This is a genomic window from Micromonospora sp. NPDC047793 (genome assembly GCF_040642635.1).
Taxonomy (GTDB): Bacteria; Actinomycetota; Actinomycetes; order Mycobacteriales; family Micromonosporaceae; genus Micromonospora.
This window is the reverse complement of the sequence record NZ_JBEYSG010000012.1, coordinates 115,344-173,014: the sequence shown is the minus strand read 5'-3', so window position 1 is coordinate 173,014 and position 57,671 is coordinate 115,344. Positions and strand designations below refer to the sequence as shown.

The 57,671-nt window shown below is 71.8% G+C and carries 41 protein-coding genes (2 of these 41 cut by a window edge); 9 read left to right on the top strand and 32 right to left on the bottom strand.

Translation table 11 applies throughout. The features are described 5' to 3' along the window. The 9 genes in view from ABZ738_RS22805 to eccD are tightly spaced (at most 58 nt apart) and all read right to left on the bottom strand, a layout consistent with a single transcriptional unit that may run on beyond the window. On the bottom strand, nucleotides 1-11,027 hold the 5' portion of the coding sequence (locus ABZ738_RS22805; protein ID WP_357216105.1) for a toxin glutamine deamidase domain-containing protein. It extends 835 nt beyond the left edge of the window; the window shows 11,027 of its 11,862 coding nt (coding positions 1-11,027); the start codon lies at nucleotides 11,025-11,027; its stop codon lies beyond the left edge, outside the window. A gap of 29 nt (nucleotides 11,028-11,056) precedes the next feature. Next, entirely contained in the window at nucleotides 11,057-11,392 is a 336-nt protein-coding gene (locus ABZ738_RS22800) for a hypothetical protein (protein ID WP_131053789.1), read from the bottom strand. Then, nucleotides 11,389-11,859: a YbaB/EbfC family nucleoid-associated protein gene (locus ABZ738_RS22795; protein ID WP_357216102.1), complete on the bottom strand. Its 471-nt coding sequence runs from the start codon at nucleotides 11,857-11,859 to the stop codon at nucleotides 11,389-11,391. Before ABZ738_RS22795 ends, ABZ738_RS22800 begins: the two co-directional genes overlap by 4 nt. Before the next feature lie 14 nt (nucleotides 11,860-11,873). Continuing rightward, complete coding sequence (locus ABZ738_RS22790; protein WP_357216099.1) at nucleotides 11,874-14,234, bottom strand: hypothetical protein; 2,361 nt, start codon at nucleotides 14,232-14,234, stop codon at nucleotides 11,874-11,876. A gap of 45 nt (nucleotides 14,235-14,279) precedes the next feature. After that, nucleotides 14,280-14,603: a hypothetical protein gene (locus ABZ738_RS22785; RefSeq protein ID WP_131053792.1), complete on the bottom strand. Its 324-nt coding sequence runs from the start codon at nucleotides 14,601-14,603 to the stop codon at nucleotides 14,280-14,282. 13 nt (nucleotides 14,604-14,616) lie between these two features. Continuing rightward, a complete protein-coding gene (locus tag ABZ738_RS22780) occupies nucleotides 14,617-14,913 on the bottom strand; it encodes a WXG100 family type VII secretion target (protein WP_131053793.1) in 297 nt (98 codons plus the stop codon). A 28-nt stretch (nucleotides 14,914-14,941) separates the two neighbouring features. After that, complete coding sequence (locus ABZ738_RS22775) at nucleotides 14,942-15,241, bottom strand: hypothetical protein (RefSeq protein ID WP_131053794.1); 300 nt, start codon at nucleotides 15,239-15,241, stop codon at nucleotides 14,942-14,944. Nucleotides 15,242-15,299: 58 nt separating this feature from the next. Further along, a complete protein-coding gene (gene eccB / locus ABZ738_RS22770; protein WP_357216094.1) occupies nucleotides 15,300-16,697 on the bottom strand; it encodes a type VII secretion protein EccB in 1,398 nt (465 codons plus the stop codon). Between the two features lie 5 nt (nucleotides 16,698-16,702). Then, entirely contained in the window at nucleotides 16,703-18,100 is a 1,398-nt protein-coding gene (gene eccD / locus ABZ738_RS22765; protein WP_357216091.1) for a type VII secretion integral membrane protein EccD, read from the bottom strand. 185 nt (nucleotides 18,101-18,285) lie between these two features. Between eccD and eccCa the strand changes: the two genes are divergently transcribed. After that, on the top strand, nucleotides 18,286-22,278 hold the full coding sequence (gene eccCa / locus ABZ738_RS22760) for a type VII secretion protein EccCa (protein WP_357216155.1): 3,993 nt from the start codon (nucleotides 18,286-18,288) through the stop codon (nucleotides 22,276-22,278). Between the two features lie 7 nt (nucleotides 22,279-22,285). On the opposite strand, the gene ABZ738_RS22755 is transcribed toward eccCa, so the two are convergent. Both ABZ738_RS22755 and ABZ738_RS22750 read right to left on the bottom strand, forming a co-directional pair. After that, on the bottom strand, nucleotides 22,286-23,482 hold the full coding sequence (locus ABZ738_RS22755; protein WP_357216088.1) for a S8 family serine peptidase: 1,197 nt from the start codon (nucleotides 23,480-23,482) through the stop codon (nucleotides 22,286-22,288). A 12-nt stretch (nucleotides 23,483-23,494) separates the two neighbouring features. Then, nucleotides 23,495-25,039, bottom strand: coding sequence for a S8 family serine peptidase (locus ABZ738_RS22750; protein ID WP_357216085.1), 1,545 nt, complete (start codon nucleotides 25,037-25,039; stop codon nucleotides 23,495-23,497). A gap of 132 nt (nucleotides 25,040-25,171) precedes the next feature. On the opposite strand from ABZ738_RS22750, the gene ABZ738_RS22745 reads away from it, so the two are divergent. Continuing rightward, nucleotides 25,172-27,106 carry a hypothetical protein gene (locus ABZ738_RS22745; protein ID WP_357216082.1) on the top strand — a complete coding sequence of 645 codons (1,935 nt, stop codon included), beginning with the start codon at nucleotides 25,172-25,174 and terminating at the stop codon, nucleotides 27,104-27,106. Here the strand turns inward: ABZ738_RS22745 and ABZ738_RS22740 are convergent. Continuing rightward, a complete protein-coding gene (locus tag ABZ738_RS22740) occupies nucleotides 27,025-28,683 on the bottom strand; it encodes a hypothetical protein (RefSeq protein ID WP_357216079.1) in 1,659 nt (552 codons plus the stop codon). The two genes, ABZ738_RS22745 and ABZ738_RS22740, sit on opposite strands and share 82 nt — an antisense overlap. Before the next feature lie 210 nt (nucleotides 28,684-28,893). On the opposite strand from ABZ738_RS22740, the gene ABZ738_RS22735 reads away from it, so the two are divergent. Then, a complete protein-coding gene (locus ABZ738_RS22735) occupies nucleotides 28,894-30,294 on the top strand; it encodes a S8 family serine peptidase (RefSeq protein WP_131051192.1) in 1,401 nt (466 codons plus the stop codon). Nucleotides 30,295-30,372: 78 nt separating this feature from the next. Here the strand turns inward: ABZ738_RS22735 and ABZ738_RS22730 are convergent, their stop codons facing one another. From ABZ738_RS22730 to ABZ738_RS22670, 13 genes are read right to left on the bottom strand one after another with little or no spacing between them, the layout of a single operon-like run. Continuing rightward, nucleotides 30,373-32,076, bottom strand: coding sequence for a thiamine pyrophosphate-binding protein (locus ABZ738_RS22730; protein ID WP_131051191.1), 1,704 nt, complete (start codon nucleotides 32,074-32,076; stop codon nucleotides 30,373-30,375). Further along, nucleotides 32,073-32,849: a hypothetical protein gene (locus ABZ738_RS22725; RefSeq protein WP_161594882.1), complete on the bottom strand. Its 777-nt coding sequence runs from the start codon at nucleotides 32,847-32,849 to the stop codon at nucleotides 32,073-32,075. Before ABZ738_RS22725 ends, ABZ738_RS22730 begins: the two co-directional genes overlap by 4 nt. 23 nt (nucleotides 32,850-32,872) lie before the next feature. Beyond that, complete coding sequence (locus tag ABZ738_RS22720; protein ID WP_131051189.1) at nucleotides 32,873-33,829, bottom strand: transketolase C-terminal domain-containing protein; 957 nt, start codon at nucleotides 33,827-33,829, stop codon at nucleotides 32,873-32,875. Continuing rightward, on the bottom strand, nucleotides 33,826-34,788 hold the full coding sequence (locus ABZ738_RS22715) for a thiamine pyrophosphate-dependent dehydrogenase E1 component subunit alpha (protein ID WP_357216075.1): 963 nt from the start codon (nucleotides 34,786-34,788) through the stop codon (nucleotides 33,826-33,828). Before ABZ738_RS22715 ends, ABZ738_RS22720 begins: the two co-directional genes overlap by 4 nt. Beyond that, nucleotides 34,772-35,542: an ABC transporter ATP-binding protein gene (locus tag ABZ738_RS22710; RefSeq protein WP_217705983.1), complete on the bottom strand. Its 771-nt coding sequence runs from the start codon at nucleotides 35,540-35,542 to the stop codon at nucleotides 34,772-34,774. The genes ABZ738_RS22715 and ABZ738_RS22710 overlap by 17 nt, the downstream gene beginning before the upstream one ends. Beyond that, nucleotides 35,539-36,258, bottom strand: coding sequence for an ABC transporter ATP-binding protein (locus ABZ738_RS22705; protein WP_131051187.1), 720 nt, complete (start codon nucleotides 36,256-36,258; stop codon nucleotides 35,539-35,541). The genes ABZ738_RS22710 and ABZ738_RS22705 overlap by 4 nt, the downstream gene beginning before the upstream one ends. After that, nucleotides 36,255-37,277: a branched-chain amino acid ABC transporter permease gene (locus ABZ738_RS22700; protein ID WP_131051186.1), complete on the bottom strand. Its 1,023-nt coding sequence runs from the start codon at nucleotides 37,275-37,277 to the stop codon at nucleotides 36,255-36,257. Before ABZ738_RS22700 ends, ABZ738_RS22705 begins: the two co-directional genes overlap by 4 nt. After that, a complete protein-coding gene (locus ABZ738_RS22695; RefSeq protein ID WP_161594881.1) occupies nucleotides 37,277-38,158 on the bottom strand; it encodes a branched-chain amino acid ABC transporter permease in 882 nt (293 codons plus the stop codon). The genes ABZ738_RS22700 and ABZ738_RS22695 overlap by 1 nt, the downstream gene beginning before the upstream one ends. 2 nt (nucleotides 38,159-38,160) lie before the next feature. Next, nucleotides 38,161-38,994 (bottom strand): amidohydrolase family protein, encoded by an 834-nt coding sequence (locus tag ABZ738_RS22690; protein ID WP_131051184.1) that lies wholly within the window; start codon nucleotides 38,992-38,994, stop codon nucleotides 38,161-38,163. A 19-nt stretch (nucleotides 38,995-39,013) separates the two neighbouring features. Next, on the bottom strand, nucleotides 39,014-40,297 hold the full coding sequence (locus tag ABZ738_RS22685) for an ABC transporter substrate-binding protein (RefSeq protein WP_357216069.1): 1,284 nt from the start codon (nucleotides 40,295-40,297) through the stop codon (nucleotides 39,014-39,016). Further along, nucleotides 40,281-41,504, bottom strand: coding sequence for a thiolase family protein (locus ABZ738_RS22680; protein ID WP_176093500.1), 1,224 nt, complete (start codon nucleotides 41,502-41,504; stop codon nucleotides 40,281-40,283). The genes ABZ738_RS22685 and ABZ738_RS22680 overlap by 17 nt, the downstream gene beginning before the upstream one ends. Beyond that, a complete protein-coding gene (locus tag ABZ738_RS22675) occupies nucleotides 41,501-42,739 on the bottom strand; it encodes a CoA transferase (protein WP_357216066.1) in 1,239 nt (412 codons plus the stop codon). Before ABZ738_RS22675 ends, ABZ738_RS22680 begins: the two co-directional genes overlap by 4 nt. Further along, the gene (locus tag ABZ738_RS22670; RefSeq protein ID WP_176093498.1) at nucleotides 42,736-43,503 is read right to left on the bottom strand and encodes an IclR family transcriptional regulator; all 768 of its coding nucleotides are present in this window, start codon (nucleotides 43,501-43,503) and stop codon (nucleotides 42,736-42,738) included. The genes ABZ738_RS22675 and ABZ738_RS22670 overlap by 4 nt, the downstream gene beginning before the upstream one ends. A 171-nt stretch (nucleotides 43,504-43,674) precedes the next feature. On the opposite strand from ABZ738_RS22670, the gene ABZ738_RS22665 reads away from it, so the two are divergent. Beyond that, nucleotides 43,675-44,847 carry an acyl-CoA dehydrogenase family protein gene (locus ABZ738_RS22665; protein WP_131051179.1) on the top strand — a complete coding sequence of 391 codons (1,173 nt, stop codon included), beginning with the start codon at nucleotides 43,675-43,677 and terminating at the stop codon, nucleotides 44,845-44,847. 125 nt (nucleotides 44,848-44,972) lie between these two features. Further along, a complete protein-coding gene (locus tag ABZ738_RS22660) occupies nucleotides 44,973-46,316 on the top strand; it encodes a sensor histidine kinase (RefSeq protein ID WP_131051178.1) in 1,344 nt (447 codons plus the stop codon). A gap of 66 nt (nucleotides 46,317-46,382) precedes the next feature. Here the strand turns inward: ABZ738_RS22660 and ABZ738_RS22655 are convergent, their stop codons facing one another. The 6 genes from ABZ738_RS22655 to ABZ738_RS22630 form a co-directional block, all read right to left on the bottom strand. After that, nucleotides 46,383-47,027, bottom strand: a complete 645-nt coding sequence (locus ABZ738_RS22655; RefSeq protein WP_131051177.1) for a response regulator transcription factor — start codon at nucleotides 47,025-47,027, stop codon at nucleotides 46,383-46,385. A gap of 134 nt (nucleotides 47,028-47,161) precedes the next feature. After that, nucleotides 47,162-48,265 (bottom strand): glycosyl hydrolase 53 family protein, encoded by a 1,104-nt coding sequence (locus ABZ738_RS22650; protein ID WP_357216061.1) that lies wholly within the window; start codon nucleotides 48,263-48,265, stop codon nucleotides 47,162-47,164. Nucleotides 48,266-48,450: 185 nt separating this feature from the next. After that, nucleotides 48,451-49,995, bottom strand: a complete 1,545-nt coding sequence (locus ABZ738_RS22645; protein WP_357216059.1) for an MFS transporter — start codon at nucleotides 49,993-49,995, stop codon at nucleotides 48,451-48,453. Between the two features lie 199 nt (nucleotides 49,996-50,194). Further along, a complete protein-coding gene (locus tag ABZ738_RS22640; protein ID WP_357216057.1) occupies nucleotides 50,195-50,788 on the bottom strand; it encodes a TetR/AcrR family transcriptional regulator in 594 nt (197 codons plus the stop codon). 75 nt (nucleotides 50,789-50,863) lie between these two features. Further along, nucleotides 50,864-51,592 (bottom strand): hypothetical protein, encoded by a 729-nt coding sequence (locus ABZ738_RS22635; RefSeq protein ID WP_131051173.1) that lies wholly within the window; start codon nucleotides 51,590-51,592, stop codon nucleotides 50,864-50,866. Further along, entirely contained in the window at nucleotides 51,589-52,092 is a 504-nt protein-coding gene (locus tag ABZ738_RS22630; RefSeq protein WP_131051172.1) for a SigE family RNA polymerase sigma factor, read from the bottom strand. The genes ABZ738_RS22635 and ABZ738_RS22630 overlap by 4 nt, the downstream gene beginning before the upstream one ends. A gap of 131 nt (nucleotides 52,093-52,223) precedes the next feature. On the opposite strand from ABZ738_RS22630, the gene ABZ738_RS22625 reads away from it, so the two are divergent. From ABZ738_RS22625 to ABZ738_RS22610, 4 genes are all read left to right on the top strand, one after another. Next, the gene (locus ABZ738_RS22625) at nucleotides 52,224-53,039 is read left to right on the top strand and encodes a DUF3152 domain-containing protein (RefSeq protein WP_357216053.1); all 816 of its coding nucleotides are present in this window, start codon (nucleotides 52,224-52,226) and stop codon (nucleotides 53,037-53,039) included. Nucleotides 53,040-53,233: 194 nt separating this feature from the next. Then, nucleotides 53,234-54,097 (top strand): hypothetical protein, encoded by an 864-nt coding sequence (locus tag ABZ738_RS22620; RefSeq protein ID WP_357216050.1) that lies wholly within the window; start codon nucleotides 53,234-53,236, stop codon nucleotides 54,095-54,097. Nucleotides 54,098-54,107: 10 nt separating this feature from the next. Then, nucleotides 54,108-55,010, top strand: coding sequence for a hypothetical protein (locus ABZ738_RS22615; RefSeq protein ID WP_357216047.1), 903 nt, complete (start codon nucleotides 54,108-54,110; stop codon nucleotides 55,008-55,010). Nucleotides 55,011-55,096: 86 nt separating this feature from the next. Beyond that, nucleotides 55,097-57,274, top strand: a complete 2,178-nt coding sequence (locus tag ABZ738_RS22610; RefSeq protein ID WP_357216044.1) for an AAA family ATPase — start codon at nucleotides 55,097-55,099, stop codon at nucleotides 57,272-57,274. Here the strand turns inward: ABZ738_RS22610 and ABZ738_RS22605 are convergent. Next, a protein-coding gene (locus ABZ738_RS22605; protein WP_357216041.1) for a hypothetical protein crosses the window boundary here: on the bottom strand, nucleotides 57,242-57,671 show its 3' end. Its footprint extends 701 nt past the window's final position; 430 of the gene's 1,131 nt are visible here — the last part of the coding sequence; its start codon lies beyond the right edge, outside the window; it ends in the stop codon at nucleotides 57,242-57,244. The two genes, ABZ738_RS22610 and ABZ738_RS22605, sit on opposite strands and share 33 nt — an antisense overlap.

Here is a 57,671-nt window from a genome sequence, read left to right as displayed (position 1 = left end):
GCGCGACGGCGTAGCTCGTCGAGCTCCGCCTCGGCACGCCAGGTCTCCCGGGTCTCGGCGGTGGCCGGCACGTACTCCCAGCCGGGGGTGAGTCGGGTGTCGGCGTGCTGATGGTGGAGCTGGTCGGCGATGATCTGGCCGGCGGTACGACCGAGATGTGGCTCGAACCTCGCCGGCTGCTGCGCTATCAGGTCGGCGGCATGGGCGCGGAGGTCCGCCGGGCCGGCCGGGTCGCCGGGCAGCGGGACGCGTTGCCGGCGGCTCGCTTCGAGCACCGCCCAGAACAGACAGTCGCGGTCGTCGGGAACGTCACGCAGCCGCAGTCGCCCGGCACCGGGCACGTCGATCGGGATTCCGCCCGGACGCCAGGCCCGGGTGCGTTCGCGCAACCGGCGCAGCTCGGCGTGGTCCGGGCTGTCGTGCGGCACGCGGGACAGCATGCGGTCGATGCGGTCGCGCAGGCCGTCGACCATCTGTCGGGTCTGTGCGACGGACAGCAGCCGCCGCACGTCGGCGATGGTCTGTCCGACCTCGGACCGGCTACCGTCGGATCGGTCCATCGGGGCGTTGGAGAGTCGCTGGTGACCGCCGGTGTCCTGCCGGGACCGCTGGTGCGGCGACCCACCGGTGTGGGAGGGGTCCTTCGCTGCGGCCGGGTCGCGGTCCTGATCGAGGCCCGTACCCGTTTGCCGGCCGTCGGTCGGACCGTCCCCGTCGGTCGGACCGTCCCCTGGTGGCGGTGGTCCAGGTGGGCGGGGAGATCCGCCGTTCCGGTCGACGCTGCGCAGGCCGTCGGTCTCGACGATGAGGAGACCCCGTTCCTGCCGCGCCTGCCAGCCGAGCGGCACCCCGTGCGTGTCCTCGTCGTCCTGGTCGGTGCGGTCGGCCCGCGTGGTCTCGTCGCGGCCGGATCGGTCGGGAGTGCCCTCGTGGCCGGCTCGCCGCGTCTCCGGCGGTGCGAAGATCCGGTCCAGTTCTCCCGGCGTCAGTCGCAGATACCGGGTCGGGTCCAGCTCGACGATCAGGGCGTGGGCGGTCGCGATCTGGTGGTTCAGGACCGAGCCGACCAGCGGGTCGGGCAGATGCGCGGGGACGGTGTCCGGGTCGAGGGCGAGGTAGGCGGCCAGCAGCGATTCGGCCAGGACCTCGCCTCGGCCGATCCAGTCGGGCGCGTCGTCGGCCGAGGCGGTGAGCCGGACCTCCTGCTCCGTCACCGTCTGCCGCCAGTCGTCGATCGCCTCCCAGAGTTCGAGCAGGTGTGTCCGTCGTTGCGCGACGGTGGCGTCGGCGGGGAGCCGGTCGACGATGTCAGCGAGTCGGGCGTGGTGGACGAGCCACTCGGTCGGGGCCTCGAACCGCTGTCGACGCCATGTCGACACCGCCGCGTCCCGCTGCGGGACCTGGCCGTCCGGCGCCTCGCCGGAGCGGGCGACCCGATCGGTGGGGTCGCCCCGCGACGCGCCTCGTTCGAGGTGCACGGTGTCGATACCGAGCAGCGCGGACAGGTCGGCGGTGTCGCCCGACATGTCGACCGAGAGCAGTGGCCGGTGGCCGTCCTGTCGGAGCCGGTCCAGGAGGTACGCCTGGTCGGCACGGTCGTCGGCGTTCGGGTCGGCCGTCGGCGGCGCACCGGTCAGGTGGGGGTCGGTGAACAGGTCGGGACGGCGGTTCCGCAGGGCAGGGCCGGGGTCGTCGCCGATCAGCAGCACCCGTCCGGTCGGGTGGCGGTCCTGGTACTCCCGCGCGAGTTGTTCCAGGAAGGCGTCCGGCAGGTCAGGTTCGGGGGACGTGCCCGGTTCCGGTGCCCGGCGGCGGACCCAGAGCAGCATCACCGGCTGCCCGTCGTCGAGCCCGAGCAGGCGGATCCTGTCGTCGAGGTCGTTGCGGCGTTCCTGAGACAGCCCGCCGAGCAGGTCGGCGCGGAGCCGGTCCCGGGTGGCCGGGTCGTCGGGGCGGTGCGACTCGCTCGTGGTCGAACCTCTGCGACGGCCGCCGACGGGACGGGCGGTCCGTCGGCGGCGGTGCTCGGCCGGGGGCGTCGGGGGGTCGGTGTCGGTCGACGGAGCCCGGGTGTGGGCCAGCCGGCGGGCGACGACGTGCGGATCGGTGCCGTCGAGCAGCGCGGCGGTGACCCGGTAACCGTGGTCGAGCAGCGCGGCGGCCGATTGTGGCGTACCGGCGCTGCGGCCGGCGACGATGGCGTCCACCCGGTGTCGGAGTGGGACCAGTGTGTCGGGGTCGAGTGCCGCGAGGCGCCGGTCGACGGTGGCCCGGTCGACCGGTGGCAGACCGGGCGGGGGTGCAGGCGACAGGGGCCGGTCGGTGAACTCGGAGGCGTACCGGGCGGCGGCTTCGCTCGTGCCGGTGCGCCAGGCGGCCTCGATCTCCTCGGCCAGGGCGAGGAGCGCGGCGGCTCGGGCCAGCAGGTGGTCGCCGCCGGCTCGACCGCCGGGTCCGACCAGACGGCGGAACTCCTTGTGCAGGTCGCGCCCGGCGGCTCTGCGGTGGAGCCCACCCGCGGTGTGCGTAAGCCTGGCTGCGGTGCGCTGGAGACCGGCCACGGTGTGCTGGATCCGGACGGACCTGGTCTGGAACCAGGCGCGGTGCCCTGCGCCGGGTGGTGGGAGCTGGTGACGCAGCACCCGACGCTGGGCCCGCAACACCGGGGTCAGGTCGGGCTCGGTGGGCGCGTTCGCCGTGACCTGGTCGAGCAGTGCGCGGGCGGCAGCGGCCAGGTCCACCAGCCGCTGGTCGACACCGGGTTGCCCGGATGGCTCCCGGCCCGCGTCGTCGCCCGTATCCGGAGTCAGCTCACCGCGACGCACCAGGTCGGCGAGTGGGACGAGCTGGTCCCGGTGCGCCCGGGCGGTCGCCAGGTGGCGCAGTTGGTCGACGGTGGCGGAACGCGGTCGGCGCAGCGCCGTCCGGAAGTCAGCGGTGTGGCGGTCCAGGGCGGTCGCCAGGTCCTCGGCGGTGGTCAGGGCGAGGGTGTCCAGGGCCTGGCCGCGATCCTGCTCGAACCGTCGTCGGGCTGCGTCGTTCTCCGGCAACGCCGGGATCCCGTGGGCTGTGGCGTCGGCCGGTTGTCGGTCGCGGCCCGCGGCCAGCCGGTCGGCGAGTCCCTCGGCGTCCGCTCTGGCCTGTAGGTATCGCTCCTGGGCCGCCCGGCTCTCGATCCGGGCCGCCGTGGCCTGCGCTTCGGCCTGGTCGCGCCGGCTGTCTGTCGCGTCCGGGGGAAGGTCGCGTAGCTCGGTCTCGGCGGCACGCCACTCGGCTGCCCGCTGCAACCAGTCGGCCCGGCTCGTCAACGCGTTCTCCCAGGCCGCCACCGTCGAGTCGATGGCGTGGCGGCGGGCCGGGTCGGTGTCGTCGAGCCAGCCGTTGGCCCGGGCGACCTCCTCGGGTACCTGCACCTCGATCGTGCCGGGCAGCGTCACCTCGGTGCCGGCCCGGTCCCCGAGCGGGTCCGTCGGCTCGCGGACCACGTGCCGTTCCTGCACCGTGAAGGTGAAGACCATCGTGCGACCCCGGTACTTCACGTTCGAGCCGGTGTTGGCGGTCGTACCGGACCGGGCGGCGCTGCCCGAGCCGACTCCGAGCTGGCCCGGCATCGGCGCGTCGTGCCGGGTGACCGGGTTGACGCCGGAGGTCCCGGTGCGGAGGTCGACCTCGAAGCCGGCGAGGTTGCGGGACTGCGTCTGGGTGCTGGTCGCCACCGATACCTGTTTGGGTCGTTCCATCCGGTCGTCGGTGACGATCCGGGCCAGCGACGGCGGGCCGAGGCGCGCGTACCGTTCGAGGACCGCGCGGTAGCGCGGCGCGATACCGGGGCCGGTCAGTCCGGTCGTGACGCCCTCGTTCGCGATCCGGGGGTACTGGGCCTTGGACCATTCCGGGGTGGCCTGGTCGTGGACGGCTGCCGGGACGATGGACCGTGGGTTGCGCAGCGGGTCGGTGCCGATGGCCCGCTGGAGACGCGAGGTGCGCGCGTGGGCGGCGACCGCCATCCGGGCGGCGTCCTCGGACGCCCGCGCGGCGGGGAAGGACGTGACCATCGCCTCGGTCGGCAGGCGGGTGCCGCCGCGCTGCCACCGCCGTATGGCGTTCGGTTCGGTCTGTGCGGAGGTCAGGGCACGTGGTCCGCCGGTGGGCCGGTCTGCGGACGGCGGTTCGGGTGCGGGTTCGCGGACCCGCGTGGCGGACTCGGGGATCCGCAGTCGGATCGGTACCCGGATCGGGGTTGTGCGGTGCGTGTCCGAGGTGGTGACGGTCAGTTCGAGGATGCTCTCGAACTCGATCAGTGGTCCGGTTCCGGTGACGACGCGCTCGTCGACCGCAGCCGTGGCGGTGGACCGGTCCGCGTCACTCTGGTGTCCGAGGCGGGCACCGGGGCCGGCGCCGAACACTCCGCCGTGGTGTTTGGGAGGGTTCTCCGGGTCGCTGCCGCTGGTGTCCCGCCCGGGGACGTAGCTCCCGCTGACGTCCACGGTGATGCCTTTCGACCTGTCCACGGCGGCGGTGTGGTTGGCCTTCGTGTAGTACTCGATCTCGGTCGGGTCGGAGATGACCTCTGTCAGGCGCGGCGGGGTGAGTCGGGCCCGGATCCGGACGTCGACTCCGGTGGTCGTCCGCGCCACGAAGGCGAACCGGCGCATGCGTCGCCGGTCGTAGAGGCGTACCAGGAGGTCGTTGGAGAGCAGGCTGTCGACGAACGCGGCCAGGCCGAACCGGCCGAAGATCGCCTTGGCCCGGCCGACGTTGCCGAGCGGATCCCGCAGCGGCTCGTCCGGAAGCAGGTCGACGCCCTGTTCCCGGAGCCGGTCCCGGATCTGCTGGTAGAGGTCCGGGCCGCCCAGGTTGTCCACCCAGGCTCGGCCCAGGTCACCGGAGTCCAGCGTCAGGTTGTCCGGGATCCGCCAGGTCGGGGCACCGGTCGCCGGGGGTAGGTGGATGGTCTGCGGTGGGGTGGGTGGATCCGGCGGCAGCGGCAGAGTCGGGATCTGCCGGTCGGCGTTGGCCGGGTCGGCGTTGTGCTGTTCGATCCAGGCGTTGGTGGTGTGGATGTCGCGGAGGGCGACGGCGATGAGCATGCCGCTCTCGACCGACACCCGCTGGTGCCGGAGACCGATCGCGCCGGTGAGGAAGTCGGACGCACCGGCCCACCGGGTCCGTGCCGTCAGGTGCCAGTCGCCGTCGACCCGGTAGAACACGAACGGGCCGCTCTGGACGACGTTGCGTTCGGCACCACCGGTGTCGGTGACCGTCGTGGTACGCAGGTCGTCGTGCCACTGCACCCCGGGTTGCAGGCTGGCGTTGCCGGCGTAGTCGCCGTCGCCCCGGTGCCCGAACAGCCCGAACAGGCGCAGGGTGTGCATTCCCCCGGTGACCTGCGCCGAGGTGATCGGGTAGCTGCCCGCCATCGACGACTCGAGCTCCCAGGAACCGGGGTCGACCGGGCGGAAGGCGGTCGGCGCGAACGCGACCTGCAACGAGCCGAGGTCGTCGCGGAACACTCCCCCGGCGAACAGCGTGCCCGAGGTCTCGCCGGGGGTGATCAGGTTACGGGTCCGCCCGTTGGCGAACTCGGGGGTGAAGAACGCGTCGATCTGGCTACGGGACGCGGTGCCCGGGGCGGTCAGCACGTCGCCGTGCGGCAGCCCTTCGAGCAGGTCCAGCGCCGCGTCCCGGATCGGGGCGAGCGGACCGACGCCCTCGGTGTGGAACCGCAGCGGCAGGCCGGCGAAGGGCAGCGGCGGCGGTGCGGTCTCGGTGACGTCGTGGAGGACCGGGACTGCCCGGTCGTCCGTGGCACCGTCCGGCCGGGGGGCCGGCTCCTCGACCCCCATCCGGTCGGCCCACAACTCGGACAGCCAGATCCGCATCCGGCCGGGCCGAAGCCGGATGGTCTGCGGGGTGCCGGAGAACTCCAGGTGGCCTGCGCGCAGGTCCTGCCCGTCCGGCAACCCGACCCACTGCTGGTCACTGCGGTGCGACAGCAGACCTGCGGTGACGGTGCGGTACAGCGCCCGGGGGCGGGTGTACGACGACACCGTCACCTGGAAGTCGAGGTCGAGTTCGTACTCCCGGGCCGTGGTCCGGCCGTCCTTCGGCGTCGGGCTGACCGACATCTCCACCTGGGCGAGCTGCTGCCCGGTCGCCAGCTTGCGTCCGTTGGTGCGGGTGTACTGGTAGCCGACGCCGGCGGCGGCCAGCGCCCGAGACGACGGCTTGCGCCAGCGGTCGAAGAAGCCGAAGCGGATGCCGGCCTGGTAGTCGCGACTGACCGAGGTGTGGGCCTGCGCGCGGTCGCCACCGATGTCGGTCTCCCGCATCGAGATCGACTGGGACTGGCCGGTGCGGCGTCCCGCGGTCCTGGTCGCGGTCAGCACGATCCGGACGTACTCGTTGCGGTACCAGCCGTACCGCTTCAGCTCCACCACGATCCCGGTGTCGAAGAGGCTGTCCACCATGGCGCGGACCGCCGGCTGGCTCAGGGTGGTCCGCAGAGACTCCTCGTTGCGGCGGTGTTCCATCAGCTCCCGCAGGGTGCGGATGGTGTCCACCGGTGCCGGTCCGTCGACGACGAAGCCCGGGTACGCCCGCAGGACGGTCTCGATGTCGGCGAGGACCTCGGCGAGTCCCGTCACGTCCCGTACCGCGCCGTCACCGAGCGGTCCGGTCACCACCTGGGCGTCGTCCGGCAGGCGGGCGCCCTGGCCGGTGGGCAGGTCCGGCGGCAGGTCGGTCGCCGCCCGGACGAAGAGGTGGTCGGGTTCGGTGGAGGCCTCGTCTATCCCGGCGCCCTGGATTCTCCAGGTGACCGGGTAGTCGCGTAGCTCGGTCTCGCCGGTGTAGATGACCGCCCGTTTGCGTCCGCCGCTGCCGCCGCCCAGCGCCGCCTGTTCCCGGCGGCCGGAGACCCCGACGCCGACCGACCCGGTCAGCGGTATCCCCGTCTCGTCGCGCGGCCCGTTCCACCCGGCCCGGAGCGCCGCCCCGAAACTCGCCGAGGCCGCCGCGCTGTGCTCGTTGGCGACCACCAGTTGAGTACTGTCGCGCAAGACCACGTCGGTGGCGGTGGACCGGAGGGTGTGCTCGGCGCTGCTGGCCGTGATGGTGAACGGCCCGGCGACCTCGTTGGTCGTCTCGTTCCACAGGGCCGGGATACGCAGTCCGCCGGTGAACTCCTCCAGTGCCGCCTCGACGTTGCGGGCGCTGAGCAGGCGGGACAGTTCGGCCCGGCTCGCCGAGCCGACCGCGAACAGCCCGGGTGGCAGCGTGCGCTCGGCCAGCTGCCACAGCTCGGGCACGACTGCGGCCTCGACCTGGTGGACCCGGGGGGTGGTCGACGGTCCGAGTCCTTCGGCGCGTTGCTCGTTGCGGTCGGCGACCAGGGCGTGCCGGGGGATCTTCAGGATCGCCTCGGTGGGTATCTCCCCGGCCGGGCCGACCTGCTGGTTGGTCCCGTCGGCGGCGCGTTCCCACAGCTCCAACCGGTACGTCGCCCGCGCCGCGATCCGGTCCGCGCCGTTGCTCGGCCGGGCCTGCCGGTGGGTCACCAGGGAGCGGAGCGTGGACAGTGCCTGCGTCAGGCGCCGGAGGGTGGCGTGCAGGTTGAGTCCACCGCCGACGAAACCGGGCTCGACGGCGCCGGCCGGGCTCACCGTCAGCGAGGCGTCGACGCCACCGCTCTTCGACTTGGTGATGCCGCTCGCGGTGGTGACCGCACCCGCCCGGTCGATCCGGGTCAGCACGGTGTCCGGGTCCTGGTCAGGGGTGCGGCGCAGTTCGTCGAGCGTCACCGAGACGCGGAGTTCGACCTGCCGACCGTCGACGGTGACCGGGACGTGCTCCCCTCGACCGACGAGCCCGTGCAGGTCGCCGCTGCCGTCGGCGTCGTTGTGCAGCCGGCGGAGGAACTCGTCGAGGCCGCGTACCTTCCGGCTGCCGCGCTGCCGGACGAGGTCACGCGCGGCCTGCTCGACCTCGGCGAGGCCGGTCACCCGGACCACCTCCGCGGCACCCAGGGAACCGGCGGTCAGGTAGCCGACCGCCACCAGGCCGTCGTCGAGCGAGTCCGGCGCGGGATGCTCCCCGTCCCGGTGGTCGACGGTGAGCAGTGCCGTCTCCTCGGCACTGGCGGTCCCGTTCCCCTCGATGCCCTCGATGCCCTCGGTCCTCGGCGGCGGGACGACCGTCTCGTCGTCGCCGTCGGAGTCCGTCCCGGTTTCGGCGGGCGCGTCCAGCCGTCCGCCGGTGGTGTCCGACGAGCGACCGCCGATCGGCACGTCCAGGCCCCGGACCGGGCCGTCGACCGGTACGCCGTCCGTGGTCGGGACGAACAGCACCGTGTCGGGCTGAATCGAGAGGTCGGCGAGCGTACCGTTCTGGCCGTCGAGGAAGACCACCCCGTTGTGGTCGTGGATCACGTTGAACGCGTGGGCGAAGTCCCGGCCCGCCCGGTGTACCACGACGATGCCCCGCGACCCCTGCGGCGCGGAGCGCATGACCCGGGTGACGGCGGCGAAGTCCGCCACGGCCACCGGTGCGCGGTCGCGGTAGCGGGTCAGGTGCTCCAGTGGGGCCAGCGTGGACGGTGACGACTGTAGGCGTTCACCGGGTCGCAGTTTCTCGGTGAACGCCATGTCGGTGACGATCGCCGTGAGTACGCAGTTGGTGCCGAACTCGCCCTTGCGACGCCGGAGCGGGTTGATCCCGGGAAGCCACGGGTAGTCACGCTGGACGACCGTGGCGTCCGGTCGGGGGTCGGTTCGCGGCGTTGCCTCGGTTCCCGACTCGGCGTCCCGCGCGCGGAGGTCCCCACGCGGTCCACCGTTCGTTTGCGGGGTGGTGTCAGTCGGGGTGGCGTCCGTCGGGGTGGCCGGGCTGAGGCTCGATGCGCCGGTGCCGGTGCTCGCCCCGGTGGCAGCCGCGGTGGGCACGGCTGCCGGCCGGCCGGTGAGCGGGGCGGTGGGCGGCGACACGGAGGCGGTGGTGGTCGAGGCGGACGGCACCGGCGTCGGCGCGGCGGTGGAGGTGGTCAGGGACGACGCCGGTGACGGCACGGGGGTGGCGACCGTGCCCGCCACGGTTGCCGGCCGGACCGGCACCGGAGCGTTCGACGGCGTACCGGATGACCCGGTGGGTGCCGGGCCGGTGGACGAGACCGTGGTACCGGCCGGGGTGATCGTGGTGGTCGCCGCCGACGGCACCGGCGTGGGGGCGGCGGGACGTGTGGGCGACGGCCCACCGTTCGTGGTGGGGCCGGCGGTCGATCCGCCGCCGTTCGGGGGCGTGCTCGCCGGGGACGCGCCGGTGCTGGAGACGGGCGTGGTTGCGGCGTTGGGTGTGGTGACCGGGGTGGGGGTCGCGGCCCCCTGGCCGCCCATCGAGGGTGCGGCGGGCGCTGGGGGCACCGGCGCGGCAGACGGTGCCGGTGGCGCGACGAACGGCCCGCCCGACGTGGTGACGGCTGCCGCCGGGACCGCCGATGGCCGGGCGTCGTTCGACGGGGCTGCGCCGGTACTCGACGGGTCAACGGTGCCGTTTCCCCCGTTCCCGCCGGTGGTGGTCGGGGCGCTCGCGACACCGTTGCCGGTGACGGCACCCGCTGCTACCGGTCCGCCCGCCGCTACCAGTCCGCCGGGCGGGTACGGCCCCGTCGGGTCGACCTGGTGTCCGGTGCCGACCCCGGTGCCGTCCGACGGTGGTGATCCTGACCGGTCGGCATCCCGCCCTCCGGGCGTACCGGATGCGGCGGCTCGGTCCGGCCCGGTGGACGTGGTGGATCTGCCGTCGGAGGGACCTCCGGACGCACCGACCACGGCGGGCGCGCCGGTACCGCCGGTGCCGTCGGGGGCGTCGGGGGCGGCGGGGGCGCCGGCCCCGTCCGGGCCGGGTGGTGGCGGAGTGTCCGCCGACGACGGGCCGTCGAGGGGCGGCGGGGGGCCATCAGGCGGTGGGGACGAGGACTTCGAGGTGGGATCCGGTGTCGGCGTCGTGCGAGGGGGCCCCGGGTCGTCGGGCTCGGCGTCGCGGGTACTGCCGTCGGGGTCCGGCCGGATCGCGTCGCCGATGTTCGTGCCGGCGGCGCTGGCCGCTCCGGACACCGCCCCGGAGACCGCCGCCGCGCCCCCGACGTTCCATCCCTGGCCGGTCATCACCCCGTAGAGGCCCTCGGTCAGATACTCGACGACTGCCTCGGAGGCCATCTCACCGGCCGCGTCGGCGGTGGCCTGGCGCCCGGTCGGCTTGGGCTCGGGAGTGGTGAGCGCCTGGCGGAACGTCGAACCGGGAGGCGGCACGGAGTCGGCGCCGGTGTCGGTCAGCGCCCGCGCGCCGGGGCCGCCGAGTCGCCGGGCCAGCAGGTTGATCGCCGGACCGAGGAAGGTGGAGACCGCGCCACCGAGCGCGCCGACCGCTGCGGCGTCGCGGGTCAGCTTGCCGTCCCAGCGGTCGCGGGTGCCCATCGACAGTTGCAGCCGCTGGACGATGGCGTCCATCAGCACCTGAAGGCCGATGCCGACCACCTGGTTGACGGCGACCATCTGGATCAGCCGGCCGAGCAGCGTACGGACCAGGAAGCGGAACACGGCGACCCGGGCGGCCAGCCAGTTCAGGGCCGCGCCCGGGTTGAAGAACGAGAAGGCGAGGGCGACGATGAAGTCGATCATCAGCTGGATCAACGCGCCGATGATCATCATCTTGACGTACTGGACCTGGGTGCCCGAGGCGCGGCTCTTGGCGCCGAGGTCACGCAACTGCTCGGCGGCGGCGGCGAGGTAGCCGGGGTTGCGGACGTACCCCTGCATCGACTCGACGAACGCCTCGTCGGCCCGGCCGGACACACCGCGTCGGATGGAGCGGACGGCGTCGACGAGGAGCGGAAGGGCGGAGTCGACCCCGTCAGCCGCGCCGCTGTAGGCGCGTGAGAGCCCGAACAGGCGGTCCTCGTCGGTCCCGGGGAAGTCCTCCCCCGAGATCCACTTGAGAAAGCCGGCCAGGTCGTCCGACGCCTCGATTCCCATCTCCGCTCACCTCCCCCGGTCCGGCACCGTCAGGTACGCACCGGACCGTTGCCGGACCAGCCGGTCGCCGTATCCCCGTTCTCCGCCTCGTACCTGGCCAGCAACGCGGCCAGATCCGCCACGCGGCTGCCGTCGCCGACCGCCAGCTCCCGCAGGCCGGTCAGCACGTACCTCGCCAGCGGCAACTCGCGGTCCAGGTCGGCGGCGACCGCCTCGTCGACCTCGCCGCGGACGCTGAGCACGACCGGGGTGTTCGCACCCACCTCACCCTCGAACGTCTCGACGACCGCCTGCATGTGGGCGAAGTAGGCGGCGAACGCCTCCTGGCGCAGCCGGTCCGTGTCCGCCGACAGCGGGGCGCTCACGGTCGGCTCCCGGCGCCGTCACCGCTGTCTGCCGCCGCTGCCCCGGTCGGCCGGGACGGGGGCGGATCGGCGCCGGGCCATGGGTCGTTCACCAGCCGGATCGCGTCGCGCATCATCGACTCGAAGTCGGCCTCTCCGTTGACCATGTCGAGGACCGGCATCCCGGGCGGCAGGACTGCGGCGAACGCGGTGGCGACGGCTGCCTGGGCCTGCTGTCGGGCCGCTCCGATGGTGTCGACGAGCAGGGTCGCCAGCTCGGCCGACGGCATGCTGCGGTACGACCGGCTCAGGAACCGGATGTCGACGAGATCGCCACGGCTGTTGACGGTGACCGTGATGACCCGGTTCTTCGACGTCACGCTCGTCTCGGAGCCGTCCAGACGGGACTGCACGTCGGCGATCGCCGCCTGGCTGGCGGCCAGTTCGGCGTACGCCTGCTCGATCTGGTCCTGCATCGGACCGGGCATGTCGTTACCTCCTCCTAGTTCCGGCGCCGGGTGGTGTCCCGGTGCGTCGGGCCGTACGGCGATCCCGGGCCACGCGACGGCACGTTCGACCGGCCGGGACGCACACCCTCACCGGAGTCCGCCTCGTCGAGGTCGTCGCGACCGATCACGGCCGGGGCGCAGTCGGGATCGGTGCCCCACACCTCTTCCTCCTCCGCGAGCCAGGTGCTCCGTTCGCGGTCCTTGTCGGTGTCGCGGCCGCCGCCCTGTCCCATGCCACCCATGGGCGGCATCATCGGGAAGCCGCCCATGCCGCCCACCCCGGGTATCCCGGCGCCGGCGGCGCCGGCTGCCCCAGCGGGTCCGAACGGTGCACCGGCCAGGAACCCGCCACTGGTGACCGCGCCGGTGCCGTTGCCGGCCACACCGGCGAAGCCGGGTAGCGCCGAACCCGCCACGTAGCCGGGCGGTGGTTCGCCGATCGGACCGATGACGGCACCGCCGTTGAGGCCGGCCGAGGAGCCGCCGGAGTCGAAGCCACCGGAACCCACACCGCCGACCGCCCCCGGGTCGACGACCGAGGGGTATGACGTGGGCGGCGGCGTCAGGCCGCCCAGGCCGCCGCTACCGCCGGTCGACACGCCGCCCGACGCCGAGCCGTCACGGCCCGGCCCGCCGACGACACCCGAGTCACCGCCGGACGGATTCGGCGGGGTGAGGCCGCCCAGGCCGCCGCTACCACCGGAACCGGGCCGGGAACCGCCGCCGGACGTCCCGCCACCGGGCGCACCACCGACGACACCACCGCCCAGGCCCGGCAGGAGGGTGCCGGGGCCGACCGCGCCGCCGCTGCCGACACCACCGGTACCACCGCCCAGCCCGTCGAGGCCCACAGTGCCGCTGGATCCGCCGCCGCCAAGTCCGGACGGGTCGAATCCACCGGCGGACGGCCCGCCGGTGGACCCCCCACTCGCGCCACCGTCGCCGAACGCTCCGCCCGAACCGCCGCCGGATCCCCCGGCACCGAGGCCGGACGGGTCGAAGGATCCGCTGGAACCGGAACCTCCCGGACCGCCGCCGATGTTCGCGCCGCCGAAGCCCTCACCACCCGGACCACCGCCGAAGTCGGCGCCGCCCGAGCCGCCGCCACCGAACTCCGCGCCGCCCGAGCCGCCGCCACCGCCCCCGAACTCCGCCCCACCGGAGCCGCCGTCGTTCCCGCCACCGCCGATGTTCGCGCCGCCGAACTCGTCACCGCCAGGACCACCGCCGAAGTCGGAGCCGCCGGAGCCGCCCCCGCCCGGCCCGTTGCCGAACGGGTTGTTCGGACCGTTGCCGAACGGGTTGTCGTCCTGCGGCGAGTAGTAGACGCCCCGGTACAGCGGGAAGACCCCGCGCCGCATCGCCTGGATCGTCAGGTTGAAGCTGGTGATGAGCGCCTGGGTGGCGTTGACCGAGGCGAGGTTCAACGCCTCCAGGTTGCTGACCCAGGTCGACTTCATCGCGTCGTTCAGTTGGTTCCAGCCGTCGTTGCTCATCAGGTCGTACGTGCCGAGACCCTGGTCCGGGAACGAGAACGTCCACGGCTGTTCGGGCCCGGCCGTCCAGGTCCCGCTGCTCGTCCGCGCGTCGTGCTCGTCGACCTGGCGCTCCATGGCGCGCAGCACCTCCCACACCAGCCAGTTCGGGTCGTGGTAGCGGTAGGCGACGAACGCGTTCCAGGCGTTCTCCATCGCGGTCTTGAAGGTGCCGATCGCGGTGCTGTTGTCGTTGAGCAGTTGGACCCAGTCACCCTGTTCGGTGATGTTCTCCTTGAGATAGAGCATGGTCCGGGCCATGTCGGCCATGGCGAAGACGAACGCGTCGGCGGCCGTGCCGTCGAAGCCGGCCCGGTCCTGGTCGATCCGGTCGACCACGGCCCGGACGGCCGGTTGGCCGCCGTTCATCAGCCAGTCCGTCACCTGCCAGTAGAGGTGGGCGGCGTCGGAGAAGGTCTGGGCGTCCAGGAACTGGTTGGCGCGGATGCCGGAGACGATCGGACCGCTGGCGTTCACCGTCCGCTGCGAATGGCTGGCCGGGGAGTCGTCGCCGCCCTCGAAGAAGGTGACCCAGCCCCGGATGAGCTGGAAGTACATCCGGGAGTCCCGGCCGCCGTGCCGGCGTTTGCGATAGAGGGTGATCCGGTTCCAGCCCTCCTGGTCACCGGGCATCCAGTGGTTCCACGGGCTCTGGTTGCCGTTCTCGGTCACCTGCCAGAACGAGGTGTCGAGCTGGATCCAGGTGTTGCGGGCCGCGACCCCCGGGTCCGCCTGTTCCTCGGACCCGAGCACGTCCCGCAACGCCGGCATCCACTCCATGGACCGGCTGCCGGTGAACGCGTCACCAGGCTGGGTCATGTTGCTCCTTCCGTTGGCGCAGGTCGTGCCCGGGCCCGAGGGTGGTCAGAAGGCCGGCAGTCGGCTGCCGAACTCGGCGGCCGACATCTCGTTGAGCGTCTCGGCACCGTCGGTGAGCGCCATGAACGCCCGCAACTGCTGCCCTCGGGTGGCGGACAGCGTGCCGATCTCGTCCAGCCGGGCCTGGATCGCGGAGCCGTTGGTGCGGATCAGGTTGGCGAGGGTCTGCCCGACCACGAAGTTCTCGTGTCCGGGACGGATGACCAGGTTGTTGATCGGGCCCTGGGCAGCACCGGGCGCCTGCGTGGCCAGGGTCATGTTGACGGCGACGAAGTCGTTGAGCATCCCGTCGTCGACGTGGATCGGCATTCTCGTACCCCGTTCAGAGGTTGCCCTGGAACAGGGCCGCGCCCTGTGCGTCCGCGACCTGGTACGTCTCGCGGATCCGGTCGATGGCGACGGCACCGGAGCCGAGCGAGTTGTTCATCGTCGTCATCCCGCCCTCCCAGACGGTCTGCGCCGCCCGGTACGACTCGGCGGCACCGCCGAGGTTCATCGTGATGAACCGGTTGACGACGGCGTTCAGCTCGTCGAGGGCGTTGTCGATCGACCGGGTGACGCCGCGCAACTCCTCGCCGCTGCCGAGCAGTCCGTCGGGGTTGAGTCCGTAGGTGGCCATCGGGGATTCCTTTCGTCGTGGGGGGCGATCAGTCGCCCTGGTACCAGCGGGAGTGCGAGGAGGTCTCCAGCTCGGCGTTGCTGGTCGCCTGGAGGTACTGACCCATCGCGGTCCGCAGCATCTCCAGGCCGTTGCGGACCTGGTTGAGGCCGCCACGCCAGTTGGACAGCTCCTGTCCGTAGAGGGTGCGGGCCTCGCCGTGCCACTGCATCGACGAGTTGACCGCATCGACGCTGGCGTCGGCGGCGTTGCAGTTGGCCATCGCCACCTCGAACGCCGACAGCAGTTGGCGGATGGTCTGTTCGTCTACTTCGTTCTGTGCGGGCATCTCGCTCTCCTTCGTGTCGGGTGTCCGGTCCGTCCGGCCGTCGCGGTCGCGGCGCCGGTCATCTGCGGGCCAGCTCGGGGGCGAGCAGCGGTCCGGTCGGCAGCAGGTCCAACAGGGGTCTGGTCACCGTCGCCGCGCCGTCCGGGCGGTAGCCGAGGACCTCGGCGACGGACGGGTCGGCGAGCGGGTACTTGATCCCGGCATCGGTGACCAGGAAGTAGCCGGTGCCGGGAAGCTGACCGGGGCGACCGAGCCGGACCAGACCGCCGACCCCGGGGGCGATCGACACCGCACCGGCCGTCTGGGCGGTGCGGGTGACCCCGGTGCCGTCGACGGTGCGGGCGGCCGGTGCGGTCAGGGGTGGTCGTGACGTCACCCCGATGCCGCCGCCGTCGGTGTGCTGCACGCACCAGACCCGGCCCGGCCCGGCATCGGCCCGGGTCGGCGGGGTGGGTGGCAGGTCGGCGGGGACGGTCGGCTGGGCGGAGACCGGCAACCGGGCCAGCGCGGCGGGGCTCATCGCGGTCGGTGCCACCGGCGCGGGCCGGTACGCCCGGGCCGTGTCCGGGTCGCTCTCCACCAGGCCGTGGGCCAGTGGGCCGAGTTGGCTGAGCCCGTCGCGGTGCAGCAGGTAGTGACGTTCGGGCAGGCCGGCGACGCGGACCACGAAGAGTTGACCGATGCGGGTGGGACGGCCGTCCACCTCCGGTCCCGGTCGGCCCCGGTCGGGTACGGGCACCGGCGCGAGGTCCGGGCCGACCGGCAGTTGCTCCAGCCAGCCGGGCTCGACCAGGACGGGTACGCCGTCGTAGCCGAAGGCCCGGCTCAGCCAGTCGCGGGTCAACGCGAAGCGGCGCCCCTGCCAGACCAGGAACGTCGGACCGGCCGCGACGCGGGCGACCATCGCCTGGTCCGCGGGGAGCAGGGTGTCGGTCGTCGACCGGTCGACCGCCAGGGTGGTCGTGGTGGCCTGGGTGCCCGCACCGTCCCGGGTGGCCGGTGCACAGACGTGCCAGGCGGTGCCCTTGAGCGCTCCGGGTGCGGGCAGGGCGTCGGGGGCGCCGACGATGCCGAGCGGGCGGCCTCGTGGCACGTCGGCCAGTGAGCGGCCGGAGACCGAGACGACCTTGGGAGCGGCACCGAAGATCAGCCGGGCTGAGGTGTAGTTGAGCACCGGGCGCAGCGTGCCGTCGACGAGGACGTACCGGCTGCCGGTCTCCTTCTCGACGACGAGTTGTCGTGGTTGTCGCCAACTGTCGGCGCCACCGGGGCGCAGGAATCCGTAGACCGCGAAGCCGGCGACGACCAGGGCGGCGACCAGCAGTCCGGCGAGGCTGCCGACCAGGATGCGACGGTGCGGGTTCTCCGGTGTCTCCGGCTCCCCCGCCACCAGCGCACCGGTGAGTCGACCCAGCACGTACGACTGGGCCTGCACCTGGTCCCGACGTGACTGCACGGCCTTCAGCCGCCCAACGCCCGGGCGAAGGCGTAGACGTCCAGGACGGCGAGCAGGACCGGGAAGACCGCGATCATCGCCAGGGTGTGGGTCAGGTCGCCGATGCGTCCCCAGTACGGCATGAGCCGTCGACCGGGCAGGGTTCGGGCGGTGGTGACCAGCAGTGCCGCGCCGATCGGCACCAGGACGGCCGGCACCAGCAGGCGCGGCCAGCCGGTGCCGGTGGTGCTCACGTGCAGCAGGACCGTGGCCAGTCCCACCACGGCTGGTCCGCACAGTGCGAGCCGGTGCCACGCGCTGGTCATCGGGCGGGCGGCGAGCAGCCGTACGGCGGCGACGAGGACGACCAGGGTCGGTGCCGCCCAGCCGTCGGCGGCGCCGACCAGCGTCAGGGCGCCGAGCGTGACGGCGGCCAGGCCGGTGTGCAGCGCGGTCATGTAGCGGTCGGCGGTGACGGTGCGGGCCAGCAACGGTTCGCTCGGCTCCGGGTCGATGCCGTCCTGCAGGTGCTCGGGCTGCACGGGCAGCGGTTCGAGGTGCAGTCCGGCCAGGCGGAACGCGAGAAGCGGGACGGCCGTACCGGCGATGGTGGCGGCGACCGCGACGACGGCGGCGGCCCGGACGGTGTTCATCGGGACGAACGCGGCGAGTGCGGCGCCGGCGGCGGTGAACAGGGCTGCGGTGAGGACGGCGGCGAAGAGTGGACCGGCCCGGCCGAGCAGGATCCGGCCGAGGGCGGCGGTGGTGAACACGGCGGTCGCCGCGACGACGAGCCGGGGGCCGTCCACCGTCAGGGTGGCGTCGGGGCGGCCGGTCTCCGGCACCAGCAGTCCGGCGAGGCCGGCGTGTGCGACGGCGGCGACCAGGAACACCGTGCCGGCGGCCCGGTCACCGACGGCGCGGGTGAGCGCGAACGCGGCAGCCAGGCAGCCCAGGGCGAGCCCGGCCGCGCAGAGCAGGCGGGGTACGGGTGGGCCGGGTGCCGTCAGCACGGCGACGCCGGTGCCGAGCAGCACCCCGAGTACGCCGAGCGCCGCCCAGCGCACCATCTGCGGTTGCCACAGGCCGGACCGGGCGCGGGCGCCGGTGGCCACGCCGTCGATCAGGTCGTCGAAGTCGACCGGCGGGATCTGTTCGGCGCGCGGGCGCAGGTGCACTGTATCGCCGTCGCGGAGGCCGAGGGAGGCGACGGTGCCGTCCTCGTCGAACGGTGGTGCGCCGAGGCGCTGCAGCACCCAGCCGCCGTGCAGCAGACCGGTGTTTGCCAGGTCCTCGCCGAGGTGGTGCAGCAGCGCCGGCAGCAGGTCGGCGACCAGCACCTGGGCGGGTACGGCCAGCTCGATCTGCCGGTCCGGTCCGCAGACGACCAGTCGGCACATCTGCTCACCAACGGCGATGGTCATGCCCTCTCTACGGGCCGTCTTCGAGGCGGTTCAACGCGGGTGCGGAATTTTTTCTGACCCGTCGCCCGGATCGGTGCGTAGTAGGAGCGCGCGGGCGGTCGGTCGGGCGGTCCGCAGCAGGGACGGGAGGGCGGACCGTGACCACAGTGGTGTTCCGGCGACCGGCGCGGCGTAACGGCCCGGAGATGCCGGCGGGCGAGATCAGTCTCCAGGAGCCGCCCGAGCTGCCCGAGACGCAGTCCGGTGGGTTGCGTCAGGTCATGACGATCATGCCGATGATGGTGATGTCCGGCGTCATGATGCTGATGTTCGTCGGTGGCGGCCGGGGCGCGATGACCTGGGTGATGATCGGTCTGATGGTGGTCGCGATGGGCGGGATGCTGATCGGCCTGATGATGAGTTCCGGCGGTGATCGCAAACGTCGGCTCGGCGGCGACCGCCGCGACTATCTGCGGTACCTGGCCCAGAACCGCCGCCGGGTGCGACGCACCGTGGCGCAGCAGCGCGACGCGGGTGCCTGGCGGCATCCCGACCCGGGTGCGCTGTGGTCGGTGGCGATGACGTCGCGGCGGTGGGAGCGGCGGGCCAGCCATCCGGACTTCCTGGAGGTGCGGTTGGGCACCGGCCGAGCGCGGTTGGCCACCCCGATCGTGCCGTTGCAGACCAAGCCGATCGAGGATCTGGAGCCGTTGTCGGCGAAGTCGCTGCGCCGCTTCATCAAGGCGTACAGCACGCTTGAGGGCCAGCCGGTCGCGGTGTTCCTGCGTGGTTTCGCGCTGATCCGGTTCACCGGTGACGCCGACGGTGTCCGTGCGGTGCTGCGCGCGATGATCACTCAGTTGGTGACACTGCACGCGCCCGAGGAGGTGGTGCTCGCGTTGTGTCTGGGTGGTGAGGGTACCGCCGACTGGGAGTGGGCGAAGTGGCTGCCGCACGTCCAGCATCCGGTCGAGCAGGACGCGGCCGGGCCCACGCGGCTGGTCGCGGAGAGCATCGAGGGGGTGGAGCGGCTGCTCGGTGAGGGTTTCCTCGCCCGGCCGCGCTACGAGCAGGGTGCCACGCCGAGTCGCGACGAGCCGTACGTGCTGGTCGTGTGTGACGGTGGGCGGATCCCGACCGGGGCCCGGATAGCCTCCGGCGGGTACCGCAACGCGGTGCTGGTCGACATCGGCACCGCGCCGGCCAGTACGCCCCGGCATCTGCTCTGGCTCGACCTGGTCGAGGACCGGCTGGAGATGGTGCGGCACGACGCGGTCGGTCGGGAGAAGCGGTCGCCGTTGGCCCGCGCCGACCGGCTCAGTGTCGCCCGGGCCCGGGCGGTGGCGCGGATCCTGTCGCCGTACCGGCTCGGTGTCGCCGCCGAGCCCGCCGCCGAGGCGCTCGACTCCGACTTCGACCTGGGGGCGCTGCTCGGGGTCGCCGACCTGAGCCGGCTGGACCTGGACGCCGCCTGGGCACCCCGGTCGGCGACCGACCGGCTGCGGGTGCCGATCGGCGTCGACTCCGACGGCGCGCCGGTGGAGTTGGACCTCAAGGAGTCGGCGCTGGGCGGGATGGGCCCGCACGGCATGTTGATCGGGGCGACCGGCTCGGGCAAGAGCGAGCTGCTGCGTACCCTCGTGCTGGCACTCGCGGCGACGCACTCCAGTGAGACGTTGAACCTGATCCTGGTGGACTTCAAGGGCGGTGCCACCTTCCTGGGGCTGGACCGGCTGCCGCACACCTCGGCGGTGATCACCAACCTGGCCGACGAGGCGGCGCTGGTCAGCCGGATGCGTGACGCCCTGCACGGGGAGCTGGTCCGCCGGCAGGAGCTGCTGCGGCAGGCCGGTGGCTACAGTTCGGCGCTGGACTACGAACGTGCCCGCGCCCAGGGAGCTCCGCTGGATCCGTTGCCCACGTTGTTCGTCGTGGTCGACGAGTTCAGCGAACTGCTCGCCGCACACCGTGACTTCATCGACCTGTTCGTCATGATCGGCCGGTTGGGGCGGTCGCTCGCGGTGCATCTGCTGTTGGCCAGTCAGCGCCTCGACGACGGTCGGATCGCGCAGTTGGAGTCGCACCTGTCGTACCGGATCGGACTGCGGACGTTCTCGTCGATGGAGTCGCGGTCGGTGATCGGTGTGCCGGACGCGCACGAGTTGCCCAGTCAGCCCGGCAACGGTTACCTGCGGACCGACGTGTCGACGCTGATCCGGTTCAAGGCCGCGTACGTCTCCGGCGCGCACCGGCCCAGGGCCGTGCGGTCCCGGCAGGACGTGGTGCAGCGGCAGTTGGTGCCGTATCTGTTGGAGCACGTGCCGTACCGCACTCCGGTGGGGGTGCCCTCGGCGGCGGAGGTCACGCCGGACGTGGCGGACGTGGCGGACGTGGCGGACGTGGCGGACGTGGCGGACGTGGCGGACGTGGCGGCGCCGAGCGTGTTGTCGGTCGTGGTCTCCCAGCTCACCGATCAGGGGCCGCCGGCACATCAGGTGTGGCTGCCACCGCTCGCCGCCGCCCCGACCCTGGATCAGTTGCTGCCGGCGCTGGCCCCGGATCCGCAGGCCGGGTTGCGGGCCGCGGACTGGCCCGGTGCCGGGCGTCTGGCGGTGCCGGTGGGGTTCGTGGACAAACCGTTCGAGCAGGTCCGTGAGCTGATGGTGGTGGACCTGGCCGGCATCGGTGGGCACGTGGGCATCGCCGGTGGTCCGCAGAGCGGCAAGAGCACGTTGCTGCGTACGGTGATCTGCGCGTTGGCGTTGACCCACAGTCCGGCGCAGGTGCAGTTCTACTGTCTGGACTTCGGTGGGGGCACGCTGTCGACGATCGCCGACCTGCCGCACGTGGGCAGTGTCGCCGGCCGGTTGGAGATCGACCGGGTGAGCCGGATCGTCGCGGAGATCGGCGCCCTGGTCACCGAGCGGGAGCGGCGTTTCGGCAGTCTCGGCGTCGACTCGATGGCGACCTACCGGCGGGCGCGGGCCGAGGGCACGATCACCGACGACCCGTACGGTGACGTGTTCCTGGTGGTCGACGGCTGGTTCACGTTGCGGCAGGAGTTCGAGGCCGCGGACACCGCGATCCGGCAGATCGTCGCGCGGGGGCTGAACTTCGGGGTGCACGTGCTGCTCACCGCCGCCCGCTGGTCCGAGGTGCACCACGGCATGCGGGACCAGCTCGGCACCCGGTTGGAGCTGCGTCTCGGTGATGCCGTCGACTCCGCCATCGACCTGCGGTTGGCGGCCACGGTGCCGCACCTGCCCGGTCGGGGGCTGACCGCGCAGAAGATGCACTTCCTCGGCGGGCTCCCGCGCATCGACGGTTGCGGTGACGCGGACAGCGTGGCCGAGGGGGCCCGCGACCTGACCGCGTCGGTGCGGGACTTCTGGGCCGGGCCGCCCGCGCCGCCGGTGCGTACGCTGCCGGCCCTGCTGCCGGCCGGCGAGCTGCCGCCGCCGGACGGCGACCTGCGGGTGGCCCTCGGCATCGACGAGGAGCGGATGCAGCCGGTCTGGCACAACTTCGAGGAGGTGCCGCACCTGACCGCCCTGGGCGACACGGAGAGCGGCAAGACCAGTCTGCTGCGCCTGCTGGTCGACGGGGTGACCCGGCGGTTCACGCCGAAGGAGGCCCGGATCATGGTGGTGGACTACCGTCGTCGGCTGTTCGACTCCGTGCCCGCCCCCTACCGGCTCGGGTACTCGGTGTCGCCGGGAGCCACGAAGGAGACGGTGGCCAGTGCGGTCGAGGGGCTGCGCAGCCGAATGCCGGGCACCGACGTCACGCCGGAGCAACTGCGTCGCCGGGACTGGTGGACCGGGCCTCGACTGTTCGTCCTGGTCGACGACTACGACCTGCTCGCCGGGCACGACAGCCCGCTCGCGCCACTGATCCCGTTCCTGCCGCAGGGCACCGACATCGGCTTCCACCTGGTCCTGACCCGAGGTGCGGCCGGGGTGATGCGGATGTCGATGGATCCGCTGATCCGCCGTCTGCAGGAGACGAACAGCCCTGACCTGGCGCTGTCCTGTCCGCCGTCGGAGGGGCCGCTGCTCGGCAACACCAAGCCGCGCATCCTGCCGCCGGGGCGGGCGCTGCTCTGCACCCGCCGGGGGCATCGACTGATCCAGACCGCGTGGACGCCGCCGCCGGAGCTGTCGCCGCCGGCCGGGGCGGTGGCCGCTGCCGCCGGATGATCCGTGGTCAGCGCGGGTTCCACCGGCGGTGTCGGCCGCGCCGCAGGACCGCGATCGAGAGCAGTACCACGGCGGTCGACAGGAGCAGCAGGGTGGTCGCCACGGCGGCGCGACGGACCGCCGGATCGGGCGCCGGGACCGAGGCCAGGACGGCGGGTGGTACCGGTTCGCGGGTCGGGGTGTCGGCCAGTGTCGGGTCGATCGTGGTGACCGCCGCGTACGGGTCGACGGTGCCGGCGCCCAGCCGGGGGTCGCCCGGTGCCGACGGTGGTTCGGCGGTCAGTCGCAGCCGGTCGCGGACCTGCGCCTGGGTCAGCTCCGGCCGGTACGACCGCACCAGCGCGGCGGCCCCGGCGACGTACGCGGCGGCGACGGCGGGTCCGCCCACCCGGTAGTGGCCGGGGCCGGCGGGTGCGACGCTGACCGCGCCGGTGGCGGGTGCCACCAGGTCGACGCTGGCGGACGGCGGGCTGTCCTCGGTCGGTACGCCGTCCGGGTCGATCCCGCCGACGGCCAGGACCTGCGGGAACGCGGCCGGATACCAGGGCGGTGCGGCGGTGGCCGACGGCGGCGCGCTCCGGTCGTCGACGGCGGCGACCACCACGATGTCGCGGGCGACGGCCTCGGCGACCGCCGAGGCGAGCCGGTCGTCGGTGCCGGGCCGGCCGGTGCCGACCAGGATCACGTCGGCGCCGAGGGTGGTCGCGGCCCGGATCCCGTCGGCGAGCCCGGTCGGCGGCACCCGCCCGTCGCGACCGGTGATCCGGATCGGCAGCACCGTCGCCGCCGGGGCGATCCCGACCACTGCGGTGCCGCTGACCGGGCGGGCGGCGACGATGCCGGCCAACGTGGTGCCCCGGCCGAGGCAGTCCCGGTCGGCCCGACCGGCGTCGGTCACGTCCCGGCCGGCCGTCACCGCTCCCCGCAGGGCCGGCGCGGTGGCGCTGACCCCGCTGTCGACCACGGCCACGGTCACCCCGGCGCCGCGGGTCAGCGGCCAGGCCGCCGACGGACCCAGTCGGGCCACCGCCCACGGCATCCCGGTGGCGGTGACCGGCGACGCACCGACGCAGCCGTCGGTCACCGTCGGCAGGGCCGGCGGCTCGTTCTGGCGGGACTGGGCGGGAGCCGCCGGTACGGCCAGCGCCGTGACCACGACACACGTGCCGAGCGCAGCTCGGGAGACCGTTCGTCCGACGGGCACCGCCGTCTCCTCTCAGCCGGTCCGGTCGGCCGGCGACCTCGGCGGTCGGGCCGTCGGGTCGTCGTCGTGCCGGTGCGGGTCGTCGTGGCCGGGCCCGTCACCCGGGGGCGGGTCGGCAGACCGGTTGCGGGCCCGCCGTGACCACCAGGCCAGACCTCCGGCGGCTGCGGCCAGCAGGAGCACCACCAGCGCGGCGACCGCTGCCGGGCCGGGGGTCGCGTCGTCGGCGAGGGTGGCGAGCCCTTCGTGCCGTTCCTCCTCGGGAAGGGTCGCGGTCACGGCGGCGCCGGCGTCGACCATGCCGAAGCCGGTCAGCGGGTCCGGGACGCGCGAGGCGGCCGGGTTCGCGGTGACCCGCAGCCGGTGGGTCACCGCCGCCGCGTCGAGGTTGGGCAGTGCCGCCCGGACCAGCGCCGCGGCCCCGGCCACGAACGCGACCGCGTACTGGGTGCCGCTGCTGGCCCGCGTCCCGTCCCTACCGGCGACCAGGGTGGCGATGTCGATACCGGGGGCGACCAGGTCGACCCCACCGCTGCGGTAGTCGGCGGCCAACTGGCCGTCGGCCCCGACGCCGGCCACCCGCAGCAGCCCGTCCGCGTCGTCGGGGCCGGTCGCGGCGCCGGTGTCGGTCGACGCGCCGGCCACGACCACCACGTCGTGCGCGAGCGCGGTACGGATCGCCTCGGCCACCTCCGGGGCGGCCGGGTCGACGTAGCCGCCGAGGGCGATCACGGTGCTGCCGGCGGAGACGGCGACCTCGATGCCGGTGGCGACGTCGGCGGCCCGTGACTGCGGGGTCGTCGTCACCACCCGCACCGGCAGCACGGCCGAGGCCGGGGCGACGCCGCCGCCGGAGCCGTCTGCGTCGTCGCGGGCCGCGATGATGCCGGCCATCGCGGTGCCCGATCCGAGACAGTCGACGTCGCCACGCTCGTCACCGGCGACGATGTCGACCCCGGTGGTGACCCGCCCGCCGAGCGGGGCACGGCTGCCGTCCACCCCGGAGTCGATCACCGCGACCAGGACACCGCCGCCCTCGGTGAGTTTCCACGCCTGCTCGGCCGCCAACTCCTGCTGTGCCCAGTCCGAGCCGGTCTGGGGGCCGGCGGTGACCGCGCAGCGGCCGGTGCCGGGCGCCGGGGAGCGTGCCGGGCTCGGGGCGGTCGCCGGTCGGCTGCCCGGGGTCGGTGTGGTGGGGGCGCCGACCGAGGAGAGCATGCCGTAGCGGACTCCCTCGCCGTAGGCGTCCCACGGCAGCACGATGATCCAGCCCGCCCGCAGCTTGTCCGGGTCGGTGAGCCGACCGCCGTCGGGTTGTACCCGGCCGGCGTTGAGGTGCAGGACGTCGGTGGTCCGTGCGGTGGTGCCCAGGAACCGCTGTGTGATCACCGACAGTCGTTCCGGTTCGCCCTGGTAGGACGAGGTCACGACGTAGTACTTGGCATAGGTCTCCACCGGGGCGGCGACCGCCCGATGCGGTGCGACCATCGACGCGACGACAGCCAGCACGAGCAGCCGGCACCACCATCGGGTCCACGAACGCCGCTGTGCCGTCACCGACCGCCTCCTCCACTCGGGTGCGTCCACCTCACGTCGACGCCTGCACTACGCACGCCGGGCCGGGCCGGTTCACCACACGTGTGGTCGGTGATCCACAGGGTTCGTTCGACGGTGCTATAGATGGACGATATGCGGCCCATCGCGCGCGCGGCGTCCGGCGGTCCCCCTCAGATCCGTCGCCTCGACGCGACCCGGCACCGCCGAGTGGAGGGCCTGTTCGACGTCTGGTTGGAGCCGCGACCGGACGGCGCGTTGGCGGCCGTGGGGGCGGACGGTCCGGCGCTGACCGCGAAGGACATCGCCGACCTGGTACGCCGGTCGGGGGCTGCCGGTGACGACGTGCGGATGCTGACCGCCGACGGGGAGCGGCGGGCGAGCCTGTTCCGCGAGGTCGCCGCCATGCTCGGTCAGGACGTGCTGATCACTCCGGCGGGTGCCGACGTCCACCATCGGTGGCTGCCCGACGAGCCGGAGGCGCCCCGGGACGCGGTCGCCGTGGGGCGGGCCAGCGGCGACCCCGTCGACTGGACGGTGCTTCAGCCGCCCGGCCTGGAGTCGTCGCTGCCGGGCTGGTTCGATCTGGTCGACGGGACCGTGCAGGCCCGGACGGGGACCGTCGTGCTGGCGCTGCCCGGGGGGCTGGCGCTGGCGACCCGGGCCGATTTCACCGCCCGGCGGGCGGCGGTGGCCCGGCTCGCCCCGGGTGACCCCGATCTGGTCACCGTGGCCGTCACGGTCCGGTCCGCCGGGTTCCTGGTCGGCGACTACCGGGGCACCCAGGAGATCCTGACCGGCCCGGCGCTGGCGGCGGCCCTGTCCAGCCTGCCGTTGTACGGCGGGGACCTGCGGCTGTGGCTGACCTGGCCGGCTGATCCCGCCGAACGGGTGCGGTTGGCCGCCGAAGTCGCCGCGCTCGCCGAGGCCAGTGGTGCGACGGTGTGGACGCCGCCGGTCGGTGGCACCGCCGAGATCCTTGCCGAGTCCGGTGACCTGCGGGCGCTGGACGCCGGCGGCGCACCGGGGCGTTGGCACGACCATCAGCCGGACGACGGGTCCGGCGGGCCGCCGCGCTACCTGAGCACCGCCGACGGTCGACTGCTGCCCACCACCGAGGTCATCATGGCCGGTCTGGCGGCGGCCCCTCGCACCAGCGTGACGGCGGCCGACGTGCCGACCGACGCAGGACCGGGTCGTCGGCCGGTGCTGGCCGCCGATCCGCAACGCCCCGCCGGGTACGGCGTGAGCTGGTTGACGGACGGGCTGCCGGTGAACACCGCCCCGGTCGAGTTGTACGTGACGACACCGGTGTCGCCTGCCGAGGTGCTGGCCGACGGCGTACCGGCTGCGGAGCTGTTCCTGATCGGTCGTCCCGATCTGGCGCAGGCCGCCGCCGGCCGCCGGGGCGGGTACCTGTTCCGGGCCCGGGTGGCACCCGGCGGGGCGGTCCGGGTCACCTCTCTCGACCTGCACGTGCCCGCCGACCTGCAGCACCTGCTGGCGCAGGCCGACGCGTACCTGCTGCCGGCCGGTCGGCTCGACCGGGTCCGGATGCTCGCCGCGTACTCCCTGGACCGGGCCTCGGTGTCCACGCTGGAGCGGGAGTTCGACGAGCCGGTTCCGGTCCGGTTGCGGTGTGCCGGGGCCCGGCACGGGGTGGTCGGCCTGCCCAACGACGCGGACCGCTGGCCACGGGCCCGCTTCGGCCGCTGCTACGCGCTGGTGCCCGTCACGGCTCGGGCGCTACCCGGCGGTTGGCTGCCCCTGCACCGCGAGCAGCCCGGTGTCCGGGACGGCCACTGGCTCGTCGAGCTGCGGGTGCCCGCGCGGCGGGCGATCGACGTCGCGGCCACCGCGGACCGGCTGGACAGCCTGCCGCTGGTGCGCTCGCGGGCCCCGCGCCTGCGGGCCGCCGGGATCGCTCTGGTGCTGCCGACCCGGGCCTACCCCCGGGTGACGGTCACCCGCAGGTTCCGGCCGACGGCTCAGGGCTGGATGGTCGTCCCCGGGTCGTCGGGCGCCGTGTCGTTGGCGGCGATGCTGTCGGCCGTGCCGCCGTCCGACTGAGTCGGGGCGACCGGTTCGGTCGGGGTCGGCACCTCGACCACGATCGACCATCGGGCGCGGAGTACCTCCCCGGTGAGCACCGGCACCACTGCGCCACCGCTGTCCGCCGCCATCCGCCGCGCAGCCCGCAACCGTGCGCCGCGCAGCCCGCCGCTGAACACGACGGCCGCTGTGCTGCCGGGGTCGGGCATGTCCAGGGGGAACTCGTCCAACCATCGGGCGCCGGGCGGCGGGTCGGCACCGAGCGCGTCGCCGACGACCATCACGTCCACGTCCGCCGCCAGCAGTTGCCGGGCCAGTGACGCGGCCCGTTGCCGGCAGGCGACCGGGTCACCCGTCACGGTCAGAACGTCCGGGGTCCGGGCCAGGTCGACCCAGAGGCCCCACCCGTCGCGGTGGCCCAGCCGGACCGGAACCCGGGCACCGGTGAGTTGCTCGTCGTCGGCCAACCAGGCGTACGCGGGCGGGGCGGAGGGGCCGGCCGCACCGACGAGCTGGACCCGCAGTGCGGTGGAGGCGTCGTCGAGGTCGGTGCGCAGTTTGGTGTATCCACTGGTCCCGCTCTCGGGCCGGGGGCGCACGGCGGATTCCGGCGGGCCCGAGGCGAGCCGCTGGTCGCCCCCGTCGCGTGAGCTCGACGCGACGATCGGACCGGGTGCCGTGGAGGCCGGGCCGCCCGACGTGACAGCCGGGCCGCTCGGACGGTCCGGCGCGTCGGTGGTGTCCGGGCCGTCAGTGAGGTCCGGGGCGCTCGTCGAGTCCGGTCTGAGAATGGTGCGCCCGGGGCTCGGCCCGACTTCGGTGGTCAGGCCGACGGAGGCGGGCACCGGTGGCGGGACGGCGGTTCTCCTGTCGGGGGCGGATGCCGGGACGGTGACCGGCGCTGCGGTGTCAGCCGGAACGACGACGGCGGCCGTCGGCGGACCGGATGCCCCGGTGGCCTGCGGTCGGGGCACCGGGCTGCGCTCCGGTCGGACCCGTGGTGCGGGTGGTTCCCCGATCGGAGCGGTGTCGGCCTGGCTCGTTCCCGGCCGCCCGCGTCGCAGCATCCACAGCACGATCGCGAGCAGCATCACCATGACGCCGAACGCCGCCAACCGGAACAGGAAGCCGCCGAGGCCGTCCGGGTCGGGGGCGTTCGGCGGCGGTCCGGCGGCCGGCGCCTCGCCGACGGACCCGGCCGGCTCCGTCACCTCCGGCAGTGGTCCCACCGTCACCCCGGGGCCGTCGGCGTCGGCCGGCAGCTCCAGCAGCCAGCCCTCGCGCAGCACCAGCGGATCGGTGAGCCGCGCACCGTCCGGCTGCAGACGGTCCCGATTGAGGTCGAAGATCTCCCGGAACCGGTTGCCGTCGCCGAGGGTGCGTGCCGCGATCTGGTACAGGAACTCCGGTGCGCCCTGATCGGTCGCGCCGACGACGTAGTAGCGGGTCGTGGCGGACCCCGTGGTCGCCGATGTCGGCGTGTCCGCAGGTGCGGCGGCGCGGGCCGGGCCGGCAGTCGCGAGCGCCAACAGGGCGGACACCAGCACCACGGCAGCCAGGCCACCGGTACGGCGTCGACTGACGCGAAGCCCCATCGTCGACCGTCCCTTCCCGACTGGAATCCACTCCGGACCACCGGCCCGCTGCACCCGGGTTGCCGCACCCACTACGCACGCCGCCACCGTCTGGTTCACACGGTGGCGGGAGCGCGGTGATCGGTCAACGGCCGCGACGGACCCGGGTATCTTGCAAGACGGCGGGGCAGTCGTGACGGGGCCGGCTGGGGTGACCTGGAGGTGTGATCGTTGGGAGCACCACGGCGGTTCGTCGCACCGTTGGTCGCCGCCCTGCTGTGTCTCGGCGCCCCGGTGCCGGCCCGGGCCGAACCGGTGCCGAATCCGGCCGGTTCCCACGTCAAGTACTACGTCGTGCGGGGCACCGGCAGCGGCGCGCCGGAGTCGCTGTGGGACATCTCGACCCGGCTGCTGGGCAGTGGCGACCGCTACCTGTCGATCGTCGCGCTGAACGAGGGACGGATCCAGCCGGACGGTGGCGTGCTCACCGACCCGACGGCGCTCCGGGTCGGCTGGTTGCTCGTCCTGCCCTGGGACGCGTACGGCGACGGGGTCCTGCACGGACTCCTGCCGACCCGCGTACCGACCCCGCCCACGCCACCGCCGCCGAGAGCGGACGGCCGCTCCTCCGGCGACGGTTGCGGTTCGGCGGCCACCACCAGCGACATGGCGGTGCCGTGGGCGCAGTTGCGGCTCGCGCCGAGCGTCGCCTGGCAGCGGAGCACCGGCAACGGGGTGACCGTGGCCGTGGTCGACTCCGGCGTCGACGCCACCGTGCCGGCGCTCGCCGGGCGGGTCCGCCCCGGTGCCGACGTGAACGTCGTCGACGGCCGGGGCGACACCGACTGCCTCGGGCGGGGCACGGCCCTGGCCGGCATCGTCGCGGCACAGGCACGCCCAGGAAGTCACTTCACCGGGATGGCACCCGGGGCCGTGATCCTCCCGGTCCGGATCCCGTTGCGTGACGGGAAGGCTGCCGGCGACGACGTGGTAGACGCCGTCGGGCTGGCGATCGACGCAGGTGCCGACGTGGTGATGGTGCCGGCCGAGGTGACTCTGACCGAGGCGCACCGCGCCGCCCTGCTCGGCTTCGCGGCCGACGCCGACGTGGTGCTCGTGGTCGCCGCCCCGCCGGCCGGCTCCGCGCTCGGCGACGGCCCGTACGACGGTCTGCTGCGCGTCGGGGCGGTCGGCACGGACGACGAACCGGCGTACCCGTACCCGAAACGGGCCGTGGACGTGCTCGCGCCCGGCGTCGCGGTGGCCAGTGTCGGGCTGGGCGGCACCGGGGAGGTCGAGGCCAGCGGCACCGACTTCGCCGTGCCGTTCGTGGCCGGCCTGGTCGCGCTGGTCCGCTCCGCCCACCCGGACCTGGACGCCGCCGCCGTGGTCGCCCGCGTCGTCTACGGCGCCGAACTGGGTCAGGAACGGGCGCCGGATCCCCGGTACGGCTGGGGTGTCATCGACCCCGCCGCCACCGTCGGTGCCGCCGCGCAGGCGGAGACCACAGGCGGGCGGACCGGCACGTTCACCGTCGACCGGGGTCCGGGCCTCGCCGTCGTGGTGGTGGTCCTGCTGGGGATGATCGGGTTGCTGGTGGTCGGTGTCCGACAGGGGCGACGGCGACAGTGACCGGTGTGCGGGTCCCGCTGCCTACCTGAGGAGCCTCGCCAACATGCTCCAGGCGACAGCGCGGACGCCGACGAGACGTCAGGCGATGCGGTCGTCGGCGCGCTTCGAGGCGGCCCGCTTGTCGACTCCCGGCAGCATCTTCGCCGGGTCCCGGGTCACCACCACGTCGACGACGCTCGGGCCGGGCGTGGTCACCGCCTCGGTGAGAGCCGGCGCCAACGCCTCCGGGTCCTCGATCCGGACGCCGTGGCAGCCGAGTGCCGACGCCACCGCGCCGTAGTCGATCTCGGACAGGTCGGAGGACTGGTAGCCGCCGTCGAAGAGCACGTGCTGCAGGGCCTTCACGTATCCGGAGGCCGCGTTGTTCACCACCACGATGGTGGCGTTGACGTCCGCTCGACGCAGTGTCTCGAGGTCACCGAGGGACATGTTGAGACCGCCGTCGCCGGAGAGCGCCACCACCGGGCGGTCGGGCACGGCCAGCGCCGCGCCGAGCGCACCGGGTACGCCGTAGCCGATCGAGGCGAGGCCGCGGTCCGCCACGTACCCGCGCCCGGCCTGTTTGGTGTCGTAGAGCAGCCCGGTCCAGTGGGCGGCGAACCCGCCGTCGGCGATCAGCACGGCGTCGGCGGGCAGCATGCCGTTGAGTTCGTGCACCAGGCGGGCGACGTTGATCGGACGCTCGTCAGTGGTCAGTCTGGGCCGGGTCCGCTCCTGCCAGGTCCGGCGCCGCCCGTCGATCTCCTCAAGGTAGCCGGTCCGGGTGGTGGCGGAGGAGGCAGCGGCGAGATCGGTCAGGGTGCTGGCCGCGTCGCCCCACAGCGCGACGGTGGGTCGGGCGGTTCGTCCGAAGTCCTCGCTGAGGACGTCGATGTGGATCATCGGGGTGGCCGGCGGCAGCAGGTCGTACCGCTCGGTGGCTATCTCGCCCAGCTTGCACCCCGCCACCACGACGAGGTCGGCGGTTTTGATCAGGTCGTTGGCGTAGCGCGAGTAGCGCCCGAACAGACCGATCGACAGCGGGTCGAGACAGGACACCGAGCCCTTACCGCTCATCGTGTGCGCCACCGGGACTCCCCAGGCGCGGACGAACGCAGCCAGCGCCTCATGTGCACCGGAGAGATGGATGCCGCCGCCGGCCAGCAGGACGGGACGTTCGGCAGTGGCCAGCAGCGCCACCGCGCGGTCCAGCGTGTGCTGGTCGGGCCGGGTGCGTCGGGCCGGTACGCGGTGCGTCTCGGCGTCGGTCCAGAAGGCGTCCTCGGGCATCGTCACCTGGGCGTGGCAGACGTCCTCGGGCACGTCCAGGACCACCGCGCCGGGTCTACCGGAGGTGGCGATCGTGTAGGCCCGTCTGACCAGTTCCGGGATCCGTTCGGGCTGTTCCACCCGCAGCAGTGCCTTGGCCGCCGGGCGCAGGATCTCGACCTGCTGGGTCTCCTGAGTCATGTGCCGGCCGCTGTATCCGCGGTGGGTGTCCCCGGTGACGGCGATCAGCGGTACTCCCGCGTTGGTCGACTCCGCCAGTGCGGTGACGAGGTTGGTCGCGCCCGGGCCGAGGGTGGCGTCACACACGCCCGGGCGGCCGGTCATCCGGGCGTAGGCGTCGGCAGCGAACGCGCCCGTGCGTTCGTCGTTGATCAGGTGGTGGCGCATGCCGAGCGTGCGGACGGCGGCATAGAACGGCAGCAGTTGGAAGCCGCCCATGCCGAACATGTCGCCGGACTCGTGCGCGGCGAAGGACCGGGCGAGCGCTTCGCCCCCGGACATCGTGCTGGTCATGACGCCTCTTTCGGGGTGTGGCGGCGAACGCGGGAGACGACTTGTGGAACGGTCATGCCGGGCCGTATCCCGGCGGCTGCGGCGGGTTCGTTGACGACGGTGACGATGCCGTCGGCGTAGGTCGAGCGGGCGTCACCGATGCGGGCGGTGTCGGCGCCGACCGTGACGGCCGGGATGCCGCGGGCGGCGAGCGCCGGTAACCGGGTGGTGCCACGCCCGTCCGGTCCGCCGCCCGCGTCGTTGAAGACGGCGGCGCGGACGTCCACCTTCACGGCGGAGGCCGGTACGCCGCCGAGCAGTGCACCGTGTGACCCGGTCACCACCACCAGGTCGCGGTCGGCGGGGGTGACCAGGGAGACGGAGTCGAGACCCACCACGCCGGGGGCGAGGGTGTGCCGGGCCTCCTCGACGTCGTCGGCGAAGTCCAGGTCGGACGGGGCGGCGAACTCCATGGACACGGCGACGCGGGCGGGCTGTCCGGGCCGGCATCCGTGGGCGGCGGCCGTCTCGTTGACCACGGAGACCACGCCGGTGTCCAGGACCGCCTGTCCGTCCCCGATCGGCGCGCTCAGGTGCGAGACGGCGATCCCGGGTACGGCGTACCGGTCCAGCCAGGCCAGGCCGGACACGCCGGCGCGGTCCCGGCCGAGCCCGGCGTCGTTGAACACGGCTGCGGCCACCCGGTGCCGGGCTGCGGTGACGGCGGCGAACAGTCCGCCGTGCGAGCCGGTCACCGCGATCACCCCGGCGGCGGGCGCCTCGAGGCGGGTCACCGAGTGCACCACGACGACGGTCGTCACATCAGGTCCCGGACGGCGTCGGCGATGCGCTGCGCGGAGGGGACCGCTGCCTGCTCCAACGGTCTGGTGTACGGGATCGGCACCGGCGCCGCGCAGATCCGTCGTGGCGGTGTCCGCAGCGCCGACAGTGCCGCCGGGTCCTCGCAGACCGACGTGACGATCTCGGATGCGATCGAACACGCGGCGGGTGCCTCGTCCACCACGACGAGTCGACCGGTGCGCCGCACCGAGGCGGTGACCGTCGCGGTGTCCAGCGGCGCGAGGGTACGGGGGTCGATCACCTCGGCGTCGATTCCGGCGGCGGCGAGGTCGGCGGCGGCGGCCAGCGCCTCGTGCACCTGATGGCCGATTGCCACGATGGTCACGTCGTCGCCGGCCCGGGCGGTGCGGGCGACGCCGAACGGGATGGGTTCGCCGAGCGTGTCGGGGACGACGGCGGCCTGCGGGGACAGCCGGACGCCTTCGAAGAACACCACCGGGTTGTCGTCGAGCAGGGCGGTGCGCATCAAGCCGTACGCGTCCTCGCCGGTGGACGGCGCGACCACCTTGAGGCCCGGCATGGCGGCGAACATGGCGTACGGCGACTGCATGTGCTGTGCGGCCAGGCCGGTGCCGGCGCCGTAGCTGACCCGGATCACCAGGGGGATGCGCACCTGCCCGCCGAGCATGAAGCGCAGCTTCGCCGCCTGGTTGAAGACCGGGTCGAGCGCGCCGAAACCGAAGGTGACGTTGCGCCACAGGAAGATCGGGCGGAGCCCGCACATGGCGGCGCCGACGCACATGCCGGTCAACGACGGCTCGGAGATCGGTGTCTGGCGCACGCGCTGCGGGCCGAAGTGCGCGGCCAGCCCGTCCGGTGGGTCGGTGGCGAGGAAGAAGATCCGAGGGTCGCGTTCCATCTCGTGCCGGACCGCGAGGTCGACGGCCTCGTCGTAGGTGGTGGCCGCACTCATCGGGTGACCTCCGCGAAGACGTCCTCGGTCAGGGTGGACGGGTCGGGGTACGGGCTGGCGTCGGCGAAGGACACTGCCGCTTCGATCCGGTTCCGGACCTCGGACTCGACGGCCGTCAGGTCGTGTCCGTCGGCGCGTAGCCGGTTGCCGAGCAGGACGATCGGGTCTCGGGTCGCCCAGTCGTCCCGCTGCTCCTGAGGGCGGCGGTCGGGCTGGTTGGCGTACCGGAAGCTGTGCCAGGTGGTGCGGAAGGTGACCGCCTCGATGAAGGTCGGTCCGTGGCCGGACCGGGCCCGGTCGACCGCCTCGGCCGCCGTGGCGTGCACGGCTTCCACGTCGTTGCCGTCGACCCGCACCGACGGCATGGTGGCGGGCGGGACGAGTTCGTGGATCCGCTCGGTGGGCAGCGCGTCGGCGGCCGGGGTGTGTACGGCGTACTGGTTGTTCTCGCACACCCAGACGGTGGGGAGCTTCCAGGTCGCCGAGAGGTGCAGCGACTCCCACAACGCGCCCTGCCCGGTCGCGCCGTCGCCGAAGAACGCCACCGACACCCGTGGCTCGCCGAGGTAGGTGGCGGCGAAGGCGGACCCGAGGATGAGTGGGACGCCGGCCGCGACGATGCCGTTCGCGCCGAGAATGCCGAGGTCGACGTCGGCGACGTGCATGGATCCGCCGCGACCTCGGCAGTAGCCGTCCACCCGGCCGAACAGTTCGGCCATGGTGCGGTCCGGGTCGCCGCCCTTGGCCAGCAGGTGGCCGTGTCCGCGGTGGGTGGAGGCGATCCGGTCGTCGGTGCCGAGTGCCGCGCACACTCCCGTGGCGACCGCCTCCTGTCCGATGTACGGGTGCACCGTCCCGTGGATGCGGCCCTCGCGGCGCAGCTCCACCGCGCGCTCCTCGAAGACGCGGATGAGCACCATCCGCCGGTAGAGGTCGATGAGGTCAGGGCTGTCCGGCATGGGTGTCTCCTTCCCGGCTGCGGCGCAGGGCCTCGCCCGGGTCGCCACCGACGTAGACCGACATGACGATGTCCTCGGTGAGGTCCGCGCTGGGTGCGTCGAGCACGGCCTGACCGCCGCGCAACAGGACGCAGCGGTCCGCGACGCCGAGGGCCAACTGGACGTTCTGCTCGATCAGCAGGATGGTCACGCCCTCGGCGCGCAGTCGCCGGATCACGTCCGCGACCACCTCGACCTGGGCCGGTGAGAGTCCGAGCAGCGGTTCGTCGAGCAACAGGACCCGGGGTCGGGCCATCAGACCCCGGGCGATCGCCAGCATCTGTTGTTCGCCACCGGAGAGCTGGTGCGCCAGTTGCTTGCCGCGTTCGGCCAGGATCGGGAAGAGCGAGTACGCGTGCTCCTCGGACGCCACGCGGTGTTTGCGCGCCTGCTTGAGGGTGGCGCCGAGGAGCAGGTTCTCGCGTACCGAGAGATAGCCGAAGAGCCGTCGGCGTTCGAGCACGTGGCAGATGCCGAGCGGAACCCGCTGGTGTGCGGGCAGGTGTTGCACCGGTTCGCCGGCGAGCAGGACCTCGCCGCCCCAGGAGCGGTGCACCCCGGACAGCGCGGCCATCATGGTGGATTTTCCGGAGCCGTTCGGGCCGAGAATGGCGGTGATGCCGTGTTCCTCGAGGGTGAGGTCGACACCCCAGAGCACCTGGTAGTCACCGAAACCGGAGGTGATGTCGCGGGCTTCCAGCAGGGGCGTGGTCATGCCTGCCCTCCCAGATATGCCTGGCGGACGCGCTCGTCGGCGATCACGTCGGCGGGTGGGCCGAGGGTGAGTACGCGTCCGAGGTGCAGGGCCAGCACCCGGTGGGCCAGTGACTCCATCACCCGCATGTCGTGCTCGATCAGCACGATGCTCACCCCCTCGGCGTTGAGTCCACGGACCAGGTCGACGAGTTGTTGGCGGGCGCCGGGATCGACCCCGCCGGTGACCTCGTCGAGCAGCAGCAGCCGGGCGCCGGTGGCCAGGGCGCGCGCCACCTCCAGTCGCTTGCGCTGTCCGGTGGAGAGCCCACGGGCGTGCACGTCGCGGCGGTGTTCCAGGCCGACCCGGTGCAGTGCCGCGTCGGCCGTCTGTCGGGCCCTGGACGTTCGCCGCTCGCCGACCAGCGCGCCGATCATCACGTTCTCGAGGCAGGTCAGGTCGGGGAAGGGCCGCAGCTTCTGGAAGGTTCGGACCACGCCCCGGCGGGACACCGCGGACGGGGACAGGCGGTGGATCGGTCGGCCGGCGTGCAGGATCTCGCCGGAGTCCGGGTTGACGAAGCCGGAGACGAGTTCGAACAGGGTGGACTTGCCGGCGCCGTTCGGACCGATCACGCCGAGGATCTCGCCCTCGTCGACGGTGAAGCTGACGTCGCGGGTGGCGTGTACGCCACCGAAGCGTTTGTCCACGTGGCGGAGTTCGAGCAGGGCGGTCACGAGCGCACCTCCTCGGGCGCGGTGGTGGCCGTCGCCGGTGGTGGGGGCATGGCCGGTGGTGTCGGACCGGGTCGGATCCGTCGGTACGCGCGGGTGGCCAGGTCGACCACGCCGCCGGGGGCGTACCGCAGCACGATGACCAGCAGGAGGCCGTACACGGCGAGGTAGAGGGCGCCGAACCGGCCGCCCAGTTCGGCGCGCAGCAGGAACTGCAGCGGGATGATGCCGATCGCGCCGATCAGCGGGCCGGCGGGGCTGCCCATGCCGCCGATCGCGGCGATGAGGGCGACCTGGATGGACAGTTGCAGGGTCATGGTGCCGGTCGGGTCGACGTAGCCGATACGTGCGGCGTTGAGTGCGCCCATGGCGGCGGCGATGGCGGCCGAGACCGCGAAGACGGCGAGTTTGAGCGCGGTGACCCGGACGCCGAGCGAGGCGGCGGCGACCGGGTCGTCGCGGATCGCGCGCAGGAAGAGGCCGGTGCGTGAGGGGGCCATCCAGGCGGTCGCGGCGGCGATCAGGACCGCGCAGAGCAGGAAGATGATGGCGTAGGTCGCGGGTGATTCGAACATGAGGTTGGCGGGCCCGGGTTCGAACGGCAGGAAGATCCCCTCTGCCCCACCGGTGACGTCTTTCCAGTTCAGTGCGGTGATCGAGGCGACCTGGGCGAAGGCGATGGTGGCGATGGAGAAGTACGGTCCGCGCAGGCGCAGCGTCAGCAGTCCGACGATGGCCGCGATGGCCGCGGCCAGGACCACGCCGAGGAGCAGGCCGACGAGCGCGTTGCTGGTCAATTTGGTGGCGGCCAGCGCGGTCGAGTACGCCCCGATCCCGCTGAACGCGGCGTGACCGAGCGAGACCTGGCCGGTGTATCCGGCGAGCAGGTTCCACGAACCGGCCAGTGCCGCCCAGAATCCGAGCAGTGCCAGCATGTCCAGCCAGTACGGCTCGTTGGTCAGCGCCAGTGGGAGGGCTATCGCGACCAGGGCCGCGGCGAGGTAGGGGATCGCTCGTCGCATCAGGCCACCCGGAACTCTTCGGCGCCACGGGTGCCGAAGAGGCCGGCCGGACGCAGGAGCAGGACGATGATCAGGGCGATGAAGTAGCACGCCTGTTTGACGGCTTCGCCGATGAAGTAGCCGCTGACGGTCTCGATGACACCGATCAGCAGACCGCCGGCGAGCGCGCCGCCGAACGAGCCGAGCCCGCCCAGCACCACCACGACGAATCCGACGAGCACGAGTTGCTCGCCGACCCCCGGATAGATCGGAATGATCGGTACCAAAAGGCTGCCCGCGACGGCGGCGATGGCGGCGCTGACCGCGACGGTGAGCAGGTAGATGCGGTCGACGCTGATGCCGAGCGTGGACGCGGCGGCCGGGTCCTGGGCGGTCGCCCGGATGGCCCGGCCCCACGTCGTGTGGTGCAGGTACGCCCAGAGCGCCAGCGCGACGACGACCGCCACCCCGAACGCCGCCAGCCGGGTCGTGGACACGACCGTACCGAAGATGCGGACGGTGTTGTCGGTGTAGCTGGTCGTCACTGTGCGATAGGTGCCGCTGACCAGGTAGAGCATGCCGTTGAGCAGCAGGAGTGACAGGCCCAGCGTGGCGAAGACCTGGACGAAGAAGCCCTTGCCCATGATCGGACGGAGGACGACCACGTACACCAGGGCACCGAGCAGGAATCCGGCCGGAGCGGTGATCAGCACCGACAGGAACGGGTCGATGTTCCACCACTGGTGCAGGAAGTAGGCGGCGAACATCGAGAGCATGACGAGCTCACCGTGCGCGAAGTTCACCACCCGCAGTACTCCGAAGACCAGGTTGAGGCCGACGGCGATCAGCGAGTAGAGGGCGCCGATCAGTACGCCGGAGACGACCAGCTGGGCCAGGGGCATGGCTATCCCGCCGTCCGCGAGGGTGTGGACTCGGACGGGATGGTGATGCCGAGGATGCGGGCCAGGTTGCCGCCGAGGATCGCGGGCATGTCCTCCTCGGCGACACCGGACCATTTGGTGATCTTGTCGAGTTCCTGGCCGTAGGGGAGGTACGGGATGTCCGATCCCCACAGGACCTTGTGCGCGCCGACGATTCGGACCGCTTCGGAGATCCACCACGCCGGGTAGAACTCGGTGGTGTCCAGGTAGAGGTTGTCCAGCCGCTTGCCGAACGCGAACGCCTCGTGGTGGAACCCGTAGAGGCCCATGTGGCCGACGATGAAGTTGATGGTCGGGAAGTCCATCGCCAGGTCGGCCATCAGCGCCGGGGTGGCGGTCCAGACCTCGCCGCAGTGCGCGATGACCGCGAGTTCCCGCTCGGCGATCGTGTCCATCAGTGGCTTGACCAGCCGGGCGTCGTTGATGGGGTAGGCGCCGTCGAGCAGCGGGTGGAACTTCAGTCCCTTGACGCCGGCGTCGGCCAGGTCGTTGATCAGGGCTATGTTGTGTTCCACGCCGTAGTTCGGGTTGATCCGGCCGAAGGCGATGATCCGGTCCGGGTGCTGCCGGCCCGCCTCGGCCAGCACCATGCTGGCCTTGGAGTAGTCCGAGATCGGGTTGGACGTCGGGAAGAAGCAGGCCATGTCGACGCCGGCTTCGTCCATGAACTCGATCGCCAGGTCGGGTCCGAACACCCCGGATCGGACGTCGGAGGTCTTGGCGACCAGCTGGCTCTCACCCACGTGGGCGTGCACGTCGACGATGAATGCGTCGGTGCCGTTCGGCAACGTGATCATGGGTTCGGGTCTCCTAAAGTCAGTTGCCCCAGGCAGGCAGTGGCAGGTCGATGGGCTGGGCGGTGGTGAACTCCTTGGGGTAGACCGTCACGAGCTTGCCGTCCTGCCACTGGGTGACAGTGGTCAGCGCCCGGGTGTTGAGGCCGGCGTTCGCCTCGTCGGTCGAGTACTTGATGCCGTAGCCCAGCAGGGTCGAGCCGAGCGGAAGGTCGAGGCTCTGCGCGGCGGCCCGGATGTCGTCGGTGGAGAGTGAGGCAGCCTTCGGCAGGACCTCGTTGAGCAGTACCCAGGTGCCGGAGAAGCCGAGGTCGGAGTTGGTGGAGAGCTTCTCCTCGCCGTACGCCTCGATGTAGCGCTTGCGGTATTCGTCGCGGACGGCCACCGCGTCCGGGGTCAGTGCGGAGTCCGGCAGCGAGGCCGACGCGGGGGTGTCGCCGACCAGGATGCCGTTGGTCTTCTCCTTGAAGGTGTTGAGGAAGGCGGGGTTGGAGACGCCACCGGTGACCAGGACGGCCTTGGGGGCGAAACCGGTCTGTGCGGCCTGCCGGAAGAACAGCACCGTGTCGTCGACCAGCAGGGCGCCGATCATCACGTCGACCCGCTGCTGGTTGAGCTTGAGCACCAGCGACGAGAAGTCCCGGGTCTGTGCCGCGTTGTAGCTCTCGTTGGCCACCACGTTCAGGCCGAGTTCCTCTGCCTTGGCGAGCGCGGCCGCTCCGATCGTCGCGCCGTACGCGCTGTCCTCGGCGACCACCGCGACCCGCAGCGCGCCGGGTGTGGTGTTCAGCGCCGGTGCCAGGAACTCGGCGACCGCGCTGGCCTGCATGGTGCCGATCGCGGTGCCGGTGGCGTTGTACTGGAAGACGTTCTTGAATCCGCGTTTGGTGATCTGGTCGGAGGTGGCGACGGTCTCCCAGTAGATCTTGCCGGCCCGCTCGGCCACCTGAGTGGCGGGCAGGCTCAGCGCGCTCGACTGGGTGCCGATGATGATCGGCACCCGCTGCTGGTTGATCAGGCGGGTCGCCTCGCTGGTGGCGGCGTTCGCGTCGGGCGCATCCGCCTGGGCGAACTCGATCTGACGGCCGTTGAGACCGCCACGCTCGTTGAACATCTGCCGGGCGATCTCGGCGCCCTGGAAGGTCTCCGTGCCCAGCACCGCGTTGGGGCCGGTGAGCGGGAACAGCGCGCCCAGCCGGACCGGGCCGTTGTCATCGCCGTCGGCGGAGGAGTCGTCGCCGCACGCGGAGGTCGCGACGAGCCCGAGAATCACGAGGGGAATGAGGAATCTATTGCGGAAAGCCATTGCCGTTCTCCTTGTTCGACGGCGGGAACACCTCGAGGTAGATCGCATCGGCCTGGCCGACACCGCCGCAGATCGAGGCGATGGCCAGGCCACCGCCCCGTCGCCGCATCTCATGAATGAGGTGGACCACGATCCGGGCGCCGGACGCGCCCACCGGATGACCGATCGCCACCGCTCCCCCGTCCACGTTGGTCCGGGCACGCAGCCCGGCCACGTCCATCCCGTAGGTCTCCCCCAACTTGTGGGTGGTGACCAGCGCCGTGGCCGCGAACGCCTCGTTGACCTCCAGGAGGTCGACGTCGGCGAGCGTCGCTCCGGCGTTCTTCAGCACCAGCTCGATCGCATCGGCGGGCAGTGCCGCGGCGTACCGCGGATTGCCGGAGACCGAGGCGAAGCCGAGGATCCGCGCCAGCGGGCGCAGTTCCCGTTCGGCGGCCGTCCGTGGTGTCGCGAGCAGCACGGCCGCGGCGCCGTCGTTGAGGCCGGGCGCGTTGCCCGCGGTGACGGTCGGGCTGCCGTAGACCGTCTTGAGCTTGGCCAACTGCTCGGGGGTCACGGCGGGGCGCGGCGGCTCGTCCCGGTCGACGACGCTGCCGTCCGGCCGGGCCACCGGCAGCAGTTCCGCGTCGAAGCGGCCGGCCTCGTGGGCGGCACCCCACCGTCGCTGGCTCGTCAGCGCCCATTCGTCCTGGGCTTCGCGACCGTATCCGAACTCCAGGCCGACCTCGCCGGTGTACCGGGCCACCGGGGCGCCGAGCACCGGGTTGCGGATGATCAACGGATCCTCGGCCACCACGTCGGCCGGGCGGTTGCCCCAGCGTCGGGGCAACTGGTGCGGCGTCGCGCTCATGTTCTCCATGCCGCCGGCCACGATCAGGTCGGTGAGGCCGGTCCGCAGTTGGGCGTCGGCGACGCCGATGGCGGTCATCGCCGAGCAGCAGGCCCGGTCGACGGTCAGCGACAGTGTCGATTCGGGAAGGCCGGCGAGCATGGCGGCGACCCGGGCGGCGGTCATCGGCGGGCCGGGTAGGCAGGTGCCGAGAACCACCGAGCCCACCTCGTCGGGGGCCACCGCGGCCCGTTCGGCGGCCGCCCCGACCACGAGCGCGCCGAGGTCGACCGTCGGCACGTCGCGGAGGCTGCCGCCGTACCGGCCGACCGGGGTGCGGACGGCGGAGACCACCAGGGTCGCGTCCTCGGATGTCATCCCACTACCCCCTGCTCGCGGAGTTCGGCGATGGTGCCGGTGTCGAGGCCGAGCAGCCCGGACAGGACGACGTCGGTGTCCTGTCCGAGCGTCGGTGCGGCCCGGTCGAATCCGGCCGGGGTGGCGGAGAAGGCCATCGGCAGCTCCGGCGCCGCGATCCCGTCGACGGGCCCGGCGAGCGGATGCTCGACCGGCCGCAGCACGCCACGGAAACGCACATGGGCGTCGTCGACGATCTGCAGGACCTCGAGCACCGGTGCGCACGGCACGCCGTGCTCCCGCAGTGTCTCGATCACGGTGTGTTGGGAGCGGGCGGATGTCCACTGCTCGACGAACGCGTCGACCTCCGCCGCCTCGGCCATCCGTTGTTCCTGTGCGGCGAAGAAGCCGGAGGTGACCAGGTCGGCGCGGCCCATCGCGGTGAGCAGCGACCGCCAGTGTCCGTCGTTGCCGCAGGTGATGACGAGCCAGCCGTCGGCGGCCCGGTAACTGTTGAACGGGGTGAGGCGGGTGCGTTGGTTACCGGTGCGCACCGGGATCCCGCGTCGGGTGTAGAGGTCGGGCGCTTCGTCGAACACCGATGCCAGGAGTGCGTCCTGCATCGAGATGTCGAGCAGTTGTCCCTCTCCGGTGCGGTCCCGGTGCCGCAGCGCGGCGAGGATCGCGATGGTGGCGGTCAGTCCGGCGATCACGTCGCCGGAGGCGATTCCGGTGCGTAACGGCGGATCATCCGCTCTGCCGGTCAGCGACATCATCCCGGACAGCGCCTGCGCGACCAGGTCCATCGCGGGCAGGGCCGCGTTCGGGCCGGTCTGACCGAATCCGGAGATCGAGCAGACCACCGCGCGGGGGTTGGCCGCCAACAGGGTTGCCGGCGCCAGCCCGAGGGCAGCCATCGTGCCCGGACGGAAGTTCTCCACCACGACGTCGGAGACCGCGAGGAGGTCGAGGAAGGTCTGCCGACCGCGATCCTGCTTGAGGTCGATCGCGAGGCTGCGTTTGCCTCGACCGCGTTTGAGCATGGACAGTGACATCTGGTCGCCGTCCGGGCGGCCGAAGCTGATCCCGTCGCTGCCGAGGTACGGCGGATTGCCGCGTGCCGGGTCGCCGGCGCCGGGACGCTCGATCTTCACCACCTCTGCGCCGAGCCCGGCGAGATACATCGTGGCCAGTGGGCCAGACAGGAAGATGGTGAGGTCGAGGACGCGGACCCCGTCCAGTGGGCGGGCCGTCATCGGCCGCCGCCCAGTGCTGCGGCGCAGGCCTGCGCGGTCCGGACGACGGCCTTGGCCAGAGCGGAGGTCTGCGCGGCGCGGATGCGTTCGGCCGGGCCGTAGACCGAGACGCACAAGGGCGGGCGGCCGGGCACCGCGATCGGTGCCGCGATGCCGATCGCGCCGGTCACCCGCTCACCGTGGCTGAACGCGTACCCGTCGGTGCGGGTACGGGCGATGCCGTCGAGCAGGTCGTCCTTGCCGACGATGGTGCGCCCGGTGACGGGCTTGAGGTCGACGTCGTCCAGGTACTGCTCGATCTCGCCGTCGGGGAACAGGGAGAGCAGCGCGCGTCCGGCCGCACCGGCGTAGAGCGGATACAGCTCCCCGATCGAGGTGGCGAACCGGAGGTCGTGCGGCGACTCGTACTGGAAGATCGTCATGCGTTGCCAGCCGACTGCCATGTGCAGGCAGACCGTCTCACCGACCTCGGACCAGAGGTCGCTGAGCATCGGACGGGATTCGCCGACCAGGTCACTGCGTCGCGGATAGGTGGCGGCGAGTTCGAGGATCCCCTCGCCGATGGAGTAGCGGCCGGACGGCGAGTCGTAGTGCAGGAAACCGACGTGTTCGAGGGAGACCAGCAGCCGGTGCACCGCGCTCTTGCTGAGGGTGAGATCGGCGGCCAGGTCGCGGACGCTCTTGCCGCCCTGATGGGCGGCGCAGGCCCGTAGCACTGCCGCGACCCGGTCCACCGAGTCGAGCGTCTCGTCACCACGAACCATGATCGCTCCTGTCCCGCTGAACGGCCATCTGTCCCGTTGGGCGACACCATAGGCATCGGCTTTCGTACAAGTCAAGACACTGACCGTTAAAGATTCTCTGATAAAACAGCAGGTCACAGCGCTGTCGGCAAACTCTTGACCCGCCTGTGCAACATGGCGTACGAAAGGCCCATGCCGTTGCTCGAATCCGCAGTGGATCTGCTCGACCTACACCGGGGACTGGACGACGAGGCCGTCGCGATCCGCGACACCACGCGCCGGTTCGTCGACCGCGAGCTGCGCCCGCACCTCGCCGACTGGTACGAAGCCGGGGCGCTACCGGTCCGCGAGATCGCCCGGACTCTCGGAGGTCTCGGACTGCTCGGGATGCACCTGGAGGGCTACGGCTGCGCGGGGGCGACCGCCACCGCGTACGGCCTGGCCTGCCTCGAACTCGAGGCCGGCGACTCCGGCCTCCGCAGCCTCGTCTCGGTGCAGGGCTCGCTGGCGATGTACGCGATCCATCGCTACGGCGGCGAGGAGCAGAAGCAACGCTGGCTCCCGGCGATGGCGACCGGCGAGGCGATCGGTTGCTTCGGGCTGACCGAGCCCGACTTCGGCTCCAACCCCGCAGGCATGCGAACCCACGCCCGGCGCGACGGCGGTGACTGGGTCCTCGCCGGCACGAAGATGTGGATCACCAACGGTTCGGTGGCCGACGTAGCCGTGGTCTGGGCCCGCACCGACGACGGCATCCGGGGCTTCCTCGTGCCGGCCGGTACACCCGGCTTCACCGCACCGGAGATCACCCGCAAGCTCTCGCTGCGCGCCTCGGTCACCAGCGAGCTGATCCTGGACGACGTCCGGCTGCCCGCCGACGCGATGCTGCCGGACGCGGCGGGGCTGTCCGCGCCGCTCTCCTGCCTCAACGAGGCCCGGTTCGGCATCGTCTTCGGTGCCGTCGGCGCGGCCCGCGACTGTCTGGACACCGCGATCGCGTACGCCCGGGAGCGGGAGATCTTCGACCGCAAGCTCGCGGCCTTCCAGGCCACGCAGCTCAAGCTCGCCGACATGGGCGTGGAACTGGGCAAGGCGATGCTGCTGGCACTGCACCTTGCCACGCTCAAGACGCAGGGGTTGCTGCAACCGCACCAGATCAGCGCCGGCAAGCTCAACAACGTCCGCGAGGCGATCCGGATCGCCCGCGAGTCCCGGACGGTGCTCGGCGCGAACGGGATCAGCCTGGAGTATCCGGTGCTGCGGCACGCCAACAACCTGGAGTCGGTGCTCACCTACGAGGGCACGTCGGAGGTGCACCAACTGGTCATCGGTCAGGCGCTCACCGGTACCGCCGCGTTCCGTTGACCAGTCCCACCCTCCGGCACGGTCGGTACCGGACGCGGCGTCGACCGTGCGGGTAGGGCACGCCCCGTTCGAAGGTGTACTCAAGTCCACTTCGCCCGCGCCGGGACGGACGAATAATCAACCCCATGACGACTCATCCGGTGTATTCGTTCGCTGCCCGTCGGCGGTTGCTGGGCTGGGCGTGCGTCCTGATCGGACTGGCGTTCGCCGAGGTGCTGGTGCTGGCCTGGGTGCTGACCACCCTGACGCTCGCCGCGCTGTGGGTCACTCTGCCGCTGTTCACCGGTGCGGTCCTCGCCGCTCGGGCGATGGCCGACAGCCGGCGCCTCCTCGTGCATCGGGAGCTGGGAATCACCGTCGGGCGGCAGTACCGTCCGCTGCCCTCCGCCGGGTGGTGGGCCCGATTCAGCACGGTGTTACGCGATCCAGCGACCTGGCGCGACACCCGCTGGCTGTTCGTGGACACGACCGCCGGGGTGGCGTTGTTGACGGTGCCGGTCGCGGCCTTCCTCGCCGGCGTGCTCGGTCTGCTCCTACCGCTGGTGTGGAGCACGCTGCCCGCCGGTGCGAGTCTCGACTTTCCGTTCGGCACGACGATCCACGACACTCGCAGTGCCGCCGCCAACGGCATCCCGTGGGGGATCTTCTATCTGTGGTTCTGCTGGCTGATCACCCCGGTGATCATGCGCTGGTACGGCGAACTGACAGCCGTCATGTTGCGCCCCGGCCCACGGGCCCTGCTCGCCGAGCGCGTCGACCAGCTCACCACGACCCGCACCCAGACCGTCGACGCCCAGGCGCAGGAACTGCGGCGGATCGAACGCGACCTGCACGACGGCACGCAGGCACATCTGGTCGCACTCGGCATGAGCCTCGGCATGGTGGAGAACCTGATCGGCGACGATCCGACCGTACGACCGCTGCTGGCCGAGGCCCGGACGCACAACGCGCAGGCGATCGCGGAGCTCCGCGCGCTGATCAAGGGCATCCGGCCGCCGGTGCTCAGCGACCGGGGCCTGGTCGGTGCCGTGGAGTCCCTGGCGATCCGGATGCCCCTGCAGATCGACGTCGACATCGACCATGCGGGCCGGCTCAGCGACTCGGTCGAGGCGGCTGCCTACTTCACGATCTCCGAGGCGCTGGCCAACACGGTGAAGCACAGCGGCGCACGCCGGGCATGGGTACATGGCCGCCGGAAGCACGACCGGCTGCTCCTGGAGGTCGGTGACGACGGCCGGGGCGGCGCGGTGTTCGTGCCGGGGGGCGGTCTGGAGGGCGTACGGCAGCGCCTGGCCGCGTTCGACGGCACGCTGGAGATCGGCGGACCGGCCACCGGTGGGACGATACTGACGATCGCGCTGCCCACCGCCGGCGCGTCCGTCGTCGCGGATCCGCTGCCCGGCGAAGCCGATGCCGAGCTCTCGACGCCGACGGGCCTCGACAGCCCGGTGGGCGGCGCCGAGCGGTAGCTCCGGGTCCGGCCCGCACGTCGACCACCCCGGGCCGGCGCTCCGGGTGGTCCGTGTGCCGCTCCGTCAGCTGTCGAGATAGGCGAGCACGGCGAGCACCCGTCGGTTGTCGCTGGTCGAGAGGTACAACCCCAGTTTGGTGAAGATGCTACTGACGTGCTTGACCACTGCCTTCTCGGAGACGAACATCCGGGCGGCGATGGCACCGTTGGACCGGCCTTCGGCCATCAGCGCGAGAACGTCCCGCTCCCGTGGGCTCAACGACTCGAGGGACCGTCCCCGTGCCCGGCCGGCGAGTAGCTCGGCGATGACCTCCGGATCCATCACGGTGCCGCCCGCGGCCACCCGCCGGACGGACTCGATGAACTGAGCGACGTCGAGTACCCGGTCCTTGAGCAGATAGCCGACCGCGCCCGCGCCGTCAACGAGAAGCTCACGCGCGTAGAGCGGCTCGACGAACTGCGAGAGCACGAGCACCGGCAGCCGAGGCACCACCGCACGGGCCTCGATGGCCGCCCGCAACCCGTCGTCGGTGTGGTGCGGTGGCATCCGGACATCGACGACGGCGACGTCGGGCCGTTGCTCGATCAGTGCCGTTCTCAGATCGGGCCCGTTGTTCACGGCGGCGACGACGTCGAAGCCGGAGGCCGTCAGCAACCGGTGGAGACCGTCCCGCAGCAGGGCAAGGTCCTCCGCCAGTACGACCCGCACGCCTGCACCCCGTCATCGGTGGAAATCGGTCGGCGCATCTTCGCACACATCGGGTGCTCGCGGATGTTCCATCGGCCGATCGTCGGGAGTGGACAGACTGCGGTCGGCTCAACCGCCGGACCAGGGGTGGCGGGTCACGGGGTCCAGACCACGTGCGGGTTGACGCGTCCGCTCCAGTCGAAGACGGCCATGTTGTCCCAGCCGTTGCCGCTGCCGTTGATGTCCGCCGGGTCCCAGCCGTTGCCCCGGATCGCGTACCAGGTCGGCTCCCAGTAGAAGACGCCGACGCCGCCGGCGTTGCGCACGGTGTTCTGGACCCAGCTGAACTGTTGTGCCTGCCCGGCCCAGGTGGCCGGGATGTTGTCGCACAGCACGGTGCCGGGGATCGCGTTCCCCTGGTGGTCGGCGTTCGCCGTGGTGAACTGGTACGCGGTCTCGGCGAGCACCACCGGCTTGCCGTAGCGGGACTTCACGTCGGCGATCACGTTGTACAGGTTCGCCAGCGAACCGTGCCACATGCAGTAGTAGGACAGTGCGGTGACGTCCCAGGTGACGCCCTGGGACCGGATGCCGTCGTAGAACCAGCGGGCGTTGGCGAGGCTGTCGGCGTTGGCGGTGTGGATCCACACCTGGGTGCCGCCGTTGCACGCCTTGGTGGCGCGGTGGCCCTGCTTGAGCAGGCTGGCCAGCGGGGCGAAGTCGTCGTTGACGACCCGACCGGTCGGCCACAGCATGCCCACGTTGATCTCGTTGCCGATCTGCACCGCGTCCGGGGTGGTGCCCTGTGCCTTCAGGGCGCTGCACACGTCGTGGGTGTAGGTGTAGACATCGTTCTGCAACTGGCTCAGGGAGTGGGTGGCCCAGGCCGCGGGCGGATACTGCTTGCCCGGGTCGGCCCAGGTGTCCGAGTAGTGAAAGTCGATCAGGAGTTTGAAGCCCTTCGCCTTGATCGTCCTGGCCTGCTGGAGCACCTTCGCCTTGTTGTTGTAGCCGCTGATCGGGTTGTTCCAGACGCGTAGCCGCAGGTAGTTGACGCCTTTGGCGGCGAGGATGTCGTAGGGGTCGGCCTGGGCGCCGGAGGCGTTGTGGTAGCGCGCCCCGAGGTCGAGGCTGCGTTGCAGGGACGAGACGTCGGCGCCGCGCATGGTGAGGGTGGTGGCCGCCTGCGCGGGGGCGGTCAGGGCCAGCGGGGCGGCGAGGACGACCACCGCCAGGGCGGCCCGGAGGGACCGTTTCATGGCGCTCCTTCACGGGGAGGATGCGATGCCCGCCGGGGAGCGGGCACGTCCGGCGGGGCTGCCGGACGGTTCGGGGACCAGGTGAGGTGGTGGGTACGCCGACCGTGGTCAGAGGCGCATCCAGTGTGGCAGTCAGCCCGCCGAGTGTCGACGCACATCGATGAGTTGGTGGTGGGCGGCACGGGTCAGTGCTCGTGCTCCGCGGCGAGGTCCGCGTTGGCGGCCGCACCTCGAAGTGTGACGAGGGACCAGATCGCGGCGAGGACCATGATCCCTGCGCCGATCGCGCCGGTGACGGTGATCGCGTCGGTGAACGCGGTCGTCGCGACACCGAGGATCGAGGCTCCGGTGCCGCTGTCGACCTCGTCGGCGACCAGCAGGGCCTCGGCCATCGTCGAGGATGCCCGTTCGGCCAGGGACTCCGGCAGGTGCAGCGTCTCGGTTCCGGCGGTGAAGGCCCTGGTGTACCAGGCGACGAGCATCCCGCCCAGGACGGCGGTGCCCAGCGTCGTGCCGATCTCGTAGGCGGTCTCCGAGGTCGCGGCGGCCTGACCGGCTCGTTCGGGCTTGACGGAGCTCATGATGATGTCGTTGCTCAGGGTCAGGCCGATGCCCGCGCCGAGCGAGACCAGCGCGAGGGCGGTCGCGACCAGGGCCGGGCTCGATGTCGGCGCCAGGAACGTAGTCAACCCGAAGCCTGCGGCGGCGACCAGGAGGCCGGCCGCGATGACGTACGCGGGCAGGACGCGCTTGACCAGGGTCGCCGCGACGAATCCGGCGGTGCCGGCGAGAACCGCCTGAGGTATGAGCCAGACGGAGGCCTGGAGCGGGTTGAGGCCGAGCACGAGTTGGAGGTGCTGGATGAGGGCGACCAGCGCGCCGACCATCGCGAAAATCGACAGCAGGTCTCCGATCACGGCGCCCCGGAAGTGCCGCACCGTGAACAGCCGGACCTCCATGAGCGGCGTCGGCAGGGTGAGTTGCCTGCGGACGAAGTGGGCGACCGCGATCAGGCCGACGACGAGGGCCGTCACCGCGAGACCGGTGTCCTTGCCACCGGCCAGGGTCTTGAGGGCGTAGACCACACCGATCATGCCCACCAGGGAGAGCACGACACTGAGCAGGTCGATCCGGTGCAGCTCGGGGTTGCGGCTCTCGGGCAGCAGCAGCGGACCGACGATCACGAGAAGCAGCATCACGGGGATGTTCATCAGGAACGCGGCCTGCCAGCTGAATGCCTCGATGACCCAGCCACCGAGGATCGGCCCGACCGCCGCGCCCACCGACGCCATCGCGCCCCACACGGCCATCGCGTAGCGGCGCTGCTGCCGGTCGAGGAACATGTTGCGCACCAGGGACAGCGTCGAGGGCATCATGATCGCTCCGCCGACGCCCAGGAGGGCCCGGGCGCCGATCAGCATCCACGGCGAGGTGGCCAGCGCGCCGGCCACGGAGGCGATCGCGAAGACGACTGCGCCGATGAGCAGGTTACGTCGTCGACCGAAGCGGTCGCCCACGGTGCTCATCGCCACGAGCAGGCCGGCGAGAACGAGCGAGTAGATGTCGATCATCCACAGCTGCTCGATGCCGGTGGGGCTCAGCTCAGCGGAGATCGCCGGTAGGCCCAGGATCAGGACGGTGCCGTCGATCGTGATCAGCAGCAGGGGCAGGACGAGGACGGCGAGACCGATCCAGGTTCTGGCGGTGGCCTTGGGAGGGGCGTCATTCATCGAGACTCCTGTCGGCAGTCGGCGGGGCGGCGACGTCGCCAAGCTACCGTCCAGATGGTCGGTTAGACAACACAGGCGGTTTGTTGTGGCGGACGAGCGTGCCGCCACACTCCTTCGGACGGGCCCTACCAGGACCCCGGCACGCAAAAGGGCCTGCTGTGCCGAACGGCACAGCAGGCCCCAAAGGCCGCAGGAGAGGTCAGATGGGCGCGGGGAAGGTGCCGTCCGTAGCGAGGTCGAGCAGGAGCCGGCGCGCGGTCGCGATGCTCGCCTCGTCCTCCTCCCCGTGCAGGACCGCGATGGCGACCCCCTCGGCGGCGCGACGCACGAGCTGGACGCGCTCGGCACTCAGCCCGTCGGCGGCGAGCTGCTCGCTCCACCACTCACTGCGCTCCCGCACCACAGCGGCAATCCCGGGGACCGCGTACAGGCCGCTCCAGATCGGCACCGACGCGACGTCGCGCGCCGCCACGACGTCGGTGCTTCCCGCGCAGAGGGCGCGAACGTAGGCGCGGAGCATCTTGCCGGGGTAGTTCTCCGACAGGTCGAGATGGCTGAGGACCGCCTCCTGGAAGCGTTCGTACGCATCCTCCACCACGGCCATCACGAGCTGCTCCCGGCTGCCGAAGTGGTGGATCAAGCCGCTCTTCGACACCCCGGCGGCGGTGGCGACCTGGGCCAGGGTGATGCCGTCGCCTCTCTCCAGGATCATCGGGGTGGCCGCATCGAGCACGGCACGCCGAGTGCGCTCCGCGTTTCGCGTCTGCCGCCCCTCAGTCACCGGCGCACCCACCCTCGACTCCGCTACGGACCATTTGGTCGACACTACAACGCAAGCGGACAGATGAGGGCGTCGGCGTGAACGTGCTCAGAGCTCCCGGTTCCGCGCATCCCAGGCGCGGATGCCGTCCAAGCGCTGCCCCGGCCGGAGTGCCTGCGGAGGGAACCAGAAGATCACCACATCGGTGTCCGCACTCCAACGAGCCAACCGCGCCGTGACCGTCTGGCCGCCGACCGTGCCGACGATCCCTGCGGCGGGCCCGACGAAGTATCCGAAGGTGGGCACTGGGTCGTCCGGCAGCACCTCACCCGACGGCTCGTACCCGATCTGGTGGAAACCGGGCCGGCGGTCGGCACCCTCGACGTCGTTGACCAGGAAGTCCAAGGTCAATTGCTGGGTGGGGGTACGCCGTCCGGCGGCCAACCCGATCGTCACCCCGGGCGCGCGGGGCACGCTGACCGGGACGACGTAGAACACCCGCTCCTCGTCGCCATACCAGATGCCGGTCCGCACGACGTCGCCGATCACCGGTGGGGGTGTCGCGACGCCGGTGGGTGTCTGCTCAGTCGATGCGGTGGCGGTCGCGGTGGGTGCCGGGTCCGGTGGCGCGGCCGGTTCCGGGGGGCGAGGTCGGTCCCACGCGACCGCGACGCCGACGACCAGCACGATCGCGAGCACGATGGTGCCACCCTGGACCGCCCAGCGGCGACGGCGCAGCCGACGGCCGTCGCGCATGATGGTCTCGACGTCGAACCGGCTCCACTCGGCCTGTTCCGTCGCCTGCATCGCCGCACGGAGGCGGTCTGCCTCGGTCATCGATCCCCTCCCCGCGTGTCCGGAAACTCGACAAGGGTCTGACGCAGCTTCTCCAGCGCACGGGAACTCGTGCTCTTCACCGTGCCCACCGAGACCTCCAGCTCGCGGGCCACCTGCAGTTCCGGCAGGTCGAAGAAGTAGCGCAACACCACGATCGCCCGTTCACGAGCAGTGAGCGTGCCGAGAGCGTGCTGCAACGTCCGTCTGGCGGCGACCTCGTCCGCGACGTCATCCCGATGCCGGTGCGGCACCTCGTCGGTGGGATGCTCCCGGATCGGACGCCGCCAACCGTCCACGATGTAGTTGGTCATCACCCGTCGGGTGTAGGCGTAGGGGTCGTCGCGTCTGACTCTCGACCAGGAGGCGTACGTCCGGACCAGAGCGGCCTGCGCGGCGTCCTCGGCCTGGTGATGGTCGCCGGTCATCAGGTACGCGGCGTGTGCCAGCCGTCCCGATGCCGCCCGGACGAACTCGACGAACTCCGCGTCACCCCTGGCCATGCTGCCTCACGACGTCTCTGACGGGCAGCACCGCGAAAAGGTTGAGCCGCCAACGGATCAACTTTCCGGAATCGTCGGCCGTCCTTCTACCACCTGCCACGACCAGCGGCAGGCCCCATGGACGGAGGACCATGAGCTCGTTCGACACCGGGGTGCGGACCGCCCGGGATGCGTTTCCGCCGTTGGTCGTACCGCTGATCGCCGTGCTGCTGGCCGGATGCGCCCCGACCGCCGACGCGGACGCGCGGGCCGCCGAACCCCCCGGACCGACGGTGACCGCCGCACCGACGGTGACCGCCGTTCCCCTCGCGCAACCGCCTCCGCCGCCGGTCGGCTATCCGGCGACGGGCGACAACACGTGGGACATCGCGCCCGGCGAGCCGGGCTCGGGGCGGCGGGGCGCCGGGCAGTTACTGCGCTACCAGGTCGCGATGGAGCGCGGCATCCGGGGCATTCCGCTTGTTGAGTTCGCCGACCAGGTCACCGAGGCCCTCGCCCACCCGCAGGGCTGGACCGCCGGCGGACAGTGGCAACTGCGCCGGGTCGGCCCCGGCCGCCGGCCCGACTTCACCATCTACCTGGCAACCCCGGTCACCCGGGACGTGCTGTGCCAGGACACGCCGGACGGCTACACCTCCTGCCGCAACGGTGATCGGGTCGTCCTCAACGTCGCCCGGTGGGTCAAAGGAGCACCCGGCTTCGGCAAGGACATCGACCGCTACCGCCAGTACGTGGTCAACCACGAGGTCGGTCACCGCCTCGGCATGGGCCACGAACTGTGCCCGGGACGTGGCCGACCGGCTCCGGTGATGCAGCAGCAGACACTGGGGTTGCACGGCTGCACCGCCAACGGCCTGCCGTACCTCGACGGCAGGCGTCACTCCGGGCCGCCCGGGGCCTACGAGGATCGGATCCCGCCCCGCGACCGGGGCATGCCGAGCGACTGAGGCACACCCCTACCGTCAGACCTCGCGACCCGGGTGAAAGCCTCTCCTACCGCCCCTCGCGGAGTATCGAGAAGCGCGATCAATCGCGCGAGGGAAACCGTTCGGCGGTAAGGCGTGGGACGGCCCCGACAGTCGTCTATCCGGGCCGTCCACCACCTATTATTGATCATTGATCGTGACTAGAGTTACCGGCCGTGGGAGCAATCGGGCACGTCCGGCGGTCTCGACTGTGGATCGGCGCGTTCTCCGGCGTAGTGGCCGTCGCCGCACTTCTCACCGTTCTCCTCCTTGACAACGGGAATGCGGCCGCGCAGGCAAACGCGCAGGCAGTCTATTGTCTGGCACCCGAGCGTCGCGCTGACTTCCTGCAAGCTGTCGCAAACCTCAAGCTCGGCGAGCCGGTCGAGAACGCCCCGGATCAGGTGCAAATCGGCACAAGGACGATTCCGCTGCGAGAGTGGCGTGTGGACGGTGCGACCGCCGACGATTTCCGGGTGGCGTGTGCTGCCTTCTCCGCGACCGCCTCGGGCGCGCCCACAGCAACGGCGGGCGGTGGCAGTACGGTGCTCACCTTCGTGCTCGCCCTGGTGACGGCGCTCGTTCCGGTGGGACTCACCTCGTGGTTGAGCTATCTGACGTCCGTTCGCAGGGACGCGGAAGCCCTCCGCCGGTCCCGTACCGACGCCGTCCGCGCCGCAGCCACGCGATTCAGCCAGGCCGCCGAGGCATACCTGCAGTTGCGGGCGAACAGTTCCGCACCCGGCGACGAACTCCTGGCGACGATGCACGAGCGCCGTCTCGAACTGGCCGCCGCACTCGCTCCGGTGACCGCCGCAGCGGGCGACCGGGGCCGTCCGCAGGGGCTTCGGACCCGCCTGGAGACGGAACTACGCGGAGACGTGGTGGGCCGGGCAGGAAAGATCGACAACAGCCTTGCCGAACTCATTCTGACCAGAGTCGGGGCCCTCGTCGCCGAGGCAGAAGAGGTCGCGACCGAGTACGAGAGTGGGACGCGCACGCCGCACACCGCCGGATCCAAGCACGGCATGGGGAGCTGAGCAGCCTGCCATGAACAAGAACCCGTTCTCGCTTCCGGACCGGTCGGACCCGTGGGACGCGCTCGACCCGCTGAGCGGGGACTCCGCGCAGGTCTTGGACCAGTACGTCGCCATCGACAACACTGAGGAGGCTTTCCTGCAGTTCGAACGGACTCTTCCGAGGCCCGACGAGCTGACGAGAAGAGGTCAGTTGGTCGTGGCGATGGGCATGGACGGCGGCGGCAAGTCCTCTCTGATCAACAAGTGCGCATGGAGAGCCAAGGCCAAGGTCGAGGCGGCGGAACATCAGGCTGTGGAGATCGACACCCGCAGCGAGGCCACGGTGACCGACCAGATGGACGCCCGGCTGGCCCAGGTCGCCGAGTCGGTGGCGTACGCGCTTCACCGACGCGGCATCGCGAACTTCGAGGAGCGCGACCGCGAGCGGCTGGCCGGAGAGCCGGTCTGGATCTATTCACGCCTGCAGTACATGGTGAAGGAGAAAGTGATCGTCCTGGTCCGGCTGCCCCGGACCGAACGGATCGAGGAGATCGTTCAGTACGCCCAACTCAGTCAACCCAATCTGGTCTTCTTCGCCGAACTCGGTGGGAAGTTCGCCGAGGGCGCGGTCAGGCCGCAGGTCGAGGGAGCGAGCCACCGTCGCCCAATCTTGCTCGAGGTCGGCCCGCTGAGCAGGGGCCACGGCGCGGCCTTCGTCGAGAACAGGTTCAGGCTCAACGATCTCACGAATACGCACCCCGTACTTGAGCCGGCAGTCGCCGAAAAAATGATCTCCTCGCGCAGGCAGTCCATCCGGGAGTTCCAAAACTTTCTCTACCTGATGTACGAAGGTCTGCGCAGTTCGTCCAGCCTGCCAGAAAGGATCACCTGGTTGGATGTGTTGGAGGTCTACTATCAGTTGGGCCGCGAATAGTGAAAGGTAATCGATGAGCGATGAGTTCGAGCGGGCGCAACCCTGACCCAGGCGCCAATCCCTTCGTGCCCGTTCCCCTGGGGTCTATGTATGACCCGGCGGGCTTTACGATCACCACCCCCGCGATCGAGGAGGCCGCTCGCGCCGTCGCCACCTATCTCTCCGGACGCGGCACCCGGAGCGGACGGGTCCTCGCGGTGACCGGCGAACACGGTATGGGCAAGACCTATCTGGCACAGCACGTGCTGAACCAGGCCCGGGAGACCGCCGACCGCAACGTTCGCACGATGTACCTGCTGGCCCGCAATCAGACATTCGTCGAGCTGTACCAGGACTTCGCGGATCAATTGCTGAAACAGTCCGGCACCGAGGTACTGGATCTGGTCCGCAAGGTCTACGCGGCCATCGTCGCCGACTCGCTGCGCGGTTCCGAGTTGACCGAGCGTATCGCCAATGACCTGGATGCTGGTGCGCTCGACCCGGTCGCGGTGGTGAAACGGTACGGACTCGCGCAGAGCGACTTTCTGCAATCACTGCAGGGCTTGCTGCAGAAGGTGACCTCGCAGACTGAGTTCAGCATCGCACTGACCCTGCTCCTGCGACCCGAGTTCGAAGCGTCCGTCCGCGAGTGGCTGCTCGGTCACGCGCCCGACCCGCTGTTGCGCGAGCGGGGCGTCGAGCAGACCATCGACACCGAGCAACTGGCGCTGCAGGCGATGGGCGTGTTCACGCTCCTCTACGGACACGTCGGCATCCCGTTCCTGCTCGTCATCGACGAGATCGAACAGATCCTGCTGCGCCGCGACCGTCCCAGCGCGGACGTGATCGCCTCGTTCCAGCAGTTTCTCGAGATCTTCGGACGGGCTGGTGGATTCCTCCTGCTGGCCGGCGTGCCGGAGTCGGTGGAGTCGTTCAAAGCGGGCGTGAAGCAGCGCATCGGCGAACCAGTGCGGATGCGACCGTTCACGGCCGAGGACGTGAGCGCCGTCATCACCCGCAACCGGCCGGACGCGGCGGGCGCGGCGGCGCTCGCGCCGTTCACCCAGACCACGGTCGACTATCTTGTGGCGCTGGTCGGCGGCGTGGCACGGACGGTGGTCAGAATGGGCTACCGACTTTACCGGGACGCGGTGGCGAAGGGCGTCGACGTCACACCCGCGATGGTGCGCGAGGCCGTACGCGGCGAGTACGACGTGAGCGTGACGGCAACCGTTCACCGCGAGATCGAGAGTGTGCTGAGCGCGTCCGGCTGGCCGTACGCCATTGATCGCCGCATCGGCCAGCCCGGCGTCGCGGTCGACTACTACGCCGAGGTCCGCGAGGATGCGCACTGCGCAATCATGATTATCGACTTCGTGCTGAGCGAGGACATTGCTTCTCGTATCGGGGAACGGGTCCAGGTCCTGCGCCGCGAGCCGGGGGACGTGGCGGTCATCCTGGTGGTGACCGGCCTGCTGTCAGCCGAGCTCACGGCCGGTCTGACCAACTCGGTCGGCAGCCGCCCGCTGCAGGTCGAGCTGTCCGAGTTCGGCGATGAGTTCTCCGCGGCGTTCAAGTCAGCGGTCGACCGGCTGCTGCCGGCGCGCCCCGCCGACACCGACGCCCGCCCGTGGCTGTCCGACCTTGACCGGGTCGTCCGTCAGCAGTCGAACATCTACCGGCTGTTGGGCCAGACCTCGACGCGGGTAGAGGGCTTCCGGGCGCACACGGACCGCCAGTTCGCCGAGATCGTGGAGTTGTTGCGCGCGCTACAGGCCGGTCCGTCGCAGACATCGCCGGCAGCCGCGTCGTTACCCGACGACATCAAGGCCATGTTCGACGATGCGGATGCCGCGCTGTTCCGGCTCGCCGAGGTGGACACGTTGTTCGCCGAGGCCCTGCGGGTCGAGGGCCCAGCCGCGGCCGAGGGGCCGCGGATGGATCGGCTGGACGCGGCCGAGGTGCTACAGGCTGCCGGTGCCGGCTTCCTGCTGGAGCGGCTACTCGGCGCGTTCCGCCGTGCGGTTGCCACGTGGTACGAGCAGGCGATCAGCCGAGAGCCGGACGTTCAACTGTGGGAGAGGCTGGAGATCGCGTGCCGGCGCTTCGACACGATCTGCGAGACCGTTCCGGGCCTGGCAGTGGAGCAACTGGTCTGGCTCACCGAGCCGGTTGCGGTCGCCCGGCTCGGCCGGAGGCGCCGCACCGTTCCGGAGGGCCTGGAGGGCCTGGGAAACAGGATCCGCGTGACGCTAGGCCGACGCTTCGACCGGCCGGTCGGCTGACGGCACTCCCGATTGCGGGATCACCGGCGGCGCGGGCGGCCGAGGGATGCGAGCCCAGATGGTGTTCGTGACCGCGTGCAGCAGGTTCACGACGACAATCGCCGGCCCCACCACCGAAAGCGTGCCGGGGACCATCGGCTCGAGCAGCAGGGCAAGGATGATCGCGGTGATGCCGTTCTGGTGTCCGAGTGCCAGAGCGACGCGGTCCTCCCAGGGCAGCCGCGCCGTCAACGCGTACCCGACGAGGCACTGCGACCCGAACGCGGCAACGCCAAGCACGACGCCCGCCCACAGACTGACGCCCTCGGTGAGGCCGATGCCGACCGCCAAGGCGGCGAGCCAGAAGGCGATCCGCGTGGCCCAGGACAGAAATCCGTCGATGCGGGGGCGGAAGAAC

Bases quoted from the DNA above. Each gene is read 5' to 3' on its own strand.
- ABZ738_RS22795 (WP_357216102.1), bottom strand. From the start codon at position 11,859: ATGCCCGGTCCGATGCAGGACCAGATCGAGCAGGCGTACGCCGAACTG.
- ABZ738_RS22790 (WP_357216099.1), bottom strand. From the start codon at position 14,234: ATGACCCAGCCTGGTGACGCGTTCACCGGCAGCCGGTCCATGGAGTGG.
- ABZ738_RS22785 (WP_131053792.1), bottom strand. From the start codon at position 14,603: ATGCCGATCCACGTCGACGACGGGATGCTCAACGACTTCGTCGCCGTC.
- ABZ738_RS22780 (WP_131053793.1), bottom strand. From the start codon at position 14,913: ATGGCCACCTACGGACTCAACCCCGACGGACTGCTCGGCAGCGGCGAG.
- ABZ738_RS22775 (WP_131053794.1), bottom strand. From the start codon at position 15,241: ATGCCCGCACAGAACGAAGTAGACGAACAGACCATCCGCCAACTGCTG.
- eccD (WP_357216091.1), bottom strand. From the start codon at position 18,100: ATGACCATCGCCGTTGGTGAGCAGATGTGCCGACTGGTCGTCTGCGGA.
- eccCa (WP_357216155.1), top strand. From the start codon at position 18,286: ATGCCGGCGGGCGAGATCAGTCTCCAGGAGCCGCCCGAGCTGCCCGAG.
- ABZ738_RS22745 (WP_357216082.1), top strand. From the start codon at position 25,172: ATGCGGCCCATCGCGCGCGCGGCGTCCGGCGGTCCCCCTCAGATCCGT.
- ABZ738_RS22740 (WP_357216079.1), bottom strand. From the start codon at position 28,683: ATGGGGCTTCGCGTCAGTCGACGCCGTACCGGTGGCCTGGCTGCCGTG.
- ABZ738_RS22730 (WP_131051191.1), bottom strand. From the start codon at position 32,076: ATGACCAGCACGATGTCCGGGGGCGAAGCGCTCGCCCGGTCCTTCGCC.
- ABZ738_RS22720 (WP_131051189.1), bottom strand. From the start codon at position 33,829: ATGAGTGCGGCCACCACCTACGACGAGGCCGTCGACCTCGCGGTCCGG.
- ABZ738_RS22715 (WP_357216075.1), bottom strand. From the start codon at position 34,788: ATGCCGGACAGCCCTGACCTCATCGACCTCTACCGGCGGATGGTGCTC.
- ABZ738_RS22710 (WP_217705983.1), bottom strand. From the start codon at position 35,542: ATGACCACGCCCCTGCTGGAAGCCCGCGACATCACCTCCGGTTTCGGT.
- ABZ738_RS22700 (WP_131051186.1), bottom strand. From the start codon at position 37,277: ATGCGACGAGCGATCCCCTACCTCGCCGCGGCCCTGGTCGCGATAGCC.
- ABZ738_RS22695 (WP_161594881.1), bottom strand. From the start codon at position 38,158: ATGCCCCTGGCCCAGCTGGTCGTCTCCGGCGTACTGATCGGCGCCCTC.
- ABZ738_RS22690 (WP_131051184.1), bottom strand. From the start codon at position 38,994: ATGATCACGTTGCCGAACGGCACCGACGCATTCATCGTCGACGTGCAC.
- ABZ738_RS22685 (WP_357216069.1), bottom strand. From the start codon at position 40,297: ATGGCTTTCCGCAATAGATTCCTCATTCCCCTCGTGATTCTCGGGCTC.
- ABZ738_RS22680 (WP_176093500.1), bottom strand. From the start codon at position 41,504: ATGACATCCGAGGACGCGACCCTGGTGGTCTCCGCCGTCCGCACCCCG.
- ABZ738_RS22675 (WP_357216066.1), bottom strand. From the start codon at position 42,739: ATGACGGCCCGCCCACTGGACGGGGTCCGCGTCCTCGACCTCACCATC.
- ABZ738_RS22670 (WP_176093498.1), bottom strand. From the start codon at position 43,503: ATGGTTCGTGGTGACGAGACGCTCGACTCGGTGGACCGGGTCGCGGCA.
- ABZ738_RS22665 (WP_131051179.1), top strand. From the start codon at position 43,675: ATGCCGTTGCTCGAATCCGCAGTGGATCTGCTCGACCTACACCGGGGA.
- ABZ738_RS22660 (WP_131051178.1), top strand. From the start codon at position 44,973: ATGACGACTCATCCGGTGTATTCGTTCGCTGCCCGTCGGCGGTTGCTG.
- ABZ738_RS22650 (WP_357216061.1), bottom strand. From the start codon at position 48,265: ATGAAACGGTCCCTCCGGGCCGCCCTGGCGGTGGTCGTCCTCGCCGCC.
- ABZ738_RS22645 (WP_357216059.1), bottom strand. From the start codon at position 49,995: ATGAATGACGCCCCTCCCAAGGCCACCGCCAGAACCTGGATCGGTCTC.
- ABZ738_RS22635 (WP_131051173.1), bottom strand. From the start codon at position 51,592: ATGACCGAGGCAGACCGCCTCCGTGCGGCGATGCAGGCGACGGAACAG.
- ABZ738_RS22630 (WP_131051172.1), bottom strand. From the start codon at position 52,092: ATGGCCAGGGGTGACGCGGAGTTCGTCGAGTTCGTCCGGGCGGCATCG.
- ABZ738_RS22625 (WP_357216053.1), top strand. From the start codon at position 52,224: ATGAGCTCGTTCGACACCGGGGTGCGGACCGCCCGGGATGCGTTTCCG.
- ABZ738_RS22615 (WP_357216047.1), top strand. From the start codon at position 54,108: ATGAACAAGAACCCGTTCTCGCTTCCGGACCGGTCGGACCCGTGGGAC.
- ABZ738_RS22610 (WP_357216044.1), top strand. From the start codon at position 55,097: ATGTATGACCCGGCGGGCTTTACGATCACCACCCCCGCGATCGAGGAG.